General features: G+C 50.2%; 42 protein-coding genes and 2 pseudogenes. 16 read left to right on the top strand and 28 right to left on the bottom strand.

Annotated elements, in window-relative coordinates; all coding sequences use genetic code 11:
* Window positions 1-132: 132 nt before the first annotated feature.
* The 5 genes from ACN0TT_RS17660 to ACN0TT_RS17640 all read right to left on the bottom strand — a co-directional run bounded on the left by ACN0TT_RS17660 (window position 133) and on the right by ACN0TT_RS17640 (window position 5785).
* Complete coding sequence (locus tag ACN0TT_RS17660; RefSeq protein ID WP_417763461.1) at window positions 133-660, bottom strand: hypothetical protein; 528 nt, start codon at window positions 658-660, stop codon at window positions 133-135.
* A gap of 345 nt (window positions 661-1005) precedes the next feature.
* On the bottom strand, window positions 1006-2847 hold the full coding sequence (locus ACN0TT_RS17655) for an RICIN domain-containing protein (protein WP_417763460.1): 1842 nt from the start codon (window positions 2845-2847) through the stop codon (window positions 1006-1008).
* Window positions 2848-3404: 557 nt separating this feature from the next.
* A complete protein-coding gene (locus tag ACN0TT_RS17650; RefSeq protein ID WP_417763459.1) occupies window positions 3405-4232 on the bottom strand; it encodes an EcsC family protein in 828 nt (275 codons plus the stop codon).
* A gap of 230 nt (window positions 4233-4462) precedes the next feature.
* Window positions 4463-5143, bottom strand: a complete 681-nt coding sequence (locus ACN0TT_RS17645) for a type 1 glutamine amidotransferase domain-containing protein (RefSeq protein WP_417763458.1) — start codon at window positions 5141-5143, stop codon at window positions 4463-4465.
* Window positions 5144-5353: 210 nt separating this feature from the next.
* Window positions 5354-5785 (bottom strand): organic hydroperoxide resistance protein, encoded by a 432-nt coding sequence (locus ACN0TT_RS17640; RefSeq protein ID WP_417763457.1) that lies wholly within the window; start codon window positions 5783-5785, stop codon window positions 5354-5356.
* Window positions 5786-5901: 116 nt separating this feature from the next.
* Here ACN0TT_RS17640 and ACN0TT_RS17635 point away from each other — a divergent pair, with 116 nt between their 5' ends.
* The 3 genes from ACN0TT_RS17635 to ACN0TT_RS17625 are packed head-to-tail and all read left to right on the top strand — an operon-like array spanning window position 5902 to window position 7730.
* Window positions 5902-6789, top strand: coding sequence for a LysR family transcriptional regulator (locus tag ACN0TT_RS17635; protein ID WP_417763456.1), 888 nt, complete (start codon window positions 5902-5904; stop codon window positions 6787-6789).
* Window positions 6790-6815: 26 nt separating this feature from the next.
* The gene (locus ACN0TT_RS17630; RefSeq protein WP_417763455.1) at window positions 6816-7454 is read left to right on the top strand and encodes a flavin reductase family protein; all 639 of its coding nucleotides are present in this window, start codon (window positions 6816-6818) and stop codon (window positions 7452-7454) included.
* Between the two features lie 9 nt (window positions 7455-7463).
* Window positions 7464-7730, top strand: a complete 267-nt coding sequence (locus ACN0TT_RS17625) for a DksA/TraR family C4-type zinc finger protein (protein ID WP_417763454.1) — start codon at window positions 7464-7466, stop codon at window positions 7728-7730.
* On the opposite strand, the gene ACN0TT_RS17620 is transcribed toward ACN0TT_RS17625, so the two are convergent.
* Window positions 7727-7978 carry a hypothetical protein gene (locus ACN0TT_RS17620; RefSeq protein WP_417763453.1) on the bottom strand — a complete coding sequence of 84 codons (252 nt, stop codon included), beginning with the start codon at window positions 7976-7978 and terminating at the stop codon, window positions 7727-7729. The genes ACN0TT_RS17625 and ACN0TT_RS17620 overlap by 4 nt on opposite strands.
* Window positions 7979-8198: 220 nt before the next feature.
* Between ACN0TT_RS17620 and ACN0TT_RS17615 the strand changes: the two genes are divergently transcribed.
* From ACN0TT_RS17615 to ACN0TT_RS17605, 3 genes are all read left to right on the top strand, one after another.
* On the top strand, window positions 8199-9143 hold the full coding sequence (locus ACN0TT_RS17615; protein ID WP_417763452.1) for a substrate-binding domain-containing protein: 945 nt from the start codon (window positions 8199-8201) through the stop codon (window positions 9141-9143).
* 11 nt (window positions 9144-9154) lie between these two features.
* Window positions 9155-11113: a methyl-accepting chemotaxis protein gene (locus ACN0TT_RS17610; protein ID WP_417763451.1), complete on the top strand. Its 1959-nt coding sequence runs from the start codon at window positions 9155-9157 to the stop codon at window positions 11111-11113.
* A gap of 225 nt (window positions 11114-11338) precedes the next feature.
* The gene (locus ACN0TT_RS17605; RefSeq protein WP_417763450.1) at window positions 11339-13405 is read left to right on the top strand and encodes a putative bifunctional diguanylate cyclase/phosphodiesterase; all 2067 of its coding nucleotides are present in this window, start codon (window positions 11339-11341) and stop codon (window positions 13403-13405) included.
* A 325-nt stretch (window positions 13406-13730) separates the two neighbouring features.
* Here the strand turns inward: ACN0TT_RS17605 and ACN0TT_RS17600 are convergent, their stop codons facing one another.
* The 7 genes from ACN0TT_RS17600 to ACN0TT_RS17570 all read right to left on the bottom strand — a co-directional run bounded on the left by ACN0TT_RS17600 (window position 13731) and on the right by ACN0TT_RS17570 (window position 18802).
* Window positions 13731-15830 carry a M13 family metallopeptidase gene (locus ACN0TT_RS17600; RefSeq protein WP_417763449.1) on the bottom strand — a complete coding sequence of 700 codons (2100 nt, stop codon included), beginning with the start codon at window positions 15828-15830 and terminating at the stop codon, window positions 13731-13733.
* Between the two features lie 186 nt (window positions 15831-16016).
* A complete protein-coding gene (gene yqfB / locus ACN0TT_RS17595) occupies window positions 16017-16388 on the bottom strand; it encodes a N(4)-acetylcytidine aminohydrolase (RefSeq protein WP_417763448.1) in 372 nt (123 codons plus the stop codon).
* A gap of 142 nt (window positions 16389-16530) precedes the next feature.
* Entirely contained in the window at window positions 16531-16689 is a 159-nt protein-coding gene (locus ACN0TT_RS17590) for a hypothetical protein (RefSeq protein WP_417763447.1), read from the bottom strand.
* Window positions 16686-17216, bottom strand: a complete 531-nt coding sequence (locus tag ACN0TT_RS17585; protein WP_417763446.1) for a hypothetical protein — start codon at window positions 17214-17216, stop codon at window positions 16686-16688. The genes ACN0TT_RS17590 and ACN0TT_RS17585 overlap by 4 nt, the downstream gene beginning before the upstream one ends.
* A 93-nt stretch (window positions 17217-17309) precedes the next feature.
* Complete coding sequence (locus tag ACN0TT_RS17580; protein ID WP_417763445.1) at window positions 17310-17804, bottom strand: hypothetical protein; 495 nt, start codon at window positions 17802-17804, stop codon at window positions 17310-17312.
* Between the two features lie 144 nt (window positions 17805-17948).
* The gene (locus ACN0TT_RS17575; RefSeq protein ID WP_417763444.1) at window positions 17949-18272 is read right to left on the bottom strand and encodes an MliC family protein; all 324 of its coding nucleotides are present in this window, start codon (window positions 18270-18272) and stop codon (window positions 17949-17951) included.
* Window positions 18273-18313: 41 nt separating this feature from the next.
* Entirely contained in the window at window positions 18314-18802 is a 489-nt protein-coding gene (locus ACN0TT_RS17570; RefSeq protein ID WP_417763443.1) for a pyrimidine dimer DNA glycosylase/endonuclease V, read from the bottom strand.
* 269 nt (window positions 18803-19071) lie between these two features.
* Between ACN0TT_RS17570 and ACN0TT_RS17565 the strand changes: the two genes are divergently transcribed.
* Window positions 19072-20118 (top strand): CDP-glycerol glycerophosphotransferase family protein, encoded by a 1047-nt coding sequence (locus ACN0TT_RS17565; protein ID WP_417763442.1) that lies wholly within the window; start codon window positions 19072-19074, stop codon window positions 20116-20118.
* Window positions 20119-20179: 61 nt separating this feature from the next.
* Here the strand turns inward: ACN0TT_RS17565 and ACN0TT_RS17560 are convergent, their stop codons facing one another.
* The 4 genes from ACN0TT_RS17560 to ACN0TT_RS17545 form a co-directional block, all read right to left on the bottom strand.
* Entirely contained in the window at window positions 20180-21601 is a 1422-nt protein-coding gene (locus ACN0TT_RS17560; protein ID WP_417763441.1) for a hypothetical protein, read from the bottom strand.
* Window positions 21602-21760: 159 nt separating this feature from the next.
* Complete coding sequence (locus ACN0TT_RS17555) at window positions 21761-22414, bottom strand: DUF4937 domain-containing protein (protein ID WP_417763440.1); 654 nt, start codon at window positions 22412-22414, stop codon at window positions 21761-21763.
* Between the two features lie 292 nt (window positions 22415-22706).
* Window positions 22707-23474 carry a metallophosphoesterase family protein gene (locus ACN0TT_RS17550; protein WP_417763439.1) on the bottom strand — a complete coding sequence of 256 codons (768 nt, stop codon included), beginning with the start codon at window positions 23472-23474 and terminating at the stop codon, window positions 22707-22709.
* Window positions 23475-23544: 70 nt separating this feature from the next.
* Entirely contained in the window at window positions 23545-24432 is an 888-nt protein-coding gene (locus tag ACN0TT_RS17545; RefSeq protein WP_417763438.1) for a LysR substrate-binding domain-containing protein, read from the bottom strand.
* A 122-nt stretch (window positions 24433-24554) separates the two neighbouring features.
* Between ACN0TT_RS17545 and ACN0TT_RS17540 the strand changes: the two genes are divergently transcribed.
* Entirely contained in the window at window positions 24555-25349 is a 795-nt protein-coding gene (locus ACN0TT_RS17540) for an SDR family NAD(P)-dependent oxidoreductase (protein WP_417763437.1), read from the top strand.
* A gap of 182 nt (window positions 25350-25531) precedes the next feature.
* Window positions 25532-26485 (top strand): aldo/keto reductase, encoded by a 954-nt coding sequence (locus ACN0TT_RS17535; protein ID WP_417763436.1) that lies wholly within the window; start codon window positions 25532-25534, stop codon window positions 26483-26485.
* Window positions 26486-26549: 64 nt separating this feature from the next.
* Here the strand turns inward: ACN0TT_RS17535 and ACN0TT_RS17530 are convergent, their stop codons facing one another.
* From ACN0TT_RS17530 to ACN0TT_RS17495, 8 genes are all read right to left on the bottom strand, one after another.
* Window positions 26550-27224: a Fe2+-dependent dioxygenase gene (locus ACN0TT_RS17530; RefSeq protein ID WP_417763435.1), complete on the bottom strand. Its 675-nt coding sequence runs from the start codon at window positions 27222-27224 to the stop codon at window positions 26550-26552.
* A gap of 70 nt (window positions 27225-27294) precedes the next feature.
* Window positions 27295-29499 (bottom strand): TonB-dependent receptor, encoded by a 2205-nt coding sequence (locus ACN0TT_RS17525; RefSeq protein ID WP_417763434.1) that lies wholly within the window; start codon window positions 29497-29499, stop codon window positions 27295-27297.
* Between the two features lie 365 nt (window positions 29500-29864).
* A complete protein-coding gene (locus ACN0TT_RS17520) occupies window positions 29865-30635 on the bottom strand; it encodes a S1/P1 nuclease (RefSeq protein WP_417763433.1) in 771 nt (256 codons plus the stop codon).
* A gap of 145 nt (window positions 30636-30780) precedes the next feature.
* Window positions 30781-31545 (bottom strand): CDP-diacylglycerol diphosphatase, encoded by a 765-nt coding sequence (locus ACN0TT_RS17515; RefSeq protein ID WP_417763432.1) that lies wholly within the window; start codon window positions 31543-31545, stop codon window positions 30781-30783.
* Window positions 31546-31779: 234 nt separating this feature from the next.
* Complete coding sequence (locus tag ACN0TT_RS17510) at window positions 31780-33423, bottom strand: PepSY-associated TM helix domain-containing protein (RefSeq protein WP_417763431.1); 1644 nt, start codon at window positions 33421-33423, stop codon at window positions 31780-31782.
* A gap of 4 nt (window positions 33424-33427) precedes the next feature.
* Window positions 33428-33730 (bottom strand): hypothetical protein, encoded by a 303-nt coding sequence (locus ACN0TT_RS17505; RefSeq protein WP_417763430.1) that lies wholly within the window; start codon window positions 33728-33730, stop codon window positions 33428-33430.
* Entirely contained in the window at window positions 33727-34002 is a 276-nt protein-coding gene (locus ACN0TT_RS17500; protein ID WP_417763429.1) for a hypothetical protein, read from the bottom strand. Before ACN0TT_RS17500 ends, ACN0TT_RS17505 begins: the two co-directional genes overlap by 4 nt.
* Before the next feature lie 189 nt (window positions 34003-34191).
* Complete coding sequence (locus ACN0TT_RS17495; protein WP_417763428.1) at window positions 34192-34803, bottom strand: DUF4919 domain-containing protein; 612 nt, start codon at window positions 34801-34803, stop codon at window positions 34192-34194.
* 264 nt (window positions 34804-35067) lie between these two features.
* On the opposite strand from ACN0TT_RS17495, the gene ACN0TT_RS17490 reads away from it, so the two are divergent.
* Together ACN0TT_RS17490 and ACN0TT_RS17485 are read left to right on the top strand one after the other, a co-directional pair.
* Window positions 35068-37233 (top strand): TonB-dependent siderophore receptor, encoded by a 2166-nt coding sequence (locus tag ACN0TT_RS17490; RefSeq protein WP_417763427.1) that lies wholly within the window; start codon window positions 35068-35070, stop codon window positions 37231-37233.
* Between the two features lie 102 nt (window positions 37234-37335).
* Window positions 37336-38244, top strand: coding sequence for a LysR family transcriptional regulator (locus ACN0TT_RS17485; RefSeq protein ID WP_417763426.1), 909 nt, complete (start codon window positions 37336-37338; stop codon window positions 38242-38244).
* A 10-nt stretch (window positions 38245-38254) separates the two neighbouring features.
* Here the strand turns inward: ACN0TT_RS17485 and ACN0TT_RS17480 are convergent.
* Window positions 38255-38389 (bottom strand): annotated as a pseudogene (locus tag ACN0TT_RS17480) (excalibur calcium-binding domain-containing protein); the annotation flags it as partial.
* 342 nt (window positions 38390-38731) lie between these two features.
* Here ACN0TT_RS17480 and ACN0TT_RS17475 point away from each other — a divergent pair.
* From ACN0TT_RS17475 to ACN0TT_RS17460, 4 genes are all read left to right on the top strand, one after another.
* Window positions 38732-39628, top strand: coding sequence for a patatin-like phospholipase family protein (locus ACN0TT_RS17475; protein ID WP_417763425.1), 897 nt, complete (start codon window positions 38732-38734; stop codon window positions 39626-39628).
* A 39-nt stretch (window positions 39629-39667) separates the two neighbouring features.
* The gene (locus ACN0TT_RS17470; RefSeq protein WP_417763424.1) at window positions 39668-40516 is read left to right on the top strand and encodes a PfkB family carbohydrate kinase; all 849 of its coding nucleotides are present in this window, start codon (window positions 39668-39670) and stop codon (window positions 40514-40516) included.
* A 475-nt stretch (window positions 40517-40991) separates the two neighbouring features.
* Window positions 40992-41696, top strand: a complete 705-nt coding sequence (locus tag ACN0TT_RS17465; protein ID WP_417763423.1) for an MOSC domain-containing protein — start codon at window positions 40992-40994, stop codon at window positions 41694-41696.
* Entirely contained in the window at window positions 41696-42049 is a 354-nt protein-coding gene (locus tag ACN0TT_RS17460) for a DUF4870 domain-containing protein (protein ID WP_417763462.1), read from the top strand. Before ACN0TT_RS17465 ends, ACN0TT_RS17460 begins: the two co-directional genes overlap by 1 nt.
* 2 nt (window positions 42050-42051) lie before the next feature.
* On the opposite strand, the gene ACN0TT_RS17455 is transcribed toward ACN0TT_RS17460, so the two are convergent.
* Window positions 42052-42330, bottom strand: coding sequence for a DUF1145 domain-containing protein (locus ACN0TT_RS17455; RefSeq protein ID WP_417763422.1), 279 nt, complete (start codon window positions 42328-42330; stop codon window positions 42052-42054).
* Complete coding sequence (gene rsmD, locus ACN0TT_RS17450) at window positions 42320-42913, bottom strand: 16S rRNA (guanine(966)-N(2))-methyltransferase RsmD (RefSeq protein ID WP_417763421.1); 594 nt, start codon at window positions 42911-42913, stop codon at window positions 42320-42322. The genes ACN0TT_RS17455 and rsmD overlap by 11 nt, the downstream gene beginning before the upstream one ends.
* A gap of 257 nt (window positions 42914-43170) precedes the next feature.
* On the opposite strand from rsmD, the pseudogene ACN0TT_RS17445 reads away from it, so the two are divergent.
* Window positions 43171-43444 (top strand): annotated as a pseudogene (locus ACN0TT_RS17445) (signal recognition particle-docking protein FtsY); the annotation flags it as partial.

Raw genomic sequence — 43444 nt, 5'->3', positions numbered from 1 at the left:
ATTTGCCTTCTTGCCGCTGACGATCAGCGATCAGTGCGGTCACAAACGTGAGAAAACTGGCGGCATCGGTGACCGCATCTAATTTATCGGTAATATCACTCATAGTGACTTTTCCCCTCGACTATTTTTTAACTACGCGTGCGGCTTGCCAAACTGGCGGCAGTAAAAGTCCCATTGCTCACGTTCGTGTTCCAGCCATGTGTAAGCGGGTTGCTGCGGTTCGAGTGTGCTGTAGTGGCGAAGATAGTCACTTTCATCGCGGAATTGTGACTGCCAAAACAGCGATAATTTGAGATTCGACTCGAAGATGTATGCGTCATCATCTTTGACCCATTCCGCCTGATATCTGTTAAACGGGGCGGGCGGGTATTGCAGTTCAATGCTATGGCTGAGAAACAGCGCGTCGCATTGTGAGTAAACCACTAAGTCTTCCCAAAAATTGAGTATGTCTGGCATCGGCCGCGCTTTGATGCCTGTGATAGTGAAGTAGATGCGCTGGTGCGCGGGGTGATAAACAAAGCTATCAGCCGTTGTAAAGATCACTGGGCGGTCTTTGCTGGCTTGCACTGCTGGATGATTGGCTAACTGCTGCTGTATTTGCCGCCAGACGGATTCATCTTGGCAAATAATGTAGCCATCGGTTTGTGAGTAGACACTCATGCGCCTCCTTTCCCTGTGCTGAACCATGTCGCTGCCCGAAGGGTTCATTTAAACGTCTCCTGAACTTTGTTGCGCCCAGCTTGCTTAGTTGACTAAGCGTCGCAGGTCTCGCCTCGTTCATAACGCGTTTAATTTGAACAAAAATTAAACACTAAAGATAAACAGCCCCTAGCAGCTGGTTAGGTGGGATTGTAGCGCGGATAAAGCAAAACTGCGATGACGTACCGTGGTGAACCTGTTTGGGTGGCGACGATGACTCACGGGCGGAGCAAGAAAAATCCGAGTATCTGGGATACTCGGATTTGCTTGGTAGATCAGACTAATGTGAGGTTTTAGCTCATCAGTTTAGCGTGATTCAAACGAACCTATATCTGGGGCGCTACCGTTGTAATTCAACCCGACATTCGTCCCCGCATCAATCAGGCGGCTACCGGATTTCAGGTGGAAGAAGTTAACCACGGGGAGGCTACCATCGCTCTGACGTTCGGCCAGTAGGTCGTTAATATTGGTACTTTGGAAATCCGATGATGAAAACGAAATACCGTTCCAGCTGTTGTGGCTGATGTTGGTGGAACCAGCACCAAACTTATCGCTGTTGTCACCATTTAACGAGATACTGTTTTTGATTGTCAGGCTTCGCAGTTGTCGATCGCTGCCATCACCTAAACCAAAGTTACGGTCATTATCAAACGCAATGGCGTTGTGAATGGTAACCGTGCCGCGGTTACTGTTTTGGTCGTAGCCATCAGCGGTATTGCCAGCCGAAATGGTATTGATGTACAGGCCGTTGTGGGCTAAATCTTTGTCATCGCTACCACCGGTTTTAAAGCCATTACCATCACCCACCCCTTTAACACCGTTTTTCTGGTAACCATTTCTGATCATCCAAGTGTATTCCATGGTGGTGGTCACTGAGCTGCCGTTATCACGTAAGTAACCATCAAAACCGTCATCCAAGTTGTTCCACGCTCGGCAACCGTAGAAGTAGTTACCGGTGCCTACGGTTAACTTGGCCGCAAAGCCGTCGGCGTTTTCTAGGCTTGAGTCAGCGTTGTAATAGGAGTCAGAGTTTTTGATAAAGTTATACGCGCCGCCACTACTGATCTGCAGCCCAGTATCTGCGTTTTCATAAAATTTCATAAACTCAACGGTGTTATGTGAGCCTGTCATATACATACCGTTATCGCCGGCTTTTTTGATATCAAAACCATAGATATGCCAATAGCTGGCGCTGACTTGGAAGCCACGGTTATTACCATCTTCTGACATGGCCGAGAAATCAAACACTGGCCGAGCATCACCAGGATAGGCACTGAGCACAATCGCTCTCGATGAGCTGCCATTGCGTTGGATCTTGATGGTGTCTGATGGATAGTAAGTGCCGCGACGAATATAGATAACATCGCCCGCGCTGGCATCGTCGATAGCCGCCAGTAAGCCATCTAAGGTAGAAACGACAGTGGCATTAGCATTAACGCTGCTGATAAAAGAGGGATAACCGTTGGTTAATGGTTCACTGTTCGCGCCAGCACTGCGAGCCGCAGCTGCGGTTGGGGCTGCAGCAGAGCTGGAGCTATCTGCGGTGCCAGAGCCACCAGAGCCGCCTGAGCCACCACCAGAACCTGAGCCCGTCGAACTGCAGGTACGAGTCACAGGCTCAAGCCACCAACGTTGCGAGCTACCACCGCCATCTTGGTTTTGATAAATGTTTGCGCCCTCTTCAGAGCCTGCGACAGTCATCAGGAGGCTGGAGTTGGCATTGATGATCTGAAACGCCCCATTAAAGCTGCCGGAGGTGACTTGCGTCAGTTGCCATTGTTGGCTTAGCGAGCTGCTGTAAGGTTTTTGTTGAATCGTCGCGCCATTACTTCTGGAACCTTCTTCCACGGTTGCCGCATAAGTGGTATCAGATGCTTGCAGCGTCCAATAGCCGTTGCTTTGCCGATTCAGATAAAAGCGTTGTGAGTCGCTACCGGTATTTTTTTGGGAGATGACATTGGCCTTTTTAGCGGTTGATTCCGCCGCGACCAGCTTATCAACACCCGCACTGACAATTTTATACACGATGCCGCTGACGGGCTGATCGATACAGTGATCAGCCGCATAACTCTGTCCGCTGAGCATCATTGCGCCCAGCACTCCGGCAGCCGTTAAAGTCAGCTGCTTTGTCACGTTGTAACCTTTCATTGTTGTAGTTCCTTCTAAGTTAACTCAGGGTAAAGCTTTGGGTATCGCTCAGTAACGACCACAGAAAAGCGCAGCTACTGATGCAGATTGGGTTGGGCACGCTATTGTGGGTGCCCTTTTTAATGGGGTGGCAAAACGGTGCAAACTGGTGTGGCATGGTGCTTAGTAAGGCGCAATGCCCAATGTTGAACAACGTCCGCTAACGCTAACGGACGATGCATTCGCGGAGTGTGGCCCGTCGCGCTGGCAAAAATAACGGCACGTGAGGAGTGTTTGCGGGTTATCCGCTCGTCCCGCGTTAAACGAAAGACTGTTGGATGATAAAGCGGATCGCGGCAAGTATTAGCGATAATAACTTGATATTTATGTGAATATTCAACATCAACTAGATATGCGGGGGGAAAAGCCATCACAACACTCCTTGCTGCATAAACTTCATTCCATGTGAATTCGCATCAAACTAGCTGATGTATAAATATTCAGCAATAGTCCGTTGGTCGCTTTACATTTGGTCGTTTAATATCGTCAGCTTTACAGCGGTTATTGGGGTTACCGACTTAGTGAATTTTGTTGGCATAGCTAATGGCGGTGTATGCCGTTTTGACCTGCTCATAACCATATTGGCGTTCAAGCCTTTTGATAATGAAATGGCCGCGTGCCATATCTTGGTAGTAGTCGGTAAACATCGTATTGAGTGCAGCTCCGGCGACGGCGCCGATAATCGGTACCGCTTGCGCTGCGGCTTTTTCGGTAATCACCACCCCAAAGCGGGCAGTGATTTTTTCAATCAAGGCGGCGAACCATTTACCGGTTTGTGTCGGGGTGAGTTGGCTGACGGTATGTTTAGCGGCAATCTCAGCCAACTCTTTGGACAAGGTTTGCATCGCCTCTGCGGTAAAGGTTCGGGTGGCGTAGTAGGCGGTATCAATCGCATCATCGTCGGTCGAGGTGGGACTACCTAAGGCAAATACCTCCAAGCAGGCTTGTTTGGTCTCCAACTGTTCGAGGTCGAAGCCTTCACTTCTGGCGATGTCCGCCACGGCGCGCAGCATAATAGTGGTTGAAACGGGCAGTTCGACGGCCAGTGCAGTGAGGCCGAACGCCCCTCCCACAGCGCCAGATATGGCGGCAAATACCTTGTTGGTTTTGGTGGATGCTTGGCGGTTGGGGTCATTGTTTAAGCTCCACAATGCAGTATCAGCCGCCTTGTGTAACGCGGTTTTTACCAACGCGTGAATTTTATCTTCTACCTTACGTGGCAGCCTATCCATGAGGTAATCCAACGGCTTACCGACGAATTGGGTCATTTTTTCGGTAATGGTATCTTGTTCTAGCAGGCTTACCGCTTGCTTGAGATCGCGAAGATCCGTTTCTGCTAGCTTCATGCTGTTAACCTTATTTAAAGCAGATACTTAGATAGAATCACGTATGTGCTAATCTAAGCGCCTATCGCGTTGAATACCAGCGGATAATACGGCAATTTATCACGGGGTTTAAGTTGAAAATCAGTCGTGTCGCAGCGGAGCCACAAAAAAGCGGCGCTCATTGCTGAACGCCGCGTTATCACGCCTCTAAGTTTATCAAGTCAGCACGAGTACTGACTTGAATGTCAGGCTTAACCGTGCAGTTGTGCCAACATCGCGGTGGCAACAGCGGCGGAACTGGCGGGGTTTTGGCCGGTGATCAGTTTGCCATCTTCCACCACATAGCTGCTCCAATCTTCGGCTTTAGTGTAGTTAGCGCCGAGTCGGATAAACTCATCTTCAATCAAAAAAGGCACCACATCAGTTAACTGCACGCCCGCTTCTTCGCCGTTGGTAAAGCCGGTGACATTACGGCCTTTGATCAGCGCTTCACCGTTGCTGGCTTTGACATTACGCAGCACCGCTGGTGCGTGGCAGACAAAACCGGTGACTTTGTTGGCAGCGGTAAAGGCTTCAATCAGTTTGATGGAATCGGCGGAGTTGGTCAGATCCCATAACGGGCCGTGACCACCGGGATAGAACACCGCATCAAAGTCGTCAGCTTCAACGTTGGCCAGTTTTACCGTGTTCGCCAATGCCTGCTGCGCTGCGACATCATCGTTGAAGCGGTGAGTAAGTTCGGTCTGGAATGCTTCCAGCGCGCTTTTCGGATCTAGCGGAGGTTGCCCACCTTCTGGCGAGGCCAAAACTACCTCGGCGCCAGCATCTTTGAAGGTGTAATAGGGTGCAGCAAATTCCTCTAGCCAAAAGCCAGTTTTTTCACCAGTGTTACCCAGTTCGCTGTGGGATGTCAGCACCATTAAAATTTTCATCAGTCACTCCTAAGCCCAGATTTGGGGCTCATGTAATCATATGTTGGGATAGTTTGTGGCGCTAATTGCTGCACGCTACTCAGCCAGTTAAGAGCGGTAAGCCATCGCCTCCCTACGCTAGTCAACATGGTCTTATTTACCTGCTGCCAGCAGCCGAGAGTGTCGATGGCGTACTCATCTGGCGTGTCGCATAGCCTGTTCGCGTCTTGTCTAGATAACGCTCAGTTTTACGTCGACATTGCCGCGAGTAACATTTGAATAAGGGCAGACTTGGTGTGCCGCCTCGACTAAGGTTTCGGCATCAGTTTTGTCGACACCAGGCATTTCGATCTTCAGCGCAATGTCGAGGCCAAAGCCTTTATCTTCTCTAGGGCCAATACCCACTTCCGCGGTGACTTTGGTGTCATCTGGCACTTTGACATATTGGGATTTGTCGCTGGCCGCTACTGACTTCATGGCACTCAGAAAACAAGCGGCGTACCCAGTGGCAAACAGTTGTTCTGGGTTGTTACCAAAACCACGGCCACCCATCTCTTTCGGGGCACCTAACCATACGTGCAATGAACCATCTTCAGTGCGGGCAAAGCCATCTCGTCCACCTGTTGCAGTGGCGGCGGTGCGGTACAGTTCTTGTTTCAACATAACAAACTCCTTAGTGGGATTGATTTATTTGCCGATGGATTTAGCTTACGACTAACTAGAGCAGTGGTGGTAACAATGCTATTTTGGTGGGGGTATAAATTAATTTATGGGGCGTTATGTCATTAGTTCGTTTGAGAACCTTTGTTGAGGTGTATCGCCAACGATCAATCAGCGCAGCGGCGCGCACCTTGAATTTGACCCAGCCAGCGGTGTCGCAGCACATCGCGGGATTGGAAGTGGCGATTGGTCGGCCGCTGTTTGAGCGACAGGTCAGTGGGGTGGTGCCCACCTCCGTCGCAGATGAGTTAGCCGCGGATATTGGCGACAAACTGGATGAGGCGGAAGCGGCATTGGCCTCGGCGCGAGCGCGTTCGCGCGATGTGTCCGGCGCGTTGCAGCTGATTGGCCATGCAGATTTTATGGCCGAAAAACTGGCGCCAGAGTTAGCGCCTCTGTTGGCCGCGGGCATTCGTGTACGGATGCACACAGGTGATGGCCCAATGGTGACGCAAATGCTGCTGGAGGGACATTGTGATTTGGGGATGTCAGCCCATCCGGTGACCGATAGCCGCCTTAAAAGCGACACCATCTTTGCTGGCAAAGTGGTGGCGGTAGCCGCCCCCGCGGTGGTGGCACGCATTCAACAAGCGGCTGACTTTGCCAGCGCGTTGCTACAAGAACCATTACTGGCATATAACCTTGAATTATCGCTGGTGGACCGATGGTTGCAGCGCAATCGTATTGAGGCACCAGAGTTGCTGCCCGCTATGGTGGGGCAAGATTTACGCGCCCATCGCAGTCTGTTGGTGCAAGGTGTGGGTTGGTCGGTGATGCCGCAATTTTTGTGCGAACGTGAACTGCAAAATGGCGAGCTGGCCTTGATTCCTGCCCCCAAAGCCCATACTGACATACATTACTACCTGATTTGGTTGCCCAGCGCATTGCGCCAACCGCGAGTGGCACATGCGCGGCAAACGTTACTGCAACGTTGGCACGTGGCTTAATTGGTCGCATTTTTTAGGAGATTCGCATGGCAAATCCGTTTCATTTCTATCAGTCCAATCAAGGCCACGGATTGGCACACAATCCGTTGAAGTCAATCATTGCACCTCGGCCGATCGGTTGGATCTCCAGCTGTAATGCGGCTGGGGTGGCTAATCTTGCGCCGTATAGCTTTTTCAATGTGTTTGCTGACACGCCACCTATCATCGGCTTTTGCAGTGCTGGCTGGAAAGACAGCGTGGCTAATATCGAGCAGACCGGAGAGTTTTGTTGGAACCTTGCGACTAAGCCGCTGGCGGCGCAAATGAACCTGAGTTGCGCTGACGTAGATAGTTCGGTGGATGAGTTTCAACTGGCAGGGTTGGCTGCAGCACCATCACAATTGGTCAAGCCGCCGCGTGTGGCCGCTAGCCCAGCGTCATTTGAATGTAAGCTCACGCAGCTGATTCGGCTGGAATCCGCCGCTAAGCAACCGCTAGATAATTGGCTAGTATTAGGTGAAGTGGTGGGCGTGCACATTAATAAAGCGTTTATTAAAGACGGCATTTATCAAACCATTGCGGCAGAGCCCATTCTACGTGCCGGTGGCCCCGCCAGCTACTTTGGGATCAGTGCGGAAACCGAGTTTGAGATGGCGCGGCCATCATTAAGTGAACTGGGGTTGTAGGAGAGCAACATGGCTTCAGGTTGGGCGCAAGATGGCGCCGATTTACAGCAGATTGAAAGCACTGTTGAAGATGGCGTAAACCGTGCGCGCCAAGCGCTGCCCAAGGGAGAAAGCTTGCATGAGTGCGAAGAGTGCGGCGAACCAATCCCTGAAGCGCGGCGACAAGCGGTAGCTGGCGTACGCCTATGTATTCAGTGCCAAGCCGAACACGATAAGCACGCTGAGCGCTTCGAAAGCTACAATCGCCGCGGCTCTAAGGATAGCCAACTACGTTAGTGTGGTGAGTGTGAATGAGGCTGCGCGGCTTTATGGCGCATCATACGGATCGCCAGCAAGGCCACTAAGTTGACCAACAGCAACGGCAGTTGTAGCTCGGGCCAAACGCCGTGAAACTCCGGCAGTAGTGACATAGACTTGTTGAGATAGACGCCATCCTTCGGGAGCCAATCCAACACAAATAGCAGCAAAGCAATGGCACAGCACAAGGTGCCAATTCTGACCAGCCAAATATTTACAATGTTCATATCCATTTGAACCTTCTAATAAATATCACTTTTTCGTCAATTAAACACAGCGATTTTTGGTTTTGTGACCGCAACATCTCGCTGTTGATAAGTTCATTCTTTATACTGATAATTTGTATTATAAAAATATAATTTTTACGTCACATCCTGTGACGGGGTTGAGGTTGCAGATGTTTCGCAGTTGCTGCAGCCAATAATGTTGCCTATTGGGGAGCCACATATGTGTAAAAGGTTAGCTGCGTTCTTCTTATACCGTTTCAGTATATTCACACTTATCTCAGTGTGTTGTTCCTTTCCCTGCTTTGCCAAATTTATCGCCGTGACGATGAGTCAGGAAGATAACTTTCGTAATCAAATCAGCAAAGACATTGAGCGGCAAATTGATGCGCGTGGTGATGTCAGTTACATCGATTCCGCCGACGGTGATTTTAGCACGCAATTGCAGCAAGTGCGTCAATTTGTGCACGCAGGCGCCGATGCGATTGTGATTTTTGCCGTGGGTACACCGGAGCAAAATCGGCAACTATTTGCTTTTGCGAAAGATGTACCACTGATCTTTATCAACACTGAGCCAGTGGACGATCTAGCGACCATGCCAGCGAATACAGTGTATGTCGGTTCTGATGAGCAGCAGTCTGGCACTTTGCAGATGGAAGAGCTGGCGCGGCTGGCGAACTACCAAGGCAAAGTGGCCTTGCTGATTGGCGATGAAAGCCACCCCGCCGCGCGCGCCCGCACTGCGGATGTCAAACGAGTACTGGCAAAGTATCCCAACATGTCGCTGGTGGTCAGTGGTGTGGCGCAATGGCAACGCAACCAAGCGTACAACTTAGTGGCTGACTGGTTAAAGCAGCCTGTGCCGTTCGATATTCTGGTCGCCAACAACGATGAGATGATCCTCGGTGGCTTAATGGCGCTAAAAGAGGCGGGCAAGCGACCACAGGACTATTTAACCGGCGGTATTGATGCCACCGCCGAAGCGCTGCAAGCAGTGCAAGGCGGAGATCTGAACGTCACGATTTTGCAGGATGCGGCCGGACAAGCCAGCGCCGTAGTGGACGCCACCTACAAACTGTTGCAGCAACAGCCGGTAGTCTCGCCATCGTGGGTGCCATTCCGCTTGGTCACCGCCGACAACTATCGTATTTATCAATCAACGCATTAGAGGCCGGAAAGATGTCATTAATTCAACGGATTGTGGTCAGCTTGGGCCTACTACTGCTGGCGCTCGCGTTAGTGGTGGTGGTGAGTTATGTGTCGATCAGCCGCATCGAGCGCGATTTAACTGTGCTGTCGGATGAAGGTTTGGCGACCTCACGTAGCGCTAATGCGACTAAGCTACTGTTGCTACAACAAAATAATGAGTTATTGCGCATTTTTAGTGTAACACAAGCCGCTGACGTCACGGCGGCAACCGACGCGTTTGCAGCGTTAGATCAGCGTGTAACCCAGCAACTTAACAGTATTGCGCCGCAACTGCTGCGGCAAAATCAGCAACTGCAACAAGCCAAGCAGGAGATTGAGCAATACCGTGAGCAAAATAGTGCAGGGGCACGCGCCATTGTGAATTCCCGTGCTGAAGCATTGGTATTGCAGCAGCAGATCCAACAGCAACTCAAAGTGCTGAGTAATATCGAAGTGCGCTTGGCATACTACCTCAATAAATACAGCAGTACCGCAGCGATTAAAGGCCTCGCGCAAGATGTGCGTCAAGTGTTGAATGCGTTCAATCTTTATATGGTAAATCACGACTTAGACCAGCTAAAAAGCGGTGTTGATGGCATGCAGCGGGTGATGCTGGAGCATTTTGAGCAACTGCGCCAAGCCGATGCCGATAAAGGCAAACTATTCAGTTTGATGCTGACGCCATTGCTGGCGCAACTGACGGATGAAACCGGTTTATACCAACGTTATGTGCAACAGCAGCAACAGCAAGCCGCCATTGATAACTTGCTGGCGACACAGCGGCAAACCGCACAACAATTGCAGGTTGCTGCTGATACCTTTGTGCAGCAGGCGCAACTGAAGGTGGAGCAAGCGCAGCAGCATACCAACAGCAGTTTGCAAAATATCAAACGGATTATGTTGTTGATTAGCGCCGTTGCCTTAGTGCTAGCGGTGGTGATTACGCTGAGTATTTCTGGATGGGTTCGACGCACCATCAGTGCGTTTCGTGAGGCGCTGCAGCGCATGGCGGCGGGCGATATGCGGGTTAATTTTGCCCAAACTGGGCGAGATGAATTTAGCGAACTCGGCGGTTACCTCAACGGCTTGGTAAAACATTTGCGCGATACCTTGAGTTCGCTGCATTTAGCGTCGGAACAGTTGGCGGTGGTGTCTGATCAAAATGCCGATGTTAGCGCGCGTACTACCGATGCTGTGGGGCAACAGAAACAGCAACTGGAAGTCACTGCCTCCGCCATGACGGAGATGGAACAATCGGTGCTCGACGTTGCTGGTCGTGCGCGTTCCACGCTCTCCGCCGCAGAGGAAGCGGAAACCCGCATGCAAACGGTGGCCGAACGCCTTGAGCAAACCATGAGTAACATTCGTACCCAATCGGTACAGCTACAACAAGCAGCGACCAAAACGGTGGAATTGAATGACTATGGTCGTCAGATTGACTCCATTATTGAAACCATCGACACCATTGCTGAGCAAACCAACTTGTTAGCGCTCAATGCTGCTATTGAAGCGGCACGGGCGGGTGAGCAGGGCCGCGGTTTTGCCGTGGTGGCCGATGAAGTGCGTTCGTTAGCTGGGCGCACCAAAAACTCCACCAGTGAAATCCAACGGATGATCCAGATGATGCAAGAGCTGATCACCGCGGTCGTTGAGGTGATTGATGGCAACGTCCAGCATAACAGCAGTAGCGTGCTGGTGGCTGAACAGGCGGAAACTGAGTTAAGCAACATGCGTGAGGTGATCGGCCGTATTGTTGAAATGAATATGGAGATTGCTGCTGCGACCGATCAGCAGAGTCAAACCGCCGCTGAAATCAGTGCCAGCGTGGTGAATATCAGCCAGTCGGCCGAGCAAACTGCACAAGGTGCCAGTGATAATGCGCAATCGAGCGCAGCGTTACGGCAACAATCACATCATCAGCAACAGTTGATTGAGCGCTTTAGCCTATAACTGATGCCACCGTGTTTAGCCGTCGCCGCCAATGGGTTGGCGCGGCTGAACGCACTATCATCGTCACCTAACTGCCCTGCAACCCCTGCCTTGGTGGTTTTGTGTACAATTTATTTTTCTGCGTTCTCACTAAGCGACTAAACTGGAAATAGGTAGAGATTTGCCTAGGGTTGGCGTAAGCCAAAGATGGCGGATCAGTTATTTCTGTATAGGAGTGAAGTCAGGATGCACGAAGGGGTATACAGGGATCCAGCGCGGCTGCGTCAGCATTGGTTGAGCGGGACGTTAACTTATCTGTTAGCACTGGTGATTATTGCGGTGTTGGCATTACTGTCTCATTACTTAGTGCAAAGCATTGTTGATGAACAGGAAGCCACGGCGCGAGTGGTTAACTTGGCCGGGCGGCAGCGGATGTTGTCGCAGCGCATCACCTTGTATGCAGGCGAATTACGCGAAGCCACCTCCAGTGAATTACGTGAACCACTGACCGCTGAATATTTTGATGCCATCAGCACGATGAGTACCATGCACTATGCCTTAATGAACGGCTCCAATGTGCTCAACATCCCTACGCCCAGCTCAGACAAAATTCAGCAGATTTTTAGCCAACCGCCAGTGGATTTACACAAAAAAGTGGTGAATTTTCTGGCGCTTGCTGAGGCCGTCACCGATGAAACGCTCAGTACCGAACAACGCAATGAAGCTTATCTGCAACTCAAAGCGGCTGCTCATAGTGATATTTTGCAGTCGCTCGATACCTTAGTGTTGCAGTTTCAGACCGAAAGCGAAGCATCAATTAAGCAACTGCAACAGTACAATCGTTTCTCACTGGGTGGCTTACTGCTAACTTTGTTTTTAGAGGCATTTTTCATTTTTAGGCCACTGCTTCAGTCGTTGCAACGCCGTGAAAAAGCGTATCTCAAACTGCTGCAAGAGATGGATGATGAAATCGCCGATCAGATGCAGTTTCAAACCTTTAATGATGCGCTAACACAGTTACCTAATCGGCTGTCTTTGTTAGAAAAGATTCAGGCATACATCGACATTGCTCAGCAGAATAAAACGCATGTCATCGTGATCTCTATTGGGTTAGACCGTTTTAAAGACGTCAATGATAGTCTCGGCCATGATCTGGGCGATTTGCTGCTGTTAGAGTTAGCGGAGCGCTTGAGCGATATCGCTACCCGTCATCGTGGCATTGTGGCGCGGGTGGCTGGCGACGAATTTGCCATTGTACTGGAGCAAGTGGATGAACAGCTCGAACTGGTGCAGTTTATGCGGCAGCTATCGCAATCGATCTGCTTGCCGTTCGAGCAGGAAAATGTATCGATGCAGGTCACCGCTTCGCTCGGGTTGGCATTTTATGCCGACGATGGTGCGGATGCGCGCTCGCTGCTGATGCATGCCAATCAAGCGATGCGTAGCGCCAAAGATGAAGGCGGTAACTGTTTTCGGTTCTTCCAGTCGGTGATGACCAATAAGATGACACGCCGCATCAAGTTGGAGCAGGAGTTGCGGCAGGCGCTTAACAGCAGTGGTCAATTGATGTTGTTCTTCCAGCCCAAAGTGGCATTGGTCTCCGGTGCAGTGACCGGTGTTGAAGCGCTGCTACGTTGGCATCATCCCGAAGAGGGTATGCTGTCACCGGTGGAATTTATTCCGATTGCTGAAGATTCGGGCTTAATTCAAGAGTTAGGCGACTGGGTGATTGTGCAGTCATTATGGCAACTGCGAGAATGGCAGCGGCAAGATATTTTTATCGAAATGGCGATCAATGTGTCGGTGAAACAGCTGCTACGCGGCAATTTGAGCGACCGCATTACTAGCTTGGCGGAGCAGATGGAGATCGACCCGCGCTATGTGCAATTGGAAGTCACCGAAAGCCATATCATGGATAACATGAACCGCATTATGCAGCAGCTACAAACCTTAGCTAAAGCGGGCTTCTCGCTAGCGATTGATGACTTTGGTACTGGCCACTCCAGTCTCGCGCGGCTGCGTGATCTGCCTTTTAAAGTGTTGAAAATCGACCGCTCGTTTGTGATGAACGCCATCAAGGAACGCAAAGACCAACAGCTGGTGGCGGCGATTATCGATATCGGTCATTCATTGAATAAATCGGTGATCGCTGAAGGTATTGAAACCATTGAGCAGCAACTGCTGTTGCAGTCGTTAGGTTGTGATGAAGGGCAAGGTTACTTATATTCGCGGCCGCGTCCAGCCAAACAGCTGACAGGGCTATTACAGCTGGGAAAGATTGAATTGGGTGCCGATGTGAGTGTGAATAACTAGGGGCTGTTTATCTTTGCTGGTTATTTTTACAGCAGGCAGCGCGTGATTTAGGCAAGGCAGGTGATGTGTCGTGTAGTTATTCTCCACCAACAGCGCCTAACGCTGAATAAATTGCGCGCTATCGCTGCCCGAAGGGTTCATTTAAACGCCGCCTGAACGTTGTTGCGCCCAGCTTGCTTAGTTGACTAAGCATCGCAGGTCTCGCCTCGTTCATAATGCGTTTAATTTGAACAAAAATCAAACACTAAAGATATAAGCAGCCCTTAGCACGGTGGTGTGATAAGGACAATAAAAACCCCGCGGTGCGGGGTTTTTATTTAACGGCTTACCACACTTTTACGCGTTGCTCTGGTGCAAGGTAGAGTTTGTCGCCCGGTTTAACGTCAAACGCGTCATACCAAGCATCCAAGTTACGTACGGTCAGCGCACGGTACATGCCAGGGGCGTGACCATCGGTCGCGATACGTTGACGCAGCGCTGCATCACGCATTTTGGTTGCCCAAGTTTGCGCAAAGCCGATGAAGAAACGTTGGTCACCGGTGTAACCATCAATGACGGGGGCAGGTTGGCCATTCAGTGAGGCGTGGTAAGCATCCAATGCCGCGGCAAGACCAGCTACGTCAGCAATGTTTTCACCCAGCGTCAGCTTGCCGTTGACATGCAGATCAGGGAACGGAGCATAAGTATCAAACTGAGCGGCTAATGCTTCACCTTGCTGTGCAAAACGGGCAAAGTCTTCTTTTGTCCACCAGTTACGCATCGCACCAGTGGAGTCAAAGGCGGCGCCGTTGTTGTCAAAGCTGTGGCTGATCTCATGACCAATTACGGCACCAATAGCGCCGTAGTTGTAGGCATCATCGGATTTGGCATCAAAGAATGGCGCTTGCAGAATACCCGCTGGGAAGTTCAGCGCATTTTGTACCGGCAGGTTCACTGCGTTCACAATCTGCGGGATCATCCACCACTCGTGTTTGTCTTGCGGTTTCCCAATCTTCGCCAGTTGTTGCGCGTAGCGGTACTGTTCACCGGCCACTTCATTCGCGTAGGCATTGTTAGCACTTACTTGGTAGCTGCTGTAGTCGGGCCAAGTGTCTGGATAGCCGACACCCACAACCAAGGATTTAACTTTCGCCAAGGCTTCTTGTTTGGTGCTTGGTGCCATCCAATCCAATGCGGCCACGCGATCGTGGAAGGCGTTGATGATGTTATCCACCATGTCGCTTACTTTCGCTTTAGCCGCAGCAGGGAAATAACGTTTCACATAGTCCTGACCAACCGCGTCACCTAAGTAGTTATCCAGTGCACTCAACGCACGTTTATCGCGGCTACGTTGCTCTGGTGTGCCCGACAAGGTGGTGCCGTAGAACGCAAAATGGGCATTGTCTAACTTGCTTGGCAAGACATCGGTGTGGCTGTTGATCTGGTGGAACACTAACCAATCTTGCCAGTTTTGCAGTGGTTCGTTGGCAACCAACTCTGACAACGCTGGAATGGCGCCTGCGTGATAGGCATCAAAGTGGTCGAATTGGTCGAGATGAGCAGCATTAAAGAATGCATCCCAATCAATGCCTGGGGCTTTGCTGGCAAAATCGGCGCGGCTCCACACGACGGACGCTTTGGTGAAATCTTCACTTTCGGCGCGAGTCACATGTGCTTGGGCAATTTTGGTTTCCAACGAGAATACGCGTGCGGCTTTTTCCGCCGCATTATCAACGCCAGCTAGTGTCAGCAATTGCTGAATATATTGCTGATATTGCTGACGAATTTGTACCATTTTTGGGTCATTCGACAGGTAATATTCACGCTCTGGTAGGCCTAAACCCCCTTGCAGAATATAGGGCAGCACTTCGTTTGGCGTGGCTAAACCTTGGGTCACAAATAAGCCGAACAGGTTTTCAGTGGCAAAATCGGTGGCATTGAGTGGGTCAACATCAGCGCGCAGGTTGCTGCCGAGCACTTGTGACAGTTCAGACACATTGCTGATAGCCGCGTAGCGGGCAAAATCCACTGCCAGTGGCTGCATGCCTACCGCATCAATGGTGGCGGTATCAGTGTAGGCTTTATAAAAATCGGCGATACGCGCTTCGTCGCTGCCTGCGGGGTGTTGAGTGTTCACTAACTCATTGATCAACGCCGCTTTGTGTTTTTCGGTGGCATCAAATGCTACTAAAAATGCGCCCGTGCTAGAACGGTCGGCAGGGATCTCAGTCTCACGTTGCCAATTGCCGTTAGCGTAGTTGTAAAAATCATCGCCTGGCTTGATGCTGCTATCCATGGCATTGAGATTAATGCCGATGTTCGCTTGTGCTGCTGCCGTTTTGGTTACGGGGGCAGGGTCGCTGTTGGTTGGCGCTTCGCTACATGCGGTCAGGGCGCCTAATAAAGTAGTGCTGACCGCAACGGCAGTCATCAATTGCTTAAACATAGGATCTCTTATTGTTTGTCTTCGGTTGAGGTGGACATTTTACTCAATGCAACGTGGCGCATGAGCGGCTTTAAACGGTGAATTGTGTGAGCCAATGTTTCAATCTGCTGCAAGAGGCTAATCAATCTTGCTAGGCGTTGTTAAGTAAGCGGTGTACTGACAATACGCCGCTAAGGTGTTTCTGGGTTAATTTGGTGATATTGGCGCAGTCGTCTCTACCGATTCGGCGGTCGTTGGTTGCTCCAGCAAGCGGAACCGAATGACAAACAACTGATGCTGATCTGGGTAGATACGCCGTATCAAACCTTGCAACTGCTCCAATGCCAACCCTTCCTGTTGCGCGTGTTGTTCATTGATATCTTCAATAAACAGCGGCTCAACTGTCAAAATCTCAATTTCAGCAAAGGCTTGATGCGTTTCTAAGGTATACGCCGTTACCCGTGTGCCGGGGCGATAATGACTCTCGGCATAATCACGGATAGTGATGTGCTTGTCGCCGGAAAGAATCAACGGCGCGAGCCACTCAAAGAAGGTAATGCTTTCTGGATAGTCTGCCATAACGGGGATCGAAAATATTGCTTGAGGGGCTGTTATACAACAGCTCGTGACGAATAGCGTCATTAAATTTTAGCAATGACACCATGGTAACAACAGTCGTCATGGTCAACGGTGTTCACATTTGCGACCACTTTCCCACGCGCTACGATGATTCAGCCTTGTTGCGTTGCCGCGTTTTGAGGGTGAAGAATTGGCAACCAGCGCGGTTAGCGTGGGTTGGCAGTTCCCAGGCATCGCAGAGGTCTTTCATATGATCTTTAGTGCGAGTGAAATGACGGCACTGACCACAACGGTTCATCATAATGGCTCCATACTCACTAACGTGAGGTTGAGAACTTTTAAATGGTGCATATATTCGCGAATAATCAGCAGCTTGGCGTAAAACTCACGGCTGATATCTGACTCGGAGGCTAACGGTGGCCGGCCTTGAGATATCTCTGCATAGTAGCCAAAAATACGTTCGAGTTGTGGCCGTGGCAATTGCATGTGGGCGGCGGGGTTAACCCCGGCGAGTTGCGCTAGCTGGATTAAGAAATCTTGTTGCGTCACCAATTGATGAATGCTGCCGAGAGTCGGAATGGCACGCTCTATTTGGTCTTCAATATAGTTAATGCCGTGCTCTACATCGTCTGGGGTTGGCGGTGTGTGCTGAAAAAATCGACTGGCAATCAGTTGATAGCCGACTGGCAGCGTCACACACTGTGAAGTGGTCGTTTGATAAAAATAGCTCTGCACGGTATCGATGTGCAGCACCGTGGCGTTATCGAGAGCGTGCTGTTGTGCGAGCTTAGCAAATTGTGCCATTAAGGCATCAGTAAGTTGTTCCATGATGATGTTACAGCAAGCATTGATGATGCGATTGTAGCCCCAAACTTTTGCATGAAACGTGGTCTACGCCGCAGCAATTCAGCTTTAGTATGCCTACTCCTCGCTACACCAGTTATCCCAATGCGATGCGGCGGAGGGATGGATATCCACCCCTTGGTTGAGCCCAGCCACAAATGCGTCGGTTTCTGCCTGCTGCATACCGGTTTCATTGAAGTTTTGTACCTGAATGTTGCCCAGCAGCTTAAACGGTGCTTTGCGATAGGTTTGATAGGCTTCTAATGCCACGTTCATGCCTTTGAGCCACACCTTAAAATACAGCACACTCATTTGCTGTGACTCGTCGCTAATCACCCCTTCTTGGCTATAGGTCCACGCATCTGCGGTCTCGGACAATTGCGTCAGCTGCTGTTCGGCTTGAGCGACGGCTTGTTGCTGGGTTTCAGCTTCAAAGTTGATCAGCGACTGCTCTTCATTTTGAAAGGTGATGGCATAAGGCACCATGGCTTGATCTGCGGTGAGCGTGTCTACAACGGAAGCACTGTGCGCCAGCGTGAAACCTAATAGCTGACCAATGTATTCATGGTCCATACCTTTCTCCTTACTTATCCACGGTGACAAACACCAACAAGTGAATTTAGCCGCTTGTTATTTGGGCAGTTAACGTTCAGTGTGAACGTATTTGGCGGCAGATGCCAGCCGAAATTGGCGTAATTTTGCTATTAAGACAAGGAATTAAGGATAAGCCACGCACTCAAGTTGCTGCTCAGGCGCAAAAGAGGCCGTCAACTGGTTACCTTTGCCGCGGATCTCTTGCTGCGCGTTGGCATAACGAAAGCCTGAAGCGGTTGGCTGTTGCGGTAGTGTGATTGTTTGGTCGCGGTAATGAATAATCGCTTCTTGCTGCTGATTATCAAATTTCACTATAAAGCTTTCACCGTTACGGCAGACAAACTGGGAGGAAGGCGCCGAAGCGGATGATTGAGGTGCTAATTGCTGGCAGCCTGTGACAAAAAATAGCATGGCAAACAACGCAAGTGTGGTCGTGTTATGCATCATTAAACCCTCCATTGTTTCAATAATGCTATGGGCAAACTAACTCAGTTTGACTGAACGGCGACTGCATCGGCAAACCATTGAGGCAAAGGACGTTTTGTCCATTTGGTAAACCGCCGTTTGTCACCGATATAGAAATTACGATAGGCCTGTACCGCATTCCCCGCCACTTTAAACTGTTCCGGCATCGCTTGTGGAAACGGTGTTAAGCCAGCACGAGCGTACTCAAGTTGTGCTATCTGGCGCAATACGGCAATGGACTTGTGATCGATGACTTTATCGAAACGGTAACGGTACTCAGTATTTAGCGCATCGGTAAGCTGTACCAGCCACTCGAAGTTATCGTAAGACGCTTCTACCCACAATACGCACGGATGTTGCGTATGCGTTGACTTGTACGGCGTGACAAATCCTTTTTTGTTGAGCGCCGTACAGAGCAGTTGTACCGATTCCAGAATCATTTTGATCACGTGTTGGTCGCAGTGATACTGCGCGCACTGGGTGATATTTTCATCTAAAACAAAGATATTCATGTATGGGGATTGTGGGTGAAAACTGTTGTTTGATACGTATTCTTAGTGTGAGTCGATCATTCGCAGCAAATTAAAGTGCAAAAATATGCAAATAGCGATAGAACGCGACTATTTTCGTTAAGCAATCGAATAAGGGTTGCGGTAAGATTGGCGAATAATATTAAGACACTCGTAATTTCATCGATATAGCTGGCCGATTTTCCTATCGCATCAGCTGCGTGTTAGCGAGTGTTGCGTCCGATTAAGCAAGAGTCCGATAGAATTCATTTATGCGCTACTTACTTTACGCAGAGCAGAACTATTCCTATGCCATTTTGCGGCCACTGCAAGACGCGATACATCGTCGTGGCGATGAAGTGGTATGGTTTTTAGCTGGTGATGAGATTCGGCGTGACTATTTGCATGCAGATGAGCGTGAATTTACCTCTATCAAAGATGCGGTTAACTGGCAGCCCGATGTTGTGTTAGTGCCTGGTAATCATGTGCCTAAGTTTATTCCGGGGATTAAAGTCGGCATTTTTCACGGTTTCAATGTCGCCAAATCAACACGTCCAGATGATCGTGGGCATTTTAATATTCGTGGTTGCTTTGATCTGTATTGTACTCAAGGACCAAACACCACGGTAGGCTTTCAACATCGAGCAGAAAAGTATGGTTTCTTTGGCGTGAGGCAGACAGGGTGGTCAGCGATCGATCCGTTATTCCAAAATTTACCGACGGATTTACCCAACGATGGCAAAAAAACGATTTTGCTGTGCTCAACTTTCACCAAGGAACTCTCTTGTGCACCACTGCTGATTGAGAACGTTCGACAACTGCGGGATAGCGGCAAATGGCGTTGGCTAGTGCAGTTCCATCCCAAAATGCCGCAAGAGATAGTGGCTGCCTATAAAGCGTTACAAAATGAATATCTGACCTTCGTTGAAACTGATAATGTTATTCCATTACTGCAACGCGCCGATCTTATGGTGTGTGATACCTCATCTGTAATGACCATGTTCCTACTGCAACGTAAGCCAGTGGTGACTTTTCGGAATCAAACTCGTGGGAATACTGAGCATCTGATTAATGTCACTGACGCTAACCGACTTGAGGAAGCGATTGATGACGCACTCAGTTATCCGGCAGCGTTGATGGCAAGAATTGATCGGTTTATTGCCGATACACATCCCTACCAAGATGGTAAGTCTAGTGAGCGGGTACTGGCGGCGGTTGATGACTTCCAGTGTACCCAATATGGTAAATTGAAAGCCAAGCCAGCCAATATTATCCGTACCCTCAAAGAGCGTAATAAGCTGGGCTATTGGAAACTGTAAGTCCCCATCCAGTCACTCCATAAGCCCAAGGCGCTGACTCAGCGCCTTTCATGTTTTTCGCTTAGTGGTTTTTTGCCACCACGGTGATGGTGTAGTGCGCCAGTAAGTCGGCATAACTGTGGGATTGGCTAATCAAACTTGCATAGCGATTGCTGTACGCCCAATCATCAAAGAACGCTGTTAAGTCGTTGCGGCTATGGGCTTTCGCATAAGTGACAAACTGCTCAGTGGTGGCACCCGTGGCGTAATACTGTTGATAAAAACCACTCAAGATACGGTTAAATGAGTCGGCGCCTTCAATATCATAAAGTAAGTGATATAACGGCATGCCGATTGAGTAGATACCTAGTCCACCATTATTGTTATCGAGCAATGGCGGCAAAGTATTGAGGTTTTGCTGCGTTAACGTCTGCTTTAACCCATTGAATATATCGTTGGTCTCTCGGGCTAACATGCCCGGCTCATCGAGCTTGTCGGCGACTAGATATTGCAGAAACGTCGCCAGTCCTTCGTTCCAGCGGGGCGAATGGCTTTCTTGAAATTTCACATTCCACAGGTGACTCAGCTCGTGATACATCTGCGAGCGGTCGGTAAAACCCTCTTTCACAATCAGAATTCCCGTACGGTCGGCTTGTGAACCGTACCCTTCGGGAAGCTCCAATACACTATATTCTGTAGGTGTCTGCAGCGGGCCAAACCACTGACTATACAGTGAAAGTGCGGTACTGCTGCGGTTTAAGAACAGTGTGGATAACGCTTGGTCTTCGAGTGAGAACAGGGTTAAGCCTTGCTGTTGGTACCGTTGATACTTGGCGATGGTGAAGTCCATTCGCCACGCTGGTTGGGTGTTTTGGTAACGATAACTGATATGGCTGGTGGTGGTGTTTTTGGCGACTAATCTACCAGCATTAGCGACTACATAACCTTCGGGGACTTCCACACTGACGTCGTAATTAAAAGTATGCAGCCACCATTTGGCATGGCGATTTACATCATCATTGGGATACAGCACCTGTGGATAAGCGTAGGCATCTTGGCGAATGATGGAAAAATCTTGATTGATGCTGTCTTTGACATAGGCCAAACCAGTTTCGACATAGCCCAGAATCATGCCTTCAAAACGGAGATTGATAGTAAAGCTTTGTGCTGGCGCTAGTGGTTGCGGCAACTGCACCTCAGTGTAATTCACCTGCCGCTGTGGGAAGGCTTCGTCACTGAGCACTTGTTGGGTAAACGTCAATGGCTGGTGTTGAGCATCGGTAACCGCGTTGATATGCAGTAAGCGATAAAGCGTCAGCGGAATATGATCTGCTGGATGGTCAGAACAGTTTGTGATGGTCAGTTGTGCGCTGGCGCTGAGGTTTTCATCGGCTAAATTAAGTTGATAAGTCATCTTGTAGTCGGTGGCCACCAACTGCAGTTGTCGATGAGCAAAACGCTCCGCCTGAGCTGCCCCGCTACCAACCAATAGCACCAGCGCCATTATCCCTCGTATCCTCATGCCATATCCTTATGATTTATCGTTATTTATTAGGTATGGGCAAAAGGTGTCTGAGTTATCGGCAAATTGCTAGCACCTTGATCACATAACTGTTTAAAAGTTAGCCGTGATTAGTACGCATGGTGCCGGCAACATGTCGTGTTATTCCGGCACGCCAGCGTAGTGATGGTGCAATGGATTTACCCGCCACAGAGGTTCTTCATACACAAAGCTTCCGGTGAGTGATTGCATATAGTGCATGGGACGCATGGCTTGCATCAGTTCGGGTAATAGGTCTTCGATATAGCGGGTGTGCGCTTCTTCAGATTCCCAATACGTTTGTAAAATGAAGTCGCGGGATTGTTGGCTATTTCGCCATATATACCCGCCCTGCATGCCATTTTGTTTCGCCAGTGCGGGGTTCCACATCGCCATCTGATCACGGATAAACTGCCGCTCATCTTTAACGCCGTTGCAGTAGACGGTGCGAATAATGCGCGATTGGTCGCTGCTGGGCGATGCTGTGGGAACGGCGAGCACCTGCTCGTAGAGCACCGATTTTAATTCGCTTACCGATTGCAGATCTTGGTTTTTTGCCAGAAATTGCGGATGCTGGGTCGCCATAAATTGCTGCAATGCTTCGGGCGTCTGCCAATAGCCGAAGATAACCGCGTGATGACTGACCGCTTCCCATCCGCCCGCTTGCCCTGCAAACCCCTCAATCGGCGCTAGCCCTTGCCAAATGTTTTGCGCAGTAGAAAAGGCTTGGCGTTGCTCGCGTGGAATGATGCAGCGGATCAGTTTGAGCACTGGCATTGGGGCTCCTTGAGAATGCGTTGTGGTTACAATCCATTAAGACTAAGAGTTCTGATGTAAGTCTAGTCGGATACTGCCACTTTGGTGGGAAATTGCACCAAAATGGCTCGGGCTGTTGACCTCTCATATTTGATTTTTGTTCATATCAAACGCGTTATCCACGAGGCGCCGCCAGTGTCGCTTAGTCAGTTAAGCAAGCTGGATACAACAACGTTGAGCGTGCATTTAAATGAACTCTTTGGGGCGTGACTGAGGTCAACCGCCCCGTGTTAATGTAGGCTGCGCTAGTTGCTCAACTGGCGGATGCCAATTGCTGTTGCTGCATCAACTCTGCTAACAGCTGTTGCTGTGATGCGATGTCTGGCACGTTGAGTATTTGTTGTTGAACAAAGTTTTCAGCGTCGGGATAAGACGACTGACGAATACGTTGTGCCGCGGCTTCAATATCATAGGTGGTCAGTTTAAAGCTGATCTGACCGTCAAGCAGTACCCAACTAGCGCCGTTACTGCCGACGGGCATCCCGGCACTGCCCGCGTTAACAATGCGGCACTGTGTTAAGCGCCGTTCATAGGGCATGTGGGTATGACCACAGACAATCACGTCGGCACGATGGCGGCCAAGCATCGGTGTTAACTGCTCCACGGGCGTTTGCTCAGTAAATATCTCGTGGTTATCTCGCGGCGTGGCATGGCAAAACAACATGCGCCCCAACTCAGGCGAATGGATTTCGCTGCTGAACTGCCAGTTAACAATCTGTTGGATATATTCCTGTTTGAGCGTTTTGGCTAACCAATGGATCTGATGCGTGGCATAGGGTGTTAACGTGTGCATCGGTTGGTGGTTGAGGCAATTCAGCAGATCAGTTTCAGCATTGCCCTTTAACAACACTTTATTGCCTTGGTATGAGTCCAATAGTGCCAGTGTTTCATTGGGCATTGGCCCAGTAATCACATCTCCACCAACTACCAACATATCAATGCGTAACGTAGCGATCTCTTTTAGCACCGCTTCGAGCGCAGTAACATTGGCATGGATATCGTAAACTGCCGCGACTCTCATGATCATACCTTGCAATATTGTGATAAGACTAAGCGGCAAGGTTGCCATATTTGTCGCGCTAAGCTTGCGATCAGCTGACCATTTTTTGTGTTGCCTGCAGTAAAAATTCGACTAACACTTTTACCCGCGGCACAAGATCTTGATGGCGCAGATAGACCAGATTGATAGGCGCATTGGCACAGGCAATGTCAGGTAACACCTGCACTAGTCGGCCCGCTTGAATATCTGTGGCAACATCGCGAAATGACTTCATCACAATACCAACGCCTTGCAACGCCAACTGGTGCCCAGCTTCGCCATCGTTACAGAGAAAGTGGCCGTTGATATGCACTTGAGCTTGATTAAAACGCCACTCTGTTTCGGGATGTTGGCCGATGACAATACAACGATGCTGCGCCAGCTCAGCCAAGGAGTTGGGTTGACCAAACTGCTGCAGATACGCTGGTGCGGCACAGATGATGCGGTTATTAGGTAATAATCGGCGGGCAATCAAACTGGAATCTGGCAGTTCACCGTAGCGGATAGCGACATCAATATTGTCACTGATCAGATCGCAGACTTGGTCATTAAGCAGCAACTGCAATTTAATTTGTGGATATTGCCGCGTAAATTCGCCGATCAGTGGCAATAGCACCCGTTGGCCAAAACTGTTGGGCGAGGTAATTCGTAGGCTGCCGGATAGTTGTTGCTGCTGATTGAGCAAGGCTTCTTCCGCCTGTGACACTTGCTGCAAAATCCGCTGTGCGTGCTGATAGAGCGTGGCGCCTTCGCTAGTGACCGACAAACGGCGGGTACTGCGATGGATCAGCTGTAGGCCTGTGCGCTTCTCTAAGTTGGCTAAGCGTTTTGAGGTGGCTGCCAGCGAAATACCTAACTCATGCGCTGCCGCGGTCAAGCTGCCTAGGCTGACCACTCGCTCAAATACCCGCAAACCACTGAGATCATTTAAGCCATTCATTGTTAACCAATCAGAAAGAGTGTCTTTAGATTGTGTCCATTTAATCAAGGTTGTGCACTACATACAATGATCAGCTCACGCATCGCTAAAGATAAGCGAATCCGCAAGTTATTGGAGGCACTATGGAAATCAGATTAGATGGAAAAACAGCACTGGTGACAGCATCGAGTGGCGGTATCGGTTTTGCGATTGCCAAAGGCTTAGCGGAAAGCGGCGCTAAGGTTGCGCTCAATGGTCGCAGCGAAGCCACCGTGGCCGCCGCTAAACAGCGTTTGCTCAGCGCCGTGCCTAATGCCGATATTGCGCTGGCGGTGGCTGATTTATCGTCCGCAGATGGCTGTGAACAGCTGTTACAGGCAGTACCTAGCGTCGACATTCTGGTGAACAACGCCGGCATTTATGGCCCGCAGGATTTCTTTGATACCGATGACGACACCTGGGAGCAATATTGGCAAACCAACGTGATGTCAGGCGTGCGTTTAGCACGGGCGTATCTGCCTGCCATGCAGCAGCAAGGTTGGGGGCGAGTGGTGTTTATCTCTTCAGAATCGGCCCGCAATGTGCCCGCCGATATGATCCACTATGGCGTATCAAAAACCGCGCAGCTATCACTCAGCCGTGGTTTGGCTAAGCGGGTAGCCGGCAGCGGTGTGACCGTTAACTCGGTGTTGCCGGGACCAACCATTTCCGATGGTTTTGAAAGCATGGTTGCCGAAGAAGCGGCGCGTACTGGCAAATCGGTAGAAGCCATCGCCAAAGAGTTTGTGATGACGCATCGCGCTAGCTCAGTGATTCAACGGGCGGCTAGCGTTGATGAAGTGGCCAATATGGTGGTGTATGTCTGCTCTAGCCAAGCATCGGCTACCAGTGGCGCGGCATTACGCGTTGATGGTGGTGTGGTGGACGATATTCTCTAAGCGTTCGTAAATTCTTTACGGTGCCAGCCGCTATCTTGTTGCGTCGCGCGACTTTTCATACGTCGCAGCGGTTGGGTCATCAGTGCAAATGAATAAGCGTCGCGGGTCTCGCCTCGTTCATAACGCGTTTAATTTGAACAAAAATTAAACACTAAAGATAAACAGCCCCTAGGAGGTTAGCGATGGATAGACAAAAATTAGGTAATACCGGATTAGAGATTATGCCGCTGGTATTTGGTGGCAACGTTTTTGGTTGGACTATCGACCAGCAAACCAGCTTTGATATTTTGGATGCGTTTGTTGATGCTGGTTTTGATACTATCGACACTGCGGATTGCTACTCACTGTGGGCACCCGGTAACCAAGGTGGTGAGTCTGAAGCCATTATTGGTAACTGGCTCAAAGCTCGCCCAGGCATGCGCGACAAAGTGAAGATTTTTACCAAAGTTGGTGCCGATCTGCAGCAACCTGGCAAAAAAGGCTTAACTGCAAACTGGATCAAACAAGCGATTGATGAATCATTAGCGCGGTTACAAACCGACTATGTCGATCTGTATTTTGCCCACTGGCCTGACCCTGACACCGATTATGCCGAAACGCTGCAAGCGTTTAACGAGCTTAAACAAGCAGGCAAAATCCGTGCGATTGGCGCATCAAACTTAAATGCCGACCAGTTGCAAGCCTCGCTCGATAGCGCCAAGCCGCTCAACATTACCCCGTACCAAGTATTGCAGCCAGAATACAACCTGTATGACCGCAGCGGTTTTGAAGGCACACTGCAAGACTTGTGCGTTACAGAGAATATCGGTGTGGTGACTTACTACAGCTTAGCGTCGGGCTTTTTATCGGGCAAATATCGCAGCAAAGAGGACTTAGGCAAAAGCGCTCGTGGTGAAGGGATTGGTAAATATCTCGATATTAAAGGCCATGCGATGCTAGCCACGCTGGATAAAGTGGCCGAAGCGCATCATGCACAACCAGCGGAAGTTGCGCTCGCATGGCTGATGGCGGCGCGCGGCGTTACTGCACCCATTGCTAGCGCCACCAAGGCACAGCATGTGAGCAGCTTTGCTAAGGCGGCAGAGTTGCGGTTAACCACTGAAGAGTTAGCATTGTTGACGCAAGCAGGGATCTAACAAGAGTAGCTCCAAAGTAAACGCCAAAGTTGAGCCAACCATCCTCGAATGGTTGGCTCTTTTTTTACAGCTCACTCCAGCGGCGTAGTAGATTGTGGTACACACCTGTCAGATTAAAAATTTCCTGCTGGTCTGCTTCAGCGGCGGTGAGCGCCTGAATTGATTGATCGAGCTGGAACAAAATCCGTCGTTGTCCTTCATCACGCACCATACTTTGCAGCCACATAAAAGCGGCGGTGCGTTCACCGTGAGTGACGGGTGTGACTTGGTGCAAGCTGGTGGAGGGGTAGAGAATGGCTGAACCCGCGGCTAGCTTTACCGTTTGCGTGCCGAAGGTGTCGTGGATCACCAGTTCGCCGCCTTGGTAATCGTCCGGCTCACTCAAAAACAGTGTGGTGGATAAGTCGGTACGTACCAAGCCATCTGCGGTGGAACGTATGGCATTATCGATGTGATAACCAAAGGTTTCGCCGCCTTGATAGCGGTTAAATAGCGGCGGATAAAACTGCAGTGGCAAGGCGGCCGAGACGAATAATGGATGGGCTAGCAAACGGTCCATCACTAATTGGCCGAGATCCAGTGCGACGGGGTTGTCCTTATCTAACTGCTGATTGCGTTTGCGGGTTGCGGCCATTACGCCGGAGGTCTGGTTGCCATCAATCCACGGTTCGGCATCAAGTTTCGCACGCAGTTGTGCTACTTCAGCTTTGGAAAATAACTGCGGAATTTCAATAAGCATGTTAAGTATCCTTAATACGCAAAAACGGCACCGACGAATGGTCGGTACCGTGTTATCGCTTTGCTAACAATTAAAAGTGAAATTCAGCACTTAGCATCGCCATACGCCCAGGGGCGATATTGGCAAAGTGCGCCGCGTACGCCTTATCAAAGTAACGCTTATCTGTCAGGTTTTGCACATTCAAACGCACGGTAACCCAATCATTGAAGCGATAAGAGGACACAAAGTCATAGCGCCAGTATGAAGGGATCCACAGCGTGTTGGCGGTGTTGCCGTATACCTTATCCATGTAATACGCGCCTACGCCAGCATTGAACTGCTCAGTGATGTCGTAGTTGGTGAACAGACTAAAGCTGTTTTTGGCTGTATTTGGAAAGCGGTTACCGTTGAGATCGGTGTTAAAGCCGTTGGCTTCCAACGTGGCATCCAAGTAAGTGTAACCACCAAAGGCGTGCCACTGCTTAGTAATGTCACCTGATAAGCCTACTTCAAAGCCTTTCACCTTCTGCTTGCCAACGTTGTCTTGTGGGGCACCGCGGCCAGCTTCGGTTGCTACGCGAGCGTTGTTTTTCTCAATCTGGAATACCGAGCCATTGAGCGATAGCCTGCCGTGGAACAGATCCCACTTGGTGCCTAACTCAATGCTCTTGGTATCTTCTGGCGCTAAGTCTTCGTTACCACTGCTGAGGCTGTCGCTACCATCACCATTTGAGGTACCCGGTGGGTTAGATGAGGTGCCCCACGCCAGATAGATACTGCCGTTTTCCGTGGGTTTATACAGTGCAGAGAGTTGATAGTTGACGAAGCTATCTTCGTTGGTCAGCGTGGTATCGCCACTGACAGAACTCGAATCGTAGTCATCCCAACGAATACCAGCGTTGATAAAGATTTGCTCGGTTAGCTCCAGCGTGTTGAAACCATAAACCGAACGCGTATCGGTTTCCGTCACGCTCGGTGTGGTACTGGCGGTGATAGTGCCCACCCAAGGATCGTGTGGGTTAGGGCTATCCAGCACGGTACAGTTGTAGTTGGCCAGCATATCCGCATCGCAACCCGCACCACGGCCGTTGCCAGTATCGACGCTGTAACCTAGGTTATTGGTACGTTCATTGCTGAATTCGGCACCCACGGCAAAACGGTTTGGCATACCGGCAATACTTACTTCGCCAGACAGTTGCAACTGCGTGGCTAAGGTTTTGGTGGCGGAGTTGCGCGATTTGGTATTACGCCACACATAACCATTGGCTACGTTACCCGCGGAGTCATCTGGGTTGGTGACGATATATTGGTTGGTGTTGCGGCTGTAGACCGTTGTCGAGCTGAAGTGCAGGTTGTCGCTAAAATCGTGATTAATCAGCACTGAGCCGGTGTCGTCACTGTTGTCACGAAAATCGCGCGACAGCAGACCATAGAAATTATCGGCATCGACCTTAGCAGGGCGGCCTGTGGCTTGGTCGTACGGAATACCATAATCAGGCACGTCATGGCTTTCAAAGTGGTAGTACTCTAAGGTCACTTGGGTGGCACTGTTTAGCCCAAAGGTGAGCGATGGTGCCACGCCCCAACGGTTACCCGATACGTTGTCGCGCCCTGGTGTATCCGCGTCGTGGCTCATCAGGTTGATGCGTACTGCGCTATCTTCACCCACCATATGGTTAACGTCCAAGGTGGCACGTTTTAGAGCGTCGGTGCCCAGCGCCACATCAGCATTGATAAAGTCACCCGCACGGGCTGTTTTAGTGACGATGTTGATGCTACCGCCGACAGCGCCACGGCCGCTATAGACCGAACTTGGGCCTTTTAACACTTCAATCTGCTCAATGTTGAAGGTTTCACGGTTTTGCGAGCCAACATCGCGCATACCGTTGATAAAGGTTGACGATTGCGCATCGTAACCACGAATGAATGGACGGTCGCCATATGGGTTGCCGCCTTCACCGGTGCCAAGGGTAATACCCGGTGTCGCCCGCAATGCGTCAGTAAAGCTCTGCGCGCCCATGTCTTTAATCAGATCTTGGTTAATCACAGTCACCGTCTTAGCACTGTTGAGCAGGTCATCAGTGAATTTGCCCGACTGTACGCGACGGTTGTTGTAGCCTTGGTATTCACCATTGACTTCAATATGTTCGAGCTTTTTCTGTTGTTTTTGCTGCTGCTGTTGCGCTGCATCATCAGCCAATGCTGGGCTAGCTCCCACGGCCATCCCTAAGGTTAACGAGCCTAAAACCGTGGCGCCTAAGCGTACGCGCTGACGGTGTTTTTTGGTGTTCATCATTAACAAGTCCTGATTGAGTAAAAGGTTTGCGGAATAACTACGTTGGTTGTCCGCTTAATTCAGCGACGTGCAATATATGATGTTAAATGAATAGTAGCAATAACCATTCTCATTTGTATTTCGTTGATTTGGATCAATAAAGCTTAAATTAAGCTGAATTTTTCAAATCAAACTTATTGAAATATAAAGAAATGATGATGCCAACGACTGTGACGGATAATTTACACTTGTTAATTGGCCCGCTGTGGATAAGTCGCTGGGCGAGAATACGTGCTAGAACATGGTAAACAGCGCGGGAGAAGCGTTGGGAACACGCATAAACTACCATGCTCAACGGTCAGCTAAGCATGGTAAACGTGCCACCATTAGTGGTTATAAATCGCGTCCAACATATGAGCTAAGCGCACTGCGCCATGTTCAATACGCTGCTCGATAACGGGCGAATTGGCATCCACGTAGGCTTGCCCCAGTTGTTGATTCGGCTGGTACTGGCGATAGATTTTACGTGTAAGTTGCAGCGACTCATTACCCCACTCGGCCGGAGTTCCGCTGGCATCAAACTGCTGGGCTTTGGCGGTTGTGGCAAGTTTATCACCCCAGCCATGCCAATCTTCCCCCACAAGATGTTCGATAATACCGTAATCCCAAATGCCATGCAGGTTGGCGGGTTCACCAAAGAAGCTGACTTGAGTCTTGTTGCCGCCCCAATCGTCGGCATAACTCACATGCATCGGTTGGTGTAGATCGCCGACAAAATGGGCAAAGAAGAACAGCGCTTGCCAGTCTTGCGGATCTTTTTGCAGCTTAGCTTGCATCTCCTCAATACCGCTTAACACGCAGCCTTTTTCGGGGCAGTCACTGGCGGTCAACTGGTGGTCATCGTGGGCGATGTTGACGTAGTGCAGGTGTTTGGACCAATCCCACTGGTGATCTTTCTTAATGTCATCGGCCCAAGTACATGCTTCGGCAAATGAATGATATTCGCCCTGCTTAGCAGCAATGGCATCTAGCGCTTGTTGAGTTTTAGGCGTTGTTAAGTCGTATGCCGCTTCACAGAACGCTTTATGACCGGTGAAGCCCCAAGCATGTGCTTGTGAGGCGCACAAAAATAAACATAATCCGAGCAAACGAACCATAGTGTGTCTCCTACTATCAGTGAGTGGCATTGTACTCGCCCAAGATGACAGGCAGAACACGCAAAGCAGCCAACGCGGTAAATTAGCGTAACAAAATATGAAATGAAACAGCCCAGCACCTTAGGCGCTGGACTGCCGAGTGAACCTAAGGAGCGGGAGTCAGAATGCTGCAGCTATGATCTTGCAACAGTTCAGGGCTAGCTTTCTCAAGGCCGAACCAGCTAGCGCGCAGTGCCAGTAGCGCTAAGCGGTTGTCGGGTAAGGTGGTCAGCGCCACACCATATTTGCCCATATCGTCTTGCTCAACGCCGAGCTCGCGGGCGATACGCTTGAATGAGCTTTCTGCATGCAGTTCGCTTTCGCTTAAGCTACGGATCTGATAATCACTGCCGTCCAACTCCACGTTTTGCCATTGGTCAGTGAGCTGCGGTGCCAGCGTATTGAGCGCGCTGCGGATATCGGTGCGTAAGCAGGAAATATGAATATGCATCTGGTTTTGTGTACGGCCATATTCGGAGTTGATCGCCAGCGATAGCGCAGAATCCGCGATCGGTTGACCATATTTTTCCGCCAGTAAGTGGCGCTCATCCCATGCTAACGCAAAAAACTTGGGCGCATTTGCCGCTAATAGTGCCGGGCTTTCAGTCCCCGTGATTTTGGCAACGGGCATCACTAAATATTGCAGTGGGCCATTGCGATCTTTGAGGGTGACATAACCTTGCGCTTCATCCACCTTAGTGCATGGCGCGGGATTGGATTGTTGCTCCATCCCCACAACGCAGCGCTGGCTGATCAATTGCCATAGGGCATCAGGGTTATGAGGATTGGCAGGAGCAAAGTACCACCAGAGCGCTGCTGCAACGGTCAAAATCGGCACAACGACCAGCAGTTGTTTGGTTATTTGTTTCATTTTTTTCAATAGGTTTCTGCGTTTGGCGGCATTTTGCAAGAAAAGCTGTGCCCTGTCATGCAGGGAATTGTGAGATTCCGTGACCGAAGGCGTGGTTCATCATTTTCACTTGGAGCGCTGTCACACCTTAGCAGGGGGCGTGATCTGCTGGGTTAGCTGAGTGAGCGTGTAGTGAACAACATGGTCTGATACAAAGGATAGCTTGCTCGCTGGGAACAAGCTCTCCTGTTGCGGTTAGCTGGGTTGTTGCACTGGGTTGTCGGCGGTTGCTGCTACTGCCGGTTTTGCGAGCGCCCAGATACTATCCGCATCACCATTCACGGCGCGCTGATAAGTCCGTTTGGCGGCATAAGCAAAGCCCGCTGCGCTAACTAAGGCGACAATATCCACCATCAAGGTGGCTGGCGTGCGTGGTGCCCATAGGCCGAGTGAGGGCACGCACAGCGCCACCAGTGAGCTGAGTGGCATAGCCAAGCATAGTAATGCGCCAAGCTGTAGTAGGCGAATGGCACCGCGAGCGGCGCCGGCGACAAAGCTATAAAGTAGTGCGGCGGCAAAGCACAGGTAGTAGATCCATAAATAGCTGTAATTTACGTTATCGAGTACTGCGTATAGCCATTTTCCCAGTACCATGCTGGCGGCAATCGCCACGACACTGCCTAAGCAACACCCGACCGTGAGTGCGGCCATAATGCGCACGCGTTTGGGTTGCTGTACGGGTGCCGTTGCCGATTTCTGCAGTTTGCGGCGCTTTTCCAGCCACAGCAGATTGCCACTGTAAAACAGCATCGCGCCGCTGAGACCCAAGCCAAAATAGAGCCAGCGCCCCGCCATACCAGCAAAACTACCAAAATGTAGGCCGAAAAATACTGACACTATGCGTCCCCAGAGTCCCTCTTCACCCGCCGTCATCGTGCTAAACAACACTTGCTGGTTATAGGGATTAAGCGCGAGAAAATCGGCGATTGGGCCGCGCATTAGCGCGCTATCGCTATACATCTCGATGCGAGCCATCGCCCGTGGGCCATCCAGCCCCGCAAAGTTGATACCGCGTGCATGGTAGTCGATGTGAAAGCTGTTGGCTGTGGTCAATACTTCGCTGATCACTGGCAGTGGTGGCGGTTCCGTCGGTGCTTGCATAGCCGATCGCGGCATAAAGCTAGGAGGGTTTTTATAGATGGTTTGATTCAACGCATCGTAAAACTGATCGTGAAACGCAAACACCACCACCGTTAGTGCGATGACAATATGAAACGGCAACGCGGTGATGCCAAGCAAATTGTGGGTATCCAGCCAAAAGCGGCTTGGCCCTTTGTTACGCCGCAGGGCAAATAGGGTTTTGACTAAAGTGGGCAGTAAAAATATCACACCCGACACTAGCGCGATGAAATACAACATTGAGGCCACCCCCATGATCAGTACACCGAGCTGTTCATGGCCGACGTTGCCAATAATCCCCGCAGTACGGTGTAGCTGGTCAATTAGTTCTGCCAGTTGATTGGGCACCACCTTCTGGGTAATCAATTCACCTTCTGGGCTTAATGATGCTTGCCATTGCGGCGCATCAAGATGCACATCGTGGTCACGGCTCACTTGCGACCAAGTTAATGGTGCATAACGTGGATCGTCTGGGTGAATCACAAAGCCTTTGCTGATTTCTGGATGCTGGGCATGCGCCTTAGCGAGCAGTTCATCCAAACGGTTGACTGGCACTTGCGGCAGAACATGAGATGGCGGCGATGCCCAAGCAGCCAACTCCGTTTTAAACATGGTGAGCGCCCCCGCAAAGAAGCAGACAAATAGCAGAATGCCGCTGGTGATGCCGGTCCACAGGTGCACTTTTTGGTAAATTCTTAAAATATCGCTACGAATTTGCACGGGGTTACCTCAATAACAGCAATAGTGCCCATGCCAGCACATTTGCGCCGCCGAGCCACAACAGCGCTCGTGCTGCTGAATGAAACAGATAGACCAAGCTCACCACGCTAAGCCAGATTGGTGCCACTAACCACATGTTAAATTGGTACTTATCCCGCGCTTCAATGCCTCCTGGGCCGAACCATGCAAATAATCCTACTAAAGCTAATGCCAAGGTAAATCCTAATAGCACGCCAACCATAGTTTTACTGAGCCAATCTGGACGCACCTTTTCGACGTGTAGACGACGGGTTTCACTGTGATTCATTTCAATGGCTCCCGCTTGCAGAGGCTAATCAATGGCAGAGTGCCAAACATCATGCTGAGTACCAGTAACCACCAAAAGAACGCCGCAGCCGGTGTGAGCACTATGTGCCAACCACATAGACTACACAGCAACAACATATAAGCCAGATAGCGCCAAGGCGCGACAGCAATGGCTTGAGGCAGCAACGCTTGATGCTTACTGCTGAGATAGAGCAGCGCTACGCCAATAAGCATAAGTAGTAGTAAAAAACCGTAGAACAGCGCGGTATTCATATCATCTCGCTTGTACGTTCGTTTGAGTTAACCGTTGGTTAATGAACATCGCAGACTAATTAATTATTTAATGATAGTCATTATCATTTACATTAATTTGAGAACTGGCGCAAAATTTTAGCGAGAGGTGAGAGTGAGCTAGGGGCTGTCACTGTGTTGGAAGAGAACGGCCGATGGCCAGCATGATTGTTAGCCACCGCTCTTATTGGCGTTTTTTGCTTGTCTGAGTCGGTAGAAATGCGCCGAGGGGGTGAAGTACAACACTGCTTGTTCCCCGTTGCTGTCGACCACATGGATTTCATCGCATAGGGGATCATTAATCAGCCGCTGGGCGGTGGGGCGAACTTGAAAGAAGTACATCGCATCATATTCTTCTTGTACAGAGACGGTGACGTACGCAGTTTGTGGTGTGGCGCCATCACCGGACGATACCAGCGATTGCATCAGTCCATCGAACCAACGGTAGTGATCATCTGACGCTGCTTGCTCATCTAACTGCTCTAACGCCATGCTGGTCATGTAGTGGATGCGAATATCAATAGGACACTGCTGCAGCCATTGCTGGCCAATTTCGGCTAATTTGGCCCAATCATCGACATCCGCTGCTTGGTAAATCTCGGCTAATGGGCGGTTATCGCTGCAACGTTGCTTATAGTTGTCGGCCCAACCATAGACTACTCGCATGGCATCAAAATCGACATCGTCAGCCCAATTGACCGCCGCCGTGGTTTGCTGGCTTTGGGGTGATACCGCACAAGCGCTCAGTAGCATAGCGGCAACCAAGCTAAACCAAGCTTTCATAGGTGTTCCTCATGTGGGCATGCGTGCCAAACTCGCGTGAAACGTTAGGCTAACAGTTATTGATTGTTCGGTAAAAAAAGTCAACGTTATTTATCACTTAGAGGGGAAGCGCTGACGTATGGGAGGCTGTTAATGGTTGCTTATGGGGGGGGGAGTAGATGTCATCGAATTTGTTACAGTTATCACTAAAATAGTAATGAAAACGATTCTCAGTAATGTTATCGTATTTACTCTTCAGCAACTCAATAATAATGAATTTTTACTATGCGCTATCATCTTCTTCCTCTGAGTGCAGCTATTGCTGCAGTGTTGTACCCAATGGCTGCTACGGCAGAACAAACCAATAACGATAACGACCAGATTGAAAAAATCACGGTGACAGGTAAGTACACCGTGAGTAAAACGATTGATACCGCGACGGGGTTAGGTCTGACCCTGCGCGAGACGCCACAATCCGTGTCTATTTTGACTGCTGAGCGTATTCAAGATCAGGCGTTAAATACCGTGGTTGATGTGGTGAATAACGCGGTTGGTTTATCTTCATCAAAAACTGATAACGTGCGTAACGGCTTTAGCGCCCGTGGTTTTGCTATTCAAAACTATCAAATTGACGGTGTGCCGTTGTCGTGGAGCCTAGGTGGCGACGCGGGTGAAACGGTATCCGATGTCTCCCTCTATGAACGCGTTGAAGTGGTACGTGGGGCTACCGGTCTGTTGACAGGTGCTGGCGACCCATCCGCGTCGATTAACTTAGTGCGTAAGCATGCTGATGCCACAGAACTGACTGGCTCTATCCAACTGGATGCTGGTAGTTGGGACAAAAAGCAGGTGACCGCTGATGTCGGCAGTAAACTTAATAGCGATGGCACGGTACGTGGTCGTTTAGTGGCTAAGTATGTGGATAACAACTCGTTCCAAAACTATTACGAAGACCATAAAACGATTCTTTATGGGGTAGTTGATACTGACATTACCAACAGCACCCTGCTGCGTGTCGGTATGGTATACAACAACAACGACCCACATGGTGCTATGTGGGGTGGTTTGCCAGCGGTATTCGCTGATGGCAGCGCCGCTGATTGGGATGTGTCAACTACCACTGGCGCGGATTGGACTCGCTGGGAATCCACCAACAAAAACTATTTCGCTAACTTGAACCATATGTTCAGCAACGGCTGGCAGTTGATCGCCAACTACAACCGTATGGAATACGAAAGCCAATCGCACTTGATCTACATGTCTGGCGCATTGGATGAAGCAACTGGTACTGGGTTGGTAGGACAACGTTATAACAGCCATGCAGAAAACAACTCCAACAACTTCGACGTGCAGTTGAAGGGGGATTATGAGTTGTTTGCTCGCAGCCATGAGTTTGTCATTGGTGCGTTGTACAGCAAGCAAAAAGGCTATACCGATACCTACGAGCCACTACGTGACGATATGAGTGGTTACGATGCTTACCCTGTAGAAGATTTCTATAGCTGGCAGCATGGCAATACTTTCGCTGAGCCTGAATGGGCGGCTACCGCTGACCGTAATCAAGATCTGGAAACTGAACAAAAAGGTTTCTACGCTGCAACCCGTTTATCCATCACTGATGAATTTAAAGTGATTGCTGGTGGCCGTATCTCTAGCTGGAATCGTGAAGGCATCAGTTGGGGTGATGTGAACTTCGGCAATAACGGTGAATTTGTCCCTTATTTCGGTGCGTTGTACGACCTGAATGAGCAACACCGCATCTATGCCAGCTACACCGAAATTTTCAATCCACAAAACGCTCGCACCGCCGACGGTAGCTTTATCGATCCGTTGGAAGGCAAATCTTATGAGTTAGGTTTGAAGAGTTCGTTCTTTGATGACCGCTTGCACACAACTGTCGCGGTGTTCAAGATCGATCAAGACAACTTAGCAGTTAACGATCCAGATTACGTTCCTACCGAAGAGCAATTGGCTAATGGACAAACCTCTGCGTCAATCGGCGCTCAAGGTACAGAAAGTGAAGGTTTTGAGGTTGAAGTAGTTGGGCAACCTGTTGATGGCTGGAACATCTCTGCAGGTTATTCGCAGTTCGAAGCCGAAGATGCCGATGACAATAAAGTGCGAACGACAGCACCGCGCAAACAGCTGAAATTATTTACCACCTATCAGTTCCAAGAGGTGTTACCTGAACTGACAGTGGGTGGCGGTATCAATTGGCAAAGTGAAGCTTACTCAGAAAGTAGCACAACACGTATCGAGCAAGGCTCATATTCGGTTGTGAACTTGATGGCGCGTTATGACATCAATGACAGCATGGATGTCCAAGTGAACGTTGAAAACCTGTTTGATGAAAAATACTACGCCTATATGTCAGCCTCAACGCTGCCATACAGTGTGTACCACTATGGCACTCCACGTAACTTCACCGTGAGCTTCAAATATCGCTTTTAAGCGGTGTCGCATGCGGTGGCAGATACTGCCACCGCCGTCATACCGTGCAGTGTGAATACGTGAGTTGATAATCGATGATTGGTGCAGGGACTCATTAACACCATGAATAAATTATTGCGTTCAATGCGGGTATTTACGGCCACGGTTGACCTTGGGTCGATGAAAGCGGCTGCCGAGCAACTCAATATGAGTACTTCGGCGGTGAGTCAGCAGATCCAAAAAATGGAACAACGCGCGGGTGTGGTATTGCTTAACCGGACTACCCGCAAGCTTACGCTGACCGATGTTGGGTTGCAGGTGTACGACAACTGTTGCCGCATGATTGCCCTTGCAGAGCAAACAGAAGCGCTGCTGAGTAACTACAGGCAGTTACCTTCTGGGGTGCTGAAACTTTCCGCTCCGGCGGGCTTTGGCGGCCATATGCTCAGTGAGCCGATTCGGCACTTACAAAACGCCTGCCCAGATATTCATCTCGATCTCAGTCTGCAAGATACGTTACTTGACCCGGTGCGTGAAGGTATCGATATCGCCATCCAAATTGGCCCTTTAAAAGACTCGTCGCTATATGCGCACCATCTGTGCCGCTGGCGGGTAGTGCTATGTGTGGCGCCAAGTTATCTCGAACTGCAGCGGTTAAAGCTGCCAAGTCATCCCAGCCACTTGCTTAACTGGCAGCGCATTGGACATTCGCAGTTTAAAGGCCGATTCAGCACATTGCGCCATAGTCGCCAGCGCGTATTTGAGCTGCCGCCGAGCCAGTTTGATGTCAACAATATGCAGGCGCTGCAAAGTTTCGTGGTTGATGGTCTCGGCTATGGCGCCTTGCCAGAACCGGATGCCATTGACTTATTGCGACAAGGCCGCCTAGTACGGGTGCTGCCTGAGTGGCAACTGCCGGAAGGTAACGCCTACGCGCTGACGCAATCACGCGTAGTACCACCAAAAGTCCGTCAAGCGCTCAATATTCTCAAAGCATGCTTTGCTCGATACGAACAATTACTAGCCGCTTAGTCATGCTTAGTTACCAGCGGCTATCACGCTCACACGCCAAGCCATCATGATCGCCATCCATTCGAGTATTGGGGCAATTTTCTAAGAAGAACTGCGCTTCGGCGCGGGAATGCATCTGCGAGCAATAGATCCGGCCATCACAACTCAATGCCGCTGCTGGCTGTGCATTGTCGAGTCGGCGTACCGTGCTGGCACTGCGGGCGGCATCAACAAACTGCTGTTTTAGCGTTTGCGACAGTTGGTTCGCGTTGGGGGAGGCGGTGGCAGGTTGTCCAAAAAGATGTTGCCAAGATAGCCAAATGGCATAACCGAACAGTAAATAAAACAGCAGGCGTTTCATGAGGTTTTGTCATCCTTAACAAGTAATAACGCTGGTTTTTCCAACAGCGCGGCGCATCTTCTCGCAAAATGTCCCCCTTGGCAATAGTAAAGGTTTAATCATGCTCCGTGCTTAAGTATGCTGAAGCGCGAGAATGGGGGAGAGTGTATGAATAACACCGCATTGGTACTGGAAGGTGGCGGGTTACGGGCGATGTACACCGCCGGGGTGTTGGATGCCTTTTTAGAAGCTGAGCTAGATTTTCCGTATGTGGTTGGTGTGTCCGCTGGCGCAATTTATCCGGCGTCTTATCTGTCACGTCAGTCTGGCCGTAACCTGACGATCCAACAGCGCTATTTGGCTGACAAACGTTATATGGGCTGGCGTCATTGGTTAAAGAACGGCAATTACGTCAATGTCGATTTCACCTATCGCCGTATGGCTCATGAGTTAGTGCCGTTCGATTTTGCGGCATTTGGTGCCAATCCGGCGGAATTTAAAGTGGGCGCCTTTAACTGCCGCAGTGGCAAGACCGATTTCTTCAGTAAGGCAGATTTAGCCAACCATCAGCGTTTGCTTGATGTGCTGATCGCTTCATCCAGTTTGCCGTTTGTATCGCCTCCGGTAGCGATTGACGGACAGACCTATCTGGACGGTGGCATTGCCGCGCCGATACCACTGGCGCAAGCACGGCACGATGGTTATCAGCGGCAGTTGGTGATTTTGACCCAAGATGCAGACTATCGAAAATCGGCGTTTAAACCTGCCTGGTTGGCAAAACGGGCTTACCGCCGTTACCCCAAAGTGGCTGATGCGCTGCTGCAGCGGCATCACGTGTATAACCAAGCGTTGCGCGACTTGTCTGAGCAGGTCGCCGCTGGCAACACCTTAGTGATCCAACCGCAGCAACCGCTTGGCTTAGATCGGCTAGAACGTCGCTTTGATAAAGTGGCCGCCGTCTATCAACTCGGTTTGACCGATGGTCGCACAGCACTGCCGCAGGTGCAGGCGTTCATAGATTGTGGCGCATTCAGCAAACCGCAAGATAAGGTTGTGGTTAAATAGCAAAGTTTAGGTGCAACAACCAGTCACAGTGGAGTCGCTATGGCGAATATCATGCTGATTGCCAATCTTAATTGCGATCGAATTTTACAGCTTAATAAATCGTTGAAAATCGGTGGCCGTTATCACTACGACGATGGTGGCCGTCGCTTAGGTGGCGGTGGTGCGAATACTGGCATCGGTCTGGAGTGGGCGGGTCACAGTGTGGCGCTGGTAAGCCAAGTTGGCCGTGACGAACTGGGCGATTGGTTATTGGCACAAGCCAGCGTTAATGGTTTGGATTGCCGGCGGGTCTCGCGTCACCATGGTCAAACGTGTGAAATCATGTTGCTGATGACACCCGATGGTGAGCGCACCATTATTCGACCACAGCGGCCATTGTTTCAATTGGCGACCCCGCCCAATTGGCAAGAGTGGCAAGCGCTGTATCTCAACTCATCGGCTGAAGGTGCGGCGAGTTGGAGTAAATCGGCATTGGCGCACACCTTGGTGGTGGCGCAATTAGCCAAAGATGAACGGCCACGCCCCTGTCATATTTTATTGTCATCCCAGTCTGACATGCACGAACGTACCGAACTGAGCATGTGGGACTACGGCCGCCGCATTGCGGGTGACACGTTAAAGTATTTTATTATCACTGAAGGTGGTCAAGGCGCACGGCTGTATCATGCCAATGGTGAACAACATGTCGATGCAAAACCTGCCGAGTTGGTCGATAGCACTGGTGCGGGTGATGTGTATGCCGCGGGGTTAATCCACGGATTAGTGTCGGGATTAACTATCGCGCAAGCGATGCAAGAGGCGGCCATCTGGGGCGCATTCGCGGTAGCGTCGGAAGCGTCTATCCCGAGTGAAAATCTGCGCTGTTACCTGCAAGGTAGCCACAACTAAGTGATGTTCACTAAGTTGTGGCGCTGACTGAGCGGCAGTTTTTAGCCAAGCGGTGCGATTGTCATCAAAACCCTAAATTACCGTCATGCCGCTGTCATGTCGGCGACCTAATATGTGCTCCGAGCCGATGGGAACCATCGCTTCATGTTTGTTTGACTCTCCCTTTCGCAGCATTGATTGTTTCTAAGCGCCTCGCCGTTGTGCGAGGTTTTTTTTGTCATCAGTTTGTCATCAACGCGGTGCAGACTCGATACGGTCTTAACTGCAAGTACCTTGTGTTGTTCATTGACTAGCAACTTTCCTATTCACCCCGTATGTGGCTACTGCGGGGTTTTTTCTTATCTTGCCGTCGTCATCAGCCCCAATACTTTTATGTTGTCCATTTGTCGCCATGGCATAGCTATGGCACAGTAAGACGTTTAATGACTCATGAGTGCCACTTGTGACGGAAAGGGAGCTAATAGGACGTCGTAATATGCCGATTGCATTATCTGGTTTGTATGTAGGAAATGGCCGAGCCTTTACCGCAGAGGTGGAGAGTGGCATCAATAGCAAAGTGGCGGTGTCCAGCCTACAAGTGGGGCGCCACAGCGTTGAGCACGATGGGCCCGTTGATCTGAAAAATCACGGTGGTGATGATCGGGTATTGCACCATTTTCCGCGGGAACACTATCGTTTTTTCAAGCAGCAAGGGCTGATGAGTGCTGAGCGACAGGCGCCAGAGCTGGGAGAAAATATCTCAACGCTCGGTCTGTTAGAGCAAGATGTATGTATTGGCGATGAAATTGCTATTGGCGAAGTGCTGCTGCAAATTAGTTTACCGCGCTCGCCCTGCTTTAAAACCAACCTCCAATTTCAGCAACGTGAGTTTGCCCGCATGATGCAAAATACCGCGCGCTGTGGCTGGTTGTATCGAGTGCTGATGCCCGGCACCATTAATTTGACGGACACGGTCACGGTGACAAAACGTCATTGTGAGATCAGTGTGGCCGAGGCGATGCGGCTCTATTTTGCTGAGCGATTTGATGCCGCCGCGTATGAAAAATTGCTGTCAGCGCCGGGGTTAGGCAATGATTGGCAGCGTAAACTACAACAACGTTTGGCCACAGGTGTTATAGAAAACTGGCAGAGCCGACTCTATGGTACAGCAGCTTTTTATCAAGGATGGGACGAGAAGTGATGGATTTACACACGGTGACTAAAGAAGAGCGCGATATGGGCATTCTGGTGCATGTCGCCAGTTTTGCAGGTTATATCATCCCTTTTGGCACGATTTTGGGGCCATTAATTGTGTACCTGATGAAGCGTGATGAATCTGAATTTGTTGCAGCTTGTGGTAAAAACTGCCTCAATTTTCAAATCAGTTTGGCTATCTATTTTGTGATTAGTCTGATTCTGGCCTTTGTGCTGGTGGGGTTTTTACTGATGGGAATACTGGCGTTATTCAACCTGATTGTTACTGTCATCGCGGCAATTAAAGCCAGCGAAGGCGAAGTGTTTTCCTACCCACTTGCCATTCGCTTTATCAAATAACGCTACGGCTTATTGGCCATATCCGCCAGTGCTCGCTGGCGGTATTGCCACATCGCAAACACACCAAACACAAACGCCTGTAGATAATCTTTACCTTTGAGTGGCATAACGCTGTGAAACACCACATAGAACATCAACAGTTGCAGCAAGTGCATCATCACCGTCACACCCAACAGAATGTTCAAAATCAGCGAAATATTGCCGCCAAAGGGCATAGCAATGTTGTAAAACATCAGCAACCACGCCAGCAGGGTGAGCAGTTTACCTAAGTTAATCAGCATCGGTTGTCTCTCGTTGCAGTTGATACAGGCGATAACATACTTGTCCCGCCACTTTTTCTTTCAGTTGTACCCAGTCTGCCGGAATCGGCAGCGCGGCCAATTCACTTTCGACTTCGACATAGATCAGCGCTAAATCATTTAACCAGCCGTTACTGCTCAGCAGTTCGATGCTTTGCATTGCTAAGCCTTTACGAAATGGTGGGTCGAGAAACACCAAGTCAAACTGGCGATCCGCTGGTTGCCCTAACGCTGTGATGACATCACGATTGAGTACTTCGGCATGCTCGCATTGCAGTGTGGCCAAATTTTGCTGCAACTGTTTGGCCGCAGGGCTTTGTAGCTCATAAATGCGGGCAAATTTGGCATAGCGCGATAGAGCTTCTAGCGCCAGAGCTCCACTTCCGCCAAAGCAATCCAGCACCTGACAACCTGCAATATCTCCACTGAGCCAATTAAACACGGTCTCACGTACGCGATCAGTGGTGGGACGCAGGCCTTCAAGATCGTGGATTGGCAACCGCCGAGAGCGCCATTGCCCCGCAATAATTCTTACCTGACCACTGCCGGGTCGATTCTTGGACATTTTGCCCCCGTGATTTTGCCTGAAGAAATAAAATGGTAGACTGTGCCGATTATTTTAACGCCGTCAAAATGCAGCAGTTTTTCACTGCCAAGCCATGCCGGCAATGTGAGCGCCGCTATTCTATAACAAACTCGCCGTAGAAGGCGAAGCGCAAAGCGGCCAATAGCGCGAATACACAGGGCTAGCCGCCCCTATTAAGCAGCCGCCAACCATGCGGTTGCCCGTGACCACCTATTACGATTGAGCATTGATAACGAATGGCTAAGAAAGGTTTTTTCTCATGGTTCCGCAAAGATAAAACGGCGCAGGAATCTGTTCCCGAAGAGCAACCGTTGGTTGAAACGCCCGCCGAAGAAGTGAGTGCCAGTGAGACGAGCAGCAACGATACGGCAGCCACTAACGTGGCGAGTGATGAGCTTGCGCATCCAAGCGTCAGCGCGGAAACTCTGCCAGAGCCAGAGCCAGAGCCAGAGCCAGAGCCAGAGCCAGAGCCAGAGCCAGAGCCAGAGCCAGAGCCAGAGCCAGAGCCAG

Origin of the sequence: Shewanella sp., from assembly GCF_048265805.1 — a bacterium.
Classification (GTDB): Bacteria; Pseudomonadota; Gammaproteobacteria; order Enterobacterales; family Shewanellaceae; genus Shewanella.
This window is presented reverse-complemented; position numbering and strand designations above follow the sequence as displayed.

Bases quoted from the DNA above. Each gene is read 5' to 3' on its own strand.
- ACN0TT_RS17660 (WP_417763461.1), bottom strand. From the start codon at position 660: ATGAGTGTCTACTCACAAACCGATGGCTACATTATTTGCCAAGATGAA.
- ACN0TT_RS17655 (WP_417763460.1), bottom strand. From the start codon at position 2,847: ATGAAAGGTTACAACGTGACAAAGCAGCTGACTTTAACGGCTGCCGGA.
- ACN0TT_RS17650 (WP_417763459.1), bottom strand. From the start codon at position 4,232: ATGAAGCTAGCAGAAACGGATCTTCGCGATCTCAAGCAAGCGGTAAGC.
- ACN0TT_RS17645 (WP_417763458.1), bottom strand. From the start codon at position 5,143: ATGAAAATTTTAATGGTGCTGACATCCCACAGCGAACTGGGTAACACT.
- ACN0TT_RS17640 (WP_417763457.1), bottom strand. From the start codon at position 5,785: ATGTTGAAACAAGAACTGTACCGCACCGCCGCCACTGCAACAGGTGGA.
- ACN0TT_RS17635 (WP_417763456.1), top strand. From the start codon at position 5,902: ATGTCATTAGTTCGTTTGAGAACCTTTGTTGAGGTGTATCGCCAACGA.
- ACN0TT_RS17630 (WP_417763455.1), top strand. From the start codon at position 6,816: ATGGCAAATCCGTTTCATTTCTATCAGTCCAATCAAGGCCACGGATTG.
- ACN0TT_RS17625 (WP_417763454.1), top strand. From the start codon at position 7,464: ATGGCTTCAGGTTGGGCGCAAGATGGCGCCGATTTACAGCAGATTGAA.
- ACN0TT_RS17620 (WP_417763453.1), bottom strand. From the start codon at position 7,978: ATGAACATTGTAAATATTTGGCTGGTCAGAATTGGCACCTTGTGCTGT.
- ACN0TT_RS17615 (WP_417763452.1), top strand. From the start codon at position 8,199: ATGTGTAAAAGGTTAGCTGCGTTCTTCTTATACCGTTTCAGTATATTC.
- ACN0TT_RS17610 (WP_417763451.1), top strand. From the start codon at position 9,155: ATGTCATTAATTCAACGGATTGTGGTCAGCTTGGGCCTACTACTGCTG.
- ACN0TT_RS17605 (WP_417763450.1), top strand. From the start codon at position 11,339: ATGCACGAAGGGGTATACAGGGATCCAGCGCGGCTGCGTCAGCATTGG.
- ACN0TT_RS17600 (WP_417763449.1), bottom strand. From the start codon at position 15,830: ATGTTTAAGCAATTGATGACTGCCGTTGCGGTCAGCACTACTTTATTA.
- yqfB (WP_417763448.1), bottom strand. From the start codon at position 16,388: ATGGCAGACTATCCAGAAAGCATTACCTTCTTTGAGTGGCTCGCGCCG.
- ACN0TT_RS17590 (WP_417763447.1), bottom strand. From the start codon at position 16,689: ATGATGAACCGTTGTGGTCAGTGCCGTCATTTCACTCGCACTAAAGAT.
- ACN0TT_RS17585 (WP_417763446.1), bottom strand. From the start codon at position 17,216: ATGGAACAACTTACTGATGCCTTAATGGCACAATTTGCTAAGCTCGCA.
- ACN0TT_RS17580 (WP_417763445.1), bottom strand. From the start codon at position 17,804: ATGGACCATGAATACATTGGTCAGCTATTAGGTTTCACGCTGGCGCAC.
- ACN0TT_RS17575 (WP_417763444.1), bottom strand. From the start codon at position 18,272: ATGATGCATAACACGACCACACTTGCGTTGTTTGCCATGCTATTTTTT.
- ACN0TT_RS17570 (WP_417763443.1), bottom strand. From the start codon at position 18,802: ATGAATATCTTTGTTTTAGATGAAAATATCACCCAGTGCGCGCAGTAT.
- ACN0TT_RS17565 (WP_417763442.1), top strand. From the start codon at position 19,072: ATGCGCTACTTACTTTACGCAGAGCAGAACTATTCCTATGCCATTTTG.
- ACN0TT_RS17560 (WP_417763441.1), bottom strand. From the start codon at position 21,601: ATGGCGCTGGTGCTATTGGTTGGTAGCGGGGCAGCTCAGGCGGAGCGT.
- ACN0TT_RS17555 (WP_417763440.1), bottom strand. From the start codon at position 22,414: ATGCCAGTGCTCAAACTGATCCGCTGCATCATTCCACGCGAGCAACGC.
- ACN0TT_RS17550 (WP_417763439.1), bottom strand. From the start codon at position 23,474: ATGAGAGTCGCGGCAGTTTACGATATCCATGCCAATGTTACTGCGCTC.
- ACN0TT_RS17545 (WP_417763438.1), bottom strand. From the start codon at position 24,432: ATGAATGGCTTAAATGATCTCAGTGGTTTGCGGGTATTTGAGCGAGTG.
- ACN0TT_RS17540 (WP_417763437.1), top strand. From the start codon at position 24,555: ATGGAAATCAGATTAGATGGAAAAACAGCACTGGTGACAGCATCGAGT.
- ACN0TT_RS17535 (WP_417763436.1), top strand. From the start codon at position 25,532: ATGGATAGACAAAAATTAGGTAATACCGGATTAGAGATTATGCCGCTG.
- ACN0TT_RS17530 (WP_417763435.1), bottom strand. From the start codon at position 27,224: ATGCTTATTGAAATTCCGCAGTTATTTTCCAAAGCTGAAGTAGCACAA.
- ACN0TT_RS17525 (WP_417763434.1), bottom strand. From the start codon at position 29,499: ATGATGAACACCAAAAAACACCGTCAGCGCGTACGCTTAGGCGCCACG.
- ACN0TT_RS17520 (WP_417763433.1), bottom strand. From the start codon at position 30,635: ATGGTTCGTTTGCTCGGATTATGTTTATTTTTGTGCGCCTCACAAGCA.
- ACN0TT_RS17515 (WP_417763432.1), bottom strand. From the start codon at position 31,545: ATGAAACAAATAACCAAACAACTGCTGGTCGTTGTGCCGATTTTGACC.
- ACN0TT_RS17505 (WP_417763430.1), bottom strand. From the start codon at position 33,730: ATGAATCACAGTGAAACCCGTCGTCTACACGTCGAAAAGGTGCGTCCA.
- ACN0TT_RS17500 (WP_417763429.1), bottom strand. From the start codon at position 34,002: ATGAATACCGCGCTGTTCTACGGTTTTTTACTACTACTTATGCTTATT.
- ACN0TT_RS17495 (WP_417763428.1), bottom strand. From the start codon at position 34,803: ATGAAAGCTTGGTTTAGCTTGGTTGCCGCTATGCTACTGAGCGCTTGT.
- ACN0TT_RS17490 (WP_417763427.1), top strand. From the start codon at position 35,068: ATGCGCTATCATCTTCTTCCTCTGAGTGCAGCTATTGCTGCAGTGTTG.
- ACN0TT_RS17485 (WP_417763426.1), top strand. From the start codon at position 37,336: ATGAATAAATTATTGCGTTCAATGCGGGTATTTACGGCCACGGTTGAC.
- ACN0TT_RS17475 (WP_417763425.1), top strand. From the start codon at position 38,732: ATGAATAACACCGCATTGGTACTGGAAGGTGGCGGGTTACGGGCGATG.
- ACN0TT_RS17470 (WP_417763424.1), top strand. From the start codon at position 39,668: ATGGCGAATATCATGCTGATTGCCAATCTTAATTGCGATCGAATTTTA.
- ACN0TT_RS17465 (WP_417763423.1), top strand. From the start codon at position 40,992: ATGCCGATTGCATTATCTGGTTTGTATGTAGGAAATGGCCGAGCCTTT.
- ACN0TT_RS17460 (WP_417763462.1), top strand. From the start codon at position 41,696: ATGGATTTACACACGGTGACTAAAGAAGAGCGCGATATGGGCATTCTG.
- ACN0TT_RS17455 (WP_417763422.1), bottom strand. From the start codon at position 42,330: ATGCTGATTAACTTAGGTAAACTGCTCACCCTGCTGGCGTGGTTGCTG.
- rsmD (WP_417763421.1), bottom strand. From the start codon at position 42,913: ATGTCCAAGAATCGACCCGGCAGTGGTCAGGTAAGAATTATTGCGGGG.